Source organism: Aeromonas sp. R5-4 (assembly GCF_040908215.1).
GTDB lineage: Bacteria > Pseudomonadota > Gammaproteobacteria > Enterobacterales > Aeromonadaceae > Aeromonas > Aeromonas veronii.
On sequence record NZ_JBFODG010000015.1, the window covers coordinates 56290 to 112979 of the forward strand.

The 56690-nt window shown below is 59.4% G+C and carries 51 protein-coding genes, 1 pseudogene and 1 riboswitch (2 of these 53 only partly in view); of the genes and pseudogenes, 38 read left to right on the forward strand and 14 right to left on the reverse strand.

The window, feature by feature from the left end:
* The 20 genes from mshE to tldD all read left to right on the forward strand — a co-directional run.
* Positions 1-1612, forward strand: partial view of an MSHA fimbrial ATPase MshE gene (gene mshE, locus AB5Y83_RS07125; protein WP_139438632.1) — the 3' portion only. The gene continues 98 nt to the left of window position 1, outside the view; the window shows 1612 of its 1710 coding nt (coding positions 99-1710); the start codon falls outside the window, past its left edge; the stop codon is at positions 1610-1612.
* Between the two features lie 3 nt (positions 1613-1615).
* Complete coding sequence (locus AB5Y83_RS07130) at positions 1616-2836, forward strand: type II secretion system F family protein (protein ID WP_103251124.1); 1221 nt, start codon at positions 1616-1618, stop codon at positions 2834-2836.
* A gap of 88 nt (positions 2837-2924) precedes the next feature.
* Positions 2925-3386, forward strand: coding sequence for a hypothetical protein (locus AB5Y83_RS07135; RefSeq protein ID WP_103251123.1), 462 nt, complete (start codon positions 2925-2927; stop codon positions 3384-3386).
* A 77-nt stretch (positions 3387-3463) separates the two neighbouring features.
* Positions 3464-4135, forward strand: coding sequence for a prepilin-type N-terminal cleavage/methylation domain-containing protein (locus tag AB5Y83_RS07140; RefSeq protein ID WP_005348617.1), 672 nt, complete (start codon positions 3464-3466; stop codon positions 4133-4135).
* A gap of 14 nt (positions 4136-4149) precedes the next feature.
* The gene (locus AB5Y83_RS07145; RefSeq protein ID WP_021231582.1) at positions 4150-4599 is read left to right on the forward strand and encodes a prepilin-type N-terminal cleavage/methylation domain-containing protein; all 450 of its coding nucleotides are present in this window, start codon (positions 4150-4152) and stop codon (positions 4597-4599) included.
* Positions 4600-4655: 56 nt separating this feature from the next.
* On the forward strand, positions 4656-5144 hold the full coding sequence (locus AB5Y83_RS07150) for a prepilin-type N-terminal cleavage/methylation domain-containing protein (RefSeq protein WP_201943981.1): 489 nt from the start codon (positions 4656-4658) through the stop codon (positions 5142-5144).
* Positions 5131-5691 (forward strand): prepilin-type N-terminal cleavage/methylation domain-containing protein, encoded by a 561-nt coding sequence (locus tag AB5Y83_RS07155; protein WP_047434684.1) that lies wholly within the window; start codon positions 5131-5133, stop codon positions 5689-5691. The genes AB5Y83_RS07150 and AB5Y83_RS07155 overlap by 14 nt, the downstream gene beginning before the upstream one ends.
* Positions 5691-6620 carry a PilW family protein gene (locus tag AB5Y83_RS07160; RefSeq protein WP_368174915.1) on the forward strand — a complete coding sequence of 310 codons (930 nt, stop codon included), beginning with the start codon at positions 5691-5693 and terminating at the stop codon, positions 6618-6620. The genes AB5Y83_RS07155 and AB5Y83_RS07160 overlap by 1 nt, the downstream gene beginning before the upstream one ends.
* A 37-nt stretch (positions 6621-6657) precedes the next feature.
* The gene (locus AB5Y83_RS07165; RefSeq protein ID WP_201992881.1) at positions 6658-7083 is read left to right on the forward strand and encodes an MSHA biogenesis protein MshP; all 426 of its coding nucleotides are present in this window, start codon (positions 6658-6660) and stop codon (positions 7081-7083) included.
* A 137-nt stretch (positions 7084-7220) separates the two neighbouring features.
* Entirely contained in the window at positions 7221-11639 is a 4419-nt protein-coding gene (locus AB5Y83_RS07170) for a DUF6701 domain-containing protein (protein WP_368174916.1), read from the forward strand.
* A 204-nt stretch (positions 11640-11843) separates the two neighbouring features.
* Positions 11844-12884, forward strand: a complete 1041-nt coding sequence (locus tag AB5Y83_RS07175; RefSeq protein WP_005340051.1) for a rod shape-determining protein — start codon at positions 11844-11846, stop codon at positions 12882-12884.
* A 42-nt stretch (positions 12885-12926) separates the two neighbouring features.
* Positions 12927-13817, forward strand: coding sequence for a rod shape-determining protein MreC (gene mreC, locus AB5Y83_RS07180; RefSeq protein ID WP_005340053.1), 891 nt, complete (start codon positions 12927-12929; stop codon positions 13815-13817).
* Positions 13817-14302, forward strand: coding sequence for a rod shape-determining protein MreD (gene mreD / locus AB5Y83_RS07185; RefSeq protein WP_005340054.1), 486 nt, complete (start codon positions 13817-13819; stop codon positions 14300-14302). Before mreC ends, mreD begins: the two co-directional genes overlap by 1 nt.
* 2 nt (positions 14303-14304) lie before the next feature.
* A complete protein-coding gene (locus AB5Y83_RS07190) occupies positions 14305-14892 on the forward strand; it encodes a nucleoside triphosphate pyrophosphatase (protein ID WP_123173918.1) in 588 nt (195 codons plus the stop codon).
* A 95-nt stretch (positions 14893-14987) separates the two neighbouring features.
* Positions 14988-16457 (forward strand): ribonuclease G, encoded by a 1470-nt coding sequence (gene rng / locus AB5Y83_RS07195; RefSeq protein ID WP_005340056.1) that lies wholly within the window; start codon positions 14988-14990, stop codon positions 16455-16457.
* Positions 16458-20351: a YhdP family protein gene (locus tag AB5Y83_RS07200; protein ID WP_368174917.1), complete on the forward strand. Its 3894-nt coding sequence runs from the start codon at positions 16458-16460 to the stop codon at positions 20349-20351. It begins immediately after the preceding gene.
* A 34-nt stretch (positions 20352-20385) separates the two neighbouring features.
* On the forward strand, positions 20386-20718 hold the full coding sequence (locus AB5Y83_RS07205; protein ID WP_368174918.1) for a Dabb family protein: 333 nt from the start codon (positions 20386-20388) through the stop codon (positions 20716-20718).
* Positions 20715-21302 carry a nucleotidyltransferase domain-containing protein gene (locus AB5Y83_RS07210; protein ID WP_368174919.1) on the forward strand — a complete coding sequence of 196 codons (588 nt, stop codon included), beginning with the start codon at positions 20715-20717 and terminating at the stop codon, positions 21300-21302. Before AB5Y83_RS07205 ends, AB5Y83_RS07210 begins: the two co-directional genes overlap by 4 nt.
* A gap of 19 nt (positions 21303-21321) precedes the next feature.
* Complete coding sequence (locus AB5Y83_RS07215; RefSeq protein ID WP_368174920.1) at positions 21322-22140, forward strand: carbon-nitrogen hydrolase family protein; 819 nt, start codon at positions 21322-21324, stop codon at positions 22138-22140.
* Positions 22141-22210: 70 nt separating this feature from the next.
* Positions 22211-23659: a metalloprotease TldD gene (gene tldD, locus AB5Y83_RS07220; RefSeq protein WP_368174921.1), complete on the forward strand. Its 1449-nt coding sequence runs from the start codon at positions 22211-22213 to the stop codon at positions 23657-23659.
* A 131-nt stretch (positions 23660-23790) separates the two neighbouring features.
* Here tldD and AB5Y83_RS07225 read toward each other — a convergent pair whose 3' ends face one another.
* The 3 genes from AB5Y83_RS07225 to AB5Y83_RS07235 form a co-directional block, all read right to left on the reverse strand.
* Complete coding sequence (locus tag AB5Y83_RS07225; protein WP_005340062.1) at positions 23791-23994, reverse strand: hypothetical protein; 204 nt, start codon at positions 23992-23994, stop codon at positions 23791-23793.
* Between the two features lie 159 nt (positions 23995-24153).
* Positions 24154-24876 carry a MarC family NAAT transporter gene (locus tag AB5Y83_RS07230; protein WP_149153721.1) on the reverse strand — a complete coding sequence of 241 codons (723 nt, stop codon included), beginning with the start codon at positions 24874-24876 and terminating at the stop codon, positions 24154-24156.
* A 138-nt stretch (positions 24877-25014) separates the two neighbouring features.
* On the reverse strand, positions 25015-26334 hold the full coding sequence (locus AB5Y83_RS07235) for an MFS transporter (protein ID WP_047434708.1): 1320 nt from the start codon (positions 26332-26334) through the stop codon (positions 25015-25017).
* Between the two features lie 166 nt (positions 26335-26500).
* Between AB5Y83_RS07235 and AB5Y83_RS07240 the strand changes: the two genes are divergently transcribed.
* Together AB5Y83_RS07240 and aphA are read left to right on the forward strand one after the other, a co-directional pair.
* A complete protein-coding gene (locus tag AB5Y83_RS07240; RefSeq protein ID WP_368174946.1) occupies positions 26501-27175 on the forward strand; it encodes an ATP-binding protein in 675 nt (224 codons plus the stop codon).
* Between the two features lie 106 nt (positions 27176-27281).
* Positions 27282-28001, forward strand: coding sequence for an acid phosphatase AphA (aphA, locus tag AB5Y83_RS07245; RefSeq protein ID WP_104016491.1), 720 nt, complete (start codon positions 27282-27284; stop codon positions 27999-28001).
* 77 nt (positions 28002-28078) lie between these two features.
* On the opposite strand, the gene AB5Y83_RS07250 is transcribed toward aphA, so the two are convergent.
* On the reverse strand, positions 28079-28345 hold the full coding sequence (locus tag AB5Y83_RS07250) for a hypothetical protein (RefSeq protein WP_368174922.1): 267 nt from the start codon (positions 28343-28345) through the stop codon (positions 28079-28081).
* A gap of 168 nt (positions 28346-28513) precedes the next feature.
* Between AB5Y83_RS07250 and AB5Y83_RS07255 the strand changes: the two genes are divergently transcribed.
* Both AB5Y83_RS07255 and AB5Y83_RS07260 read left to right on the forward strand, forming a co-directional pair.
* The gene (locus tag AB5Y83_RS07255) at positions 28514-29335 is read left to right on the forward strand and encodes an HDOD domain-containing protein (protein WP_041209645.1); all 822 of its coding nucleotides are present in this window, start codon (positions 28514-28516) and stop codon (positions 29333-29335) included.
* A gap of 141 nt (positions 29336-29476) precedes the next feature.
* A complete protein-coding gene (locus AB5Y83_RS07260) occupies positions 29477-29974 on the forward strand; it encodes a GNAT family N-acetyltransferase (RefSeq protein WP_368174923.1) in 498 nt (165 codons plus the stop codon).
* A gap of 155 nt (positions 29975-30129) precedes the next feature.
* Here AB5Y83_RS07260 and AB5Y83_RS07265 read toward each other — a convergent pair whose 3' ends face one another.
* Both AB5Y83_RS07265 and AB5Y83_RS07270 read right to left on the reverse strand, forming a co-directional pair.
* Complete coding sequence (locus tag AB5Y83_RS07265) at positions 30130-30306, reverse strand: hypothetical protein (protein WP_005340085.1); 177 nt, start codon at positions 30304-30306, stop codon at positions 30130-30132.
* 505 nt (positions 30307-30811) lie between these two features.
* Complete coding sequence (locus tag AB5Y83_RS07270; protein WP_021231596.1) at positions 30812-32089, reverse strand: sodium:proton antiporter; 1278 nt, start codon at positions 32087-32089, stop codon at positions 30812-30814.
* 216 nt (positions 32090-32305) lie between these two features.
* Between AB5Y83_RS07270 and metH the strand changes: the two genes are divergently transcribed.
* Both metH and rimK read left to right on the forward strand, forming a co-directional pair.
* Positions 32306-36001, forward strand: a complete 3696-nt coding sequence (metH, locus tag AB5Y83_RS07275; protein WP_368174947.1) for a methionine synthase — start codon at positions 32306-32308, stop codon at positions 35999-36001.
* A 231-nt stretch (positions 36002-36232) separates the two neighbouring features.
* Positions 36233-37129 carry a 30S ribosomal protein S6--L-glutamate ligase gene (gene rimK, locus AB5Y83_RS07280; RefSeq protein ID WP_005340088.1) on the forward strand — a complete coding sequence of 299 codons (897 nt, stop codon included), beginning with the start codon at positions 36233-36235 and terminating at the stop codon, positions 37127-37129.
* A 95-nt stretch (positions 37130-37224) separates the two neighbouring features.
* Here the strand turns inward: rimK and AB5Y83_RS07285 are convergent, their stop codons facing one another.
* On the reverse strand, positions 37225-38469 hold the full coding sequence (locus AB5Y83_RS07285) for a HAMP domain-containing sensor histidine kinase (protein ID WP_362786103.1): 1245 nt from the start codon (positions 38467-38469) through the stop codon (positions 37225-37227).
* Positions 38466-39134 (reverse strand): response regulator transcription factor, encoded by a 669-nt coding sequence (locus tag AB5Y83_RS07290; RefSeq protein WP_019446511.1) that lies wholly within the window; start codon positions 39132-39134, stop codon positions 38466-38468. The genes AB5Y83_RS07285 and AB5Y83_RS07290 overlap by 4 nt, the downstream gene beginning before the upstream one ends.
* Positions 39135-39222: 88 nt before the next feature.
* On the opposite strand from AB5Y83_RS07290, the gene AB5Y83_RS07295 reads away from it, so the two are divergent.
* The 9 genes from AB5Y83_RS07295 to thiH all read left to right on the forward strand — a co-directional run bounded on the left by AB5Y83_RS07295 (position 39223) and on the right by thiH (position 49294).
* Entirely contained in the window at positions 39223-39645 is a 423-nt protein-coding gene (locus AB5Y83_RS07295; protein ID WP_368174924.1) for a hypothetical protein, read from the forward strand.
* An 84-nt stretch (positions 39646-39729) separates the two neighbouring features.
* Positions 39730-40215, forward strand: a complete 486-nt coding sequence (locus tag AB5Y83_RS07300) for a hypothetical protein (protein WP_368174925.1) — start codon at positions 39730-39732, stop codon at positions 40213-40215.
* A gap of 260 nt (positions 40216-40475) precedes the next feature.
* A complete protein-coding gene (aerA, locus tag AB5Y83_RS07305; RefSeq protein ID WP_368174948.1) occupies positions 40476-41939 on the forward strand; it encodes an aerolysin AerA in 1464 nt (487 codons plus the stop codon).
* A gap of 270 nt (positions 41940-42209) precedes the next feature.
* Positions 42210-42322, forward strand: a riboswitch (TPP riboswitch).
* Positions 42323-42602: 280 nt separating this feature from the next.
* Positions 42603-44594, forward strand: a complete 1992-nt coding sequence (thiC, locus tag AB5Y83_RS07310; protein WP_368174926.1) for a phosphomethylpyrimidine synthase ThiC — start codon at positions 42603-42605, stop codon at positions 44592-44594.
* Complete coding sequence (gene thiE / locus AB5Y83_RS07315) at positions 44591-46198, forward strand: thiamine phosphate synthase (protein WP_368174927.1); 1608 nt, start codon at positions 44591-44593, stop codon at positions 46196-46198. Before thiC ends, thiE begins: the two co-directional genes overlap by 4 nt.
* Positions 46188-46982 carry a ThiF family adenylyltransferase gene (locus tag AB5Y83_RS07320; RefSeq protein WP_368174928.1) on the forward strand — a complete coding sequence of 265 codons (795 nt, stop codon included), beginning with the start codon at positions 46188-46190 and terminating at the stop codon, positions 46980-46982. The genes thiE and AB5Y83_RS07320 overlap by 11 nt, the downstream gene beginning before the upstream one ends.
* Positions 46979-47185, forward strand: a complete 207-nt coding sequence (thiS, locus tag AB5Y83_RS07325; RefSeq protein ID WP_368174929.1) for a sulfur carrier protein ThiS — start codon at positions 46979-46981, stop codon at positions 47183-47185. Before AB5Y83_RS07320 ends, thiS begins: the two co-directional genes overlap by 4 nt.
* An 85-nt stretch (positions 47186-47270) precedes the next feature.
* On the forward strand, positions 47271-48038 hold the full coding sequence (locus AB5Y83_RS07330) for a thiazole synthase (protein WP_204480810.1): 768 nt from the start codon (positions 47271-47273) through the stop codon (positions 48036-48038).
* A 35-nt stretch (positions 48039-48073) separates the two neighbouring features.
* Positions 48074-49294 (forward strand): 2-iminoacetate synthase ThiH, encoded by a 1221-nt coding sequence (gene thiH / locus AB5Y83_RS07335; protein WP_368174949.1) that lies wholly within the window; start codon positions 48074-48076, stop codon positions 49292-49294.
* A gap of 550 nt (positions 49295-49844) precedes the next feature.
* On the opposite strand, the gene AB5Y83_RS07340 is transcribed toward thiH, so the two are convergent.
* From AB5Y83_RS07340 to AB5Y83_RS07360, 5 genes and pseudogenes are all read right to left on the reverse strand, one after another.
* Positions 49845-50543 (reverse strand): hypothetical protein, encoded by a 699-nt coding sequence (locus AB5Y83_RS07340; RefSeq protein WP_236354085.1) that lies wholly within the window; start codon positions 50541-50543, stop codon positions 49845-49847.
* A gap of 207 nt (positions 50544-50750) precedes the next feature.
* Positions 50751-50969: pseudogene (locus AB5Y83_RS07345) on the reverse strand (GNAT family N-acetyltransferase); the annotation flags it as partial.
* A gap of 53 nt (positions 50970-51022) precedes the next feature.
* Entirely contained in the window at positions 51023-51451 is a 429-nt protein-coding gene (locus AB5Y83_RS07350; protein ID WP_368174930.1) for a GNAT family N-acetyltransferase, read from the reverse strand.
* Positions 51452-51479: 28 nt separating this feature from the next.
* A complete protein-coding gene (locus AB5Y83_RS07355) occupies positions 51480-52115 on the reverse strand; it encodes a Vat family streptogramin A O-acetyltransferase (RefSeq protein ID WP_368174931.1) in 636 nt (211 codons plus the stop codon).
* A gap of 23 nt (positions 52116-52138) precedes the next feature.
* Positions 52139-52456, reverse strand: a complete 318-nt coding sequence (locus AB5Y83_RS07360) for a hypothetical protein (protein ID WP_005340119.1) — start codon at positions 52454-52456, stop codon at positions 52139-52141.
* Positions 52457-52805: 349 nt separating this feature from the next.
* Here AB5Y83_RS07360 and AB5Y83_RS07365 point away from each other — a divergent pair, with 349 nt between their 5' ends.
* Both AB5Y83_RS07365 and AB5Y83_RS07370 read left to right on the forward strand, forming a co-directional pair.
* A complete protein-coding gene (locus tag AB5Y83_RS07365) occupies positions 52806-53696 on the forward strand; it encodes a diguanylate cyclase (protein WP_368174932.1) in 891 nt (296 codons plus the stop codon).
* 471 nt (positions 53697-54167) lie between these two features.
* On the forward strand, positions 54168-55442 hold the full coding sequence (locus AB5Y83_RS07370; RefSeq protein ID WP_368174933.1) for an amino acid permease: 1275 nt from the start codon (positions 54168-54170) through the stop codon (positions 55440-55442).
* Positions 55443-55508: 66 nt separating this feature from the next.
* On the opposite strand, the gene AB5Y83_RS07375 is transcribed toward AB5Y83_RS07370, so the two are convergent.
* Complete coding sequence (locus tag AB5Y83_RS07375; protein WP_162515234.1) at positions 55509-56147, reverse strand: exopolysaccharide biosynthesis protein; 639 nt, start codon at positions 56145-56147, stop codon at positions 55509-55511.
* 250 nt (positions 56148-56397) lie between these two features.
* Here AB5Y83_RS07375 and AB5Y83_RS07380 point away from each other — a divergent pair, with 250 nt between their 5' ends.
* Positions 56398-56690 carry the 5' end (the start) of an outer membrane beta-barrel protein gene (locus AB5Y83_RS07380; protein ID WP_368174950.1) on the forward strand. Its footprint extends 328 nt past the window's final position, so the window shows 293 of its 621 coding nt (coding positions 1-293); its start codon is at positions 56398-56400; its stop codon lies beyond the right edge, outside the window.

The window sequence follows — 56690 nt, forward strand, 5'->3', positions numbered from 1 at the left end:
TCAGACCGGCCGCAAGCTGGGCACCACCCTCATCGACCTCGGCTTTATCAGCGAGGTGCAGCTGTTGCAGTTTCTCGCCCGCCAGCTGGATGTGCCCTTCTTCGATCTCAACAACCTCACCATCGACGCCGCCGCGGTGCCGCTGCTGCCCGAAGTGCAGGCGCGTCGCTATCGGGCACTGGCGGTCAACCTCACCGACGACAAGGTGACGGTGGCCATGTCGGATCCGGCGGATCTGAGCGCACTGGATGCCATCGCCGCCCTGCTCAGCCCGCGCATCATGGTGCTGGCGGTGGCGCGGGAAGGGCAGCTGCTGGAGTATTTCGACCGCCTCTATCGCCGTACCCGCGAGATTGAGAGTTTCGCCGAACAGTTGCAGGAGGAGTATCAGGACTCCGGCTTTGAGCTGGGCTCCAGTAACCTAGGGGCCAACGACGAGGGGGAGGCGACGGTGGCCAAGCTGCTGCGCTCCCTGTTCGAGGATGCGGTTCAGGTGGGGGCGTCGGATATCCACATCGAGCCGGACGAGAAGGTGCTGCGCATTCGCCAGCGGATCGACGGTATCCTCCACGAGAACATCCTCAACGAGGTGCGCATCGCCCAGGCGCTGGTGCTACGCCTCAAGCTGGTGGCGGGGCTCGATATCTCCGAGAAGCGCTTGCCGCAGGATGGCCGTTTCAACATGAAGGTGCGCGGTCGCGATGTGGATGTGCGGATGTCCACCATGCCGGTGCAGTATGGCGAGTCTGTGGTGATGCGTCTGCTGGATCAATCCTCCGGCATCCTGTCGCTGACCGAGACCGGGATGCCGCCTGAGATCCTGACCCGTTTCCGTCGCCAGCTCAAACGGCCACACGGCATGATCCTGGTGACCGGCCCCACCGGTAGCGGCAAGACCACCACCCTCTATGGCGCGCTCTCCGAGCTCAACCAGTCCAGCAACAAGATCATCACGGTAGAAGACCCGGTGGAGTATCGTCTCTCCCGTGTCAATCAGGTGCAGGTCAACCCCAAGATCGGCCTCACCTTCTCCAACGTGCTGCGCTCCACCCTGCGTCAGGATCCGGACATCCTGCTGGTGGGGGAGATGCGGGACAACGAGACGGTAGAGATCGGTCTGCGTGGCGCAATCACAGGTCACCTGGTGCTGACCACCCTGCACACCAACGATGCGGTGACCAGTGCCTTGCGCCTTATCGACATGGGGGCGCCCGGCTATCTGGTGGCGAGCGCCCTGCGGGCTGTGGTCGCCCAGCGGCTGGTTCGGCGGGTATGTGAGCACTGCGTTGAGGAGAAGGCGCCCGACGAAGGGCAGGCCACCTGGCTCACCGTACTCTCCGGCGAGGCGCTTGGCCAATACACCTATCACAAGGGCCGGGGTTGCCAGAGCTGCAACTTTACCGGTTATTCCGGCCGGATCGGGGTCTACGAGCTGCTGGAGCTGGATCAGCCGATGATGGATGCCCTGCGCCGCAACGATGCGGAAGGGTTCGCCAAGGCGGCCCGTCAACACGAACACTATCGGCCGCTGGCCCTCACAGCCCTCGATTATGCCCGTCAGGGGATCACCTCGGTGGACGAGGTGCTGCGACTGGCAGAGGATTTGGGGTAAGCGATGGCTAACTTTGCCTATAAGGGGCGTGACAGCCAGGGCAACGCCACCAGTGGCGTGGTAGAAGCGGCCAACGAGATGGCGGCCGCCGAGCAGCTGATGCGCCGTGGCGTGATGCCCACCGAGCTCAAACCGGGCAAGGCCAAATCCGCTGCCATCGACTGGTCACTGTTGCTGGAAGGGGGCGTCAAGCTGGATGAGCTGGTGATCTTCAGCCGCCAGATGTATGCCCTGACCCGGGCCGGGATCCCTATCTTGCGTGCCATTGCCGGGTTGGAGGAGAGCACTCACAGCAAGCCGCTCAAACGGGCGCTGCACTCGCTGGGGGAAGATCTCGGCAACGGTCGTCCGCTCTCCAGCTCGATGCAGGCGCACCCCAAGGTATTCAGCAGCCTGTTTGTTGCCATCATCCATGTGGGTGAGAACACAGGTCAGCTGGAAGAGTCCTTTTTGCAGCTCGCCAACTATTTCGAGCTTGAGCTGGAGACCCGCAAGCGGATCAAGACCGCGATGCGCTACCCCAGCTTCGTGATGATCGCCATCGGTATCGCCATGGTGATCCTCAATATCATGGTGATCCCGGTGTTTGCTGGCATGTTCGCCAAATTCGGGGTGGAGTTGCCGCTGGCGACCCGCATTCTGCTCGCCACCTCGCACTTTTTTGTCAACTACTGGTGGCTGCTGCTCGCCATTCTGGCTGGGATGGTGTTCGGTTGGCGCCGCTGGGTCGCCACTACCAAGGGCAAGCTGACCTGGCACCGCTGGCAGCTCAAGTTGCCGATCGTCGGCACCATCATAGAGCGCTCCCTGCTGGCCCGTTTTGCCCGCAGTTTTTCCATGATGCTCAAGGCAGGGGTGCCGCTGAACACCGCGCTGACCCTGGTGGCCGATGCGGTGGATAACGCCTATATGGCGGGGCGAGTTCGGGATATGCGCACCGGTATCGAGCGGGGCGAGAGCCTGCTTCGCACTGCCAGCAGCAGCGGCCTGTTCACCCCGCTGGTGATGCAGATGATCGCCGTGGGGGAGGAGACAGGTCAGGTCGATGACCTGCTGCACGAAGCGGCCGAGTATTACGAGCGGGAGGTGGATTATGACCTCAAGAGTCTCACCGCCCGCATCGAGCCGATCCTGATCGGGATCGTGGCGGTAATGGTGTTGATCCTGGCGCTGGGTATCTTCACACCGATGTGGGACATGATGCGCGCAGTTCGCGGCAAGTAATCTTGCTGGAACTGGATATCTTCACGCCTGAGTGGTGGGACATGATGCGAGCCGTAAGAGGCAAGTAATCGGTGGAGTCGAGGGCTGGATGAGCAGACAGACGCAGCAGGATGATCGCTGGCTGACCGGATATCGGCGGATCGCCGTGATCATCCTGCTGATGGTGATCGTGGCGATCCTGGTGCGTAGCTATCAGGGCCACCGGGAAGAGGCGCAGCAGCTCACTCTCACCTTGCTGGGGGAACGATTTGCCGAGCGGGCGCAGCGTTTGCACGGGATCTGGCTCGATGAACGGCGCCCGCAGACACTGCATGTCGCCGGCAAGGGGTGGCAGTTTGATGCCCGAGGGTGGCCCCTGGGGCTGGTGCCGCTGCAATCCCCTTCGGAAAATTGCCGTCAGTTGTGGCTGGCACTGATGGGTGAGACGAAGGGGGGCATGCCTCCCCTGCAGGTCCTGGCCCGTCCCGATGGCAGTGGTTGCGAGATGGGGTGGGATGGTTATTGGCTGGTTTATCAGTTTTCTGACGGGCGGGTGATGAAAAAGCCTTGAATGAAACTAATCATATGACCCAACTACATGATTTTTTTGGGCCTGCATGAAATAATGTGGGGCATTACGGAGGGAGCATGACAATGAAACCAATGGCACCAACAATGCCGGAAAACGGGATGAGAAGACGGTCTGCCGGCTTTTCCCTCATTGAGCTGGTGATCGTTATCGTGATCCTGGGGATCCTGGCGGTGACTGCACTGCCGCGCTTTCTCGATGTGACTGACGAAGCGAAAAAGGCCAGCGTGGAAGGGGTCTCTGGCGGTTTTGCTACCGGCGTTTCACTGGTGCGGGCGCAATGGGAGGCGGAAGGTCGCGCCAAACAGGACAGCCTCAACACTGTGCTCTATGACGGTAGTCGCTTTTATCTGACCACTCCGACCGATACCCAGATCAGTAACGGCGAGCTGTCGCCCGGCTATCCGATGGATACCGTTGCCAGCGGTAATCCCGATGTGGATCCGGCCAATCTGACCGCCGAACGTTGTCTCAATATTTGGGAGGGGTTACTGCAAAACCCGCCCAAGGCTACGGCCAGCTTCAATGAAGTGCGCGGTAGCGGCAATGACCTGAAATACTATGCCACAGTGAGCAGTAATGGACTGGATTCGGTCTGCCGTTACTATTTGGTCAATAGTTTGAGTAAGGGCAGTGATGGCAAGTATCAGGATCCGCAAGGCAAGACTGATGCATTTATGAGTTTCAGTTACCGTCCGGCGTCCGGTCAGGTGACCACAAATATTAATTAACAGAGGAAAGTGAAATGAAAAAACAGGCGGGTTTTACCCTGATCGAACTGGTTATCGTGATCATCATTCTGGGTATTCTGGCGGTCACCGCTGCACCCAAGTTCCTGAATCTGCAGGATGATGCTCGTTATTCTGCTGCTCAAGGCGTGCAGGCTGCACTGCAGAGCAGTTCTCAAATGATCTATAGCAAGGCTGCTATTGCTGGCCTGGAGAATACAGCTTCAGGTGCAACCGTATCTGTGGCAATCAGCACTACAGATACTGTGAAAACTAACTATGGCTATCCAGTAACAGATGAAGTTGCCAAAACCGTAACTTTGGATGGATGGTCAGAAGTATCTGGCAGCAAAGGCACCTTCCGTGCGGCAAGTGCACAAGATGACAAGTGTGACGTTACTTACGCTAATACTTTGACCAGCAATACCAATCGACCAACGATTTCTATCAACACTGCGTGTAATTGATTGATGTTCGAGCGAGGCTTCGGCCTCGCTTTCTCTTTTCCCTAATGAGAACCTCCATGCCTGCAACTAAGGGCTTTACCCTGATTGAACTGGTACTGGTGATCCTGTTACTCGGGATTCTGGCCGCCTTTGCCGTGCCCAAATGGCTGGGCAAAGGCGGCTTTGAAACTCAAACCGTACGTGACGAACTGCTGACCCGGCTGCGGCTGGTACAGACTGTCAATATGCACGAACCGGCCAATCGTTGTACCTCACTACTTGTTGAATCTGGCCAATTTGGCCACAGCACAGAATCCCCATGTGACAATCCTGCGGCCATATCGAGCTGGAATGCTAATCAGCTCACCCGTGGTCGTCCGGTGACCCTGTCTGACGGGCTCACCCTCTCCTCGAACAAGGGTACGCCCCCTTTTGTTATCCGCTTTGATCAAATGGGCCGCCCGCTCGGTAGCTGCGCCGGTGGCTGCGAGCTGCAAGTCACCGATGGTCGCGAGAGTGGTCGTATCCAGATTGAGTCAGAGGGATATATCCATGAGATCCCTTAAGCGTGGTTTCACCCTGATTGAGCTGATCGTTGGCATAGTGCTGCTGGCGGTGGCTTTGACCGGCATTTTGGGGTTGCTTATCAATCAGGCGCCGCAGGCGGTAGACCCGGTGCAGCAGGTACGCGCCGCCCAGCTGGCCCAGCGCCTCTCCGGCGAGATCTTGCAAAAGTCGTTTGATGAACATTCGGATCATAACGGTGGTCGTTATCGTTGTGGCGAGCAGGTGGCAGGGGTGACCATCTCTTCCTGCTCCACCAGTTATGGTCCGGATGGCGAGCCCGCATCCTATGCCTATAACGATGTGGATGATTTCGATACCGCAGGTAGCTGGGTGGATGCCAACACCCTGACCCAAACTGAGGTGGGAGTCAGCAGCGAGGAGTATCGCAACTATCAGGTGAAAATTGCGGTGAGTGGAGCCGATTTCAGCGACGGCACCTTCAAGAGTTGTGTCGCCCCCTGCTCTGTGGGCAAGCGCATTGATCTGCAGATCAAGCTACCGGATCAGAGCGTGCTCGACTTCTCCTTTTATCGGGGGAACTACTGATGGATCGCTCCACTGTCGGGTGTTGCCTGTCTGCCAGAATATCCTCGCCATTAGCCAATTCCGGCACCCGATCACGCTTGGCGGCCAATCGAACCTACCGTAAACCTCGGGGTAACAGTGGCTTTACCCTGGTCGAGCTGGTGATGGTTATCCTGCTGCTTGGGATAATGGCGACCTTTACCAGCCAGTTTATCGGTATCGGTACCCAGATTTATGGCGATGCCAGCAGCCGTGAGCAGCTGATGAGCGATGCCCGCTTCGCCATGGAGCGGCTTAACCGCGAACTGCGCGATGCGGTGCCGGGATCGGAGCGGATCGAGACGACTGGCGGGACATGGGACGACACCGGTGCCTGTTTGCGGTTCTGGCCCATCAGCACCTCCAGCCGCTATTTGGCGCTTAACCGCGCCATGTCGGGGAGCACTGCCACCCTGGAGCTGGTGATGGCGACCCCGGCTTCTGCTGCCAATCCGCTGGATGTGGATGCCACCGCCGTTAAAAAAGACGATCAGCTGATAGTATTCCCCGTGCCGGACAAAAATGTCGGTTCGCTTACGGCAGGCTGCGATTATGGCCGCTGCGTAGCCAGGGTTATCGATGTGCTGACGCCCGTATCCGGAACGCAAACCATCCGCTATACCAGCACCGAGAGTCTGACTGGCCTCTCTCCAGGCAGCCGGGTCTACTTTGCCAACCAGCAGGTTCGCTACTGTGTGGAAGGAAACACGCTGACCCGTGCCACAGCCCCCATTGGAGCATCCTTACCTGCACAGGGCGTGTTGATGGCGGACTCCCTTCGTATTGGCACCTTCTATCGGGAAACCTCGGCGTTTAACGCCGAAGGGGAGTTTGGCATGCGCTTTGTCTTCGAGCGCAAGGGGGAGTCGGTCACCTTCAACCACAAGATAGAGGTGTTCAATGTGCCCTGATCCACAGGCTTTCGGACGGATGCGAGGCAGTGCCTTGATGATCGCCCTGTTTGTGATTGTGGTGATGGCACTGCTGGCGGCTGCTATGGGCCGTTTTCTGGTCGATAGCGGCGAGAAAAATACCGTGGAGGTGCGCAGCGTGCGGGCTCTGCTGGTCGCCCAGAGCGGGTTGGAGGTGGCGCTCTATCGGTTGTTCCCCAAGCGCACGCTTGCCCAACCGAACCCACCTGCAGTCTGCCTGGCAAGCAGCCCATTCAGCTTTGCCAGCAATCCAGGGCTGACCAACTGTCAGGCTGTGGTTCGTTGCGCCACGGTGCCGGTGACCTACAACGGATCTGTGACCAATGGCTATCGTCTCGAAAGTATCGGAACCTGTGGCAGTTCCGACCTTAACAGTGCCAACCCTGATTTTGCCGTGAGCCGAACCCTGATGGTCGAAGCTTATGATGGAGGAGCGCCATGAATCGTGATGGCGATGATGTCGGTTGTGTTAGTCACTTCTGGCTGGAGTGGTTATCGCTGTTTCAGTGCAAGTCATTCGCCTGCACTTTGTACTGACGATCGATATTGCGGCAGATGATACAAGTGGAGAGGAAAGTGATGGATTTTAAATGGCTGGTTGGTTTATTACTTTTCTGCGGTACAGCTGTGGCGCAACAATATAATTTATCCATCAATCAATACCCACCATGTAATACCACATGGCAAAAGTCAGGAAATGTTTACACCTGTACTGGTGGTAATGGTCAGGTAACATTAAACGACGGTGATGTGATTGTCGCTAGTCAAGATTCAACGCTGAGTGCAGATGCCGGGTTTTCTCTCACGAATAACAAGATTGGCAGTGCCTCAAGTAGAATAAACCTTAAGGCTAGCTTTGGTGGGATTGTATCTCAAGGATATCAAAACACCATATATGGTGATATTTTAGCTGGTAGCTCAAATATTACACTAAACAATATCTACTTATACGGAAGTATTACTACTAGTGGGAACGTGTCGCTAAACTCGGGAGTCGTTCAGGGAAATATCACCAGCAGTAGTAACTCTGTCAGTGTGACTAATGTGCAGTTATCAGGAGATATCAGTGCAAATAGTTCGTTGACGATATCTGGCGGAACTTATAGTGGTAATATTACCATGCGCTCAAATAATCCAGTGACGTTCAACTCAGTTAATATGACTAGTGGAAGTGTCTCTGGGGCTAGCTCTTTTAATGCAACAAGTAGCCAACTGGGATCTCAGGGAAGTCCTGTCATTATCTCGACCACATCAAATAATATCACTGTTACCAATTCTACGGTTTATGGCAATCTGACTGCTGCAACAAATAATGCCGGTGGGGTAGTGAATGTCAACAATAGCTCTGTGACTGGTACTTGCCTACCAGTGTCAAATCCGGTAAATGCTTGTGTCCCGGCACCTGTTGCCTTGTATCAGCTTGAAGAGAGTAAGTGGACTGGTGTTGCAGGAGAAGTCAAAAACGCTGTTGCTGATGTGCTACATGGTCGCGCCATGAGGGGCGCGAAAACCAATACTGTGTCGCCTGCATTACCTGCAAACGCGAATAATCTTGGCACTTGTGGTTATGGTGAGTTTACTGGCAGTAGTAATCAATATATTGAAGTGCCACATGACGCTCGCCTGTCATTTTCCAATCAGTTAACTGTTTCTGCTTGGGTATATCCGGTAAGTCTGCCATCGGCTGGAAATTTGTATTCTATCGTGTCAAAAGATGGCAACTATGAGTTTCATCTAGATAGTCAAGGCAGAGTGTTTTGGTATTGGGAAAGAAGTTCTGGCGTGAACCAGACACTGACAACAAACACCAAAATACCGTTAAATACGTGGTCCCATATAGTCATTCGCTATGATGCAATGGCTGCTAACAATCAACGTCAAAAAATATATATCAATGGCGTCGCTGATACGGTTAAAGGTAATGATGCAAACTCATTAAGAACAAATACACAAAATTTGGAGATTGGCCGAGATTATATCGATAGTCGCAGCTTTAATGGACGAATTGATGAGGTTGCTATTTATGGTTTGGCCTTGTCTGACTCTCAGATAGCTGAGTTATATAGTCAACGTCATCCCTGTGGTGGCTCGACATTGATTTGTGAGACCGATAACTTCTCCCAGCCGCTCGGTGATAGGTGGGCCGTCAAGCAGAGTGCTGGCGGATTTATACCATCCATTACGGCAGACCAACGTTTACGGATGACTCAAGCCAGCACGGGACAAGCAACCTCCGCGACTTATCAGCGGTTATTTCCTGCTGCTGGCAATCTGGTGACGCTGACATTTAATCACTACGCCTATGGTGGCACGAGCACTGGTGCAGATGGCATGACAGTTGTGCTTTCTGACGCGTCGGTGACGCCACAGCCAGGTGCTGCTGGGGGGCCTTTGGGTTATGGCCATTATCAACCGAGTAACTCACCTGGATTTGCTGGTGGTTGGCTCGGATTTGGTTTGGATGAATATGGCAACTTCTCATCCTTTGGGGGGGGGGGAAGTGTGGGCTATCGCCCGCAATCGGTTGTCGTGCGTGGCTCGGGATCCAATTTTTCCGGATATAACTATCTGCGAGGCACCTGTAATAACGGAACTACCAATGTTAATACCAGTTGCTTGAGTCCAAAGGTAGATGGTAACGGTAGCGCCAACCATCGTTACCGTCTGACGATTGATTCACGAACCAGTGGGCGAGCGATGGTCAAAGTAGAGCGTGATACGGGAAACGGGTTTATCTCTCTTATCGATTCGTTTGATGCGCTGGATCCTGCATTGGGCCAAAGTCCATTACCGCAAGACTTTTATGTGTCATTGACAGGTTCTACAGGTGCCCTGACCAATATTCACGAACTCGATAACGTAGAAATATGTGCGCTGAAATCAAGAGAGGTAGGCGTTCAGGTAGATCATTTCGAGTTGCAGTACTCGGGTCAACCTCTGACCTGCAATCCGGAAGAGATCACTATCAAGGCGTGTGCAAATCCAGATTGCAGTCTGCTGATTACCGAACAAGTTGCTGTTTCCTTGTTGCCACAGAGTCTCCAGGATGGTGGTTGGTACCCATTGTCTGGTGCCAACAATGTGAATGGCAATACGGTGACCTTTACCGGTGGAACGGGCAAAGTTTTGTTGCGTAACAATACTCAGACCCAAGTTACGTTGGGCGTGAACAATTCCGTTCCTGCTGTCAAACCACTGAGTGAAACCTTGTGCAAGGCCGGGGCCGGTACGCCCAGTGCTGCAGCCTGTACCCTGAACTTTGCCGATAGCGGCTTCTTCTTTGATGTGCCTGATATTTATTCCAACCAGCCTCAGGATGTGACTATCAGTGCGGTTAAAAAAGACGACATTACCAAGCAATGTGTGCCCGGATTTATCGGCGTGAGGTCTGTCGGCTTTTGGGGAACGTACAACAATCCAAATACCAATAGCTTTGGTAGCAAGATCTCCATCGATGGCAACGCCATTGCAACTTATGCCGGCAGTGTTTCTTCACCAACACCAACCACCCTCAACCTGACTTTTGATACTCAGGGTAAAGCGACCTTGAAAAAAGTGACCTACCCGGATGCGGGTCAGATGCAGCTTTCAGCCAGTCATAATGGCAGTGGTGAGACAGTGGGTCTGGTTATGACGGGATCCGACAAGTTTGTGGCGCGTCCGGTCGGCCTGTGCATCACGCCCCCGCAAGGGGTCTGCGCGGCTGGTGATAGCAGCTGTCCGGTCTTCAAAAAAGCAGGGGAAACATTCCAGGTGGATATCAAGGCGATGGCCTGGGAGTCGGCCAATGATGGGGATATCTGCGTAGGGAATCAGACTACGCCCAACTTTGCCCTGCCCAATATTGCTCTGGGCAGTACGCTGGTGGCACCCAATCCGGGCACCAATGCAACGCTGGGTACTACCGCCTATAGCCATGTGGCTGCGGCCAACAGTGCCAATAACGTTAGCCAGACCGTGAGCGAGGTGGGAGTGTTCCGAATGACGGCGACGCCGCCAGTCAATGGCTACTTCAATTACACCATCCCATCAACCCAGAGCCAGCCGGTGGGGCGTTTTATTCCTGCCGACTTCAATCTGGTGAGCGGCGACATAGTGCCAGCCTGCAATGCGTTCTCCTATATGGGGCAGCCCTTTGGCGTCATGCTGGATGTGCTGGCTCGTAATACGACGGGCGTACAGACCCGAAACTATACGGGGCCCTTTGCCAAGGGCGAAGCCTATCTCTCAGTTGCCAATGATAAGGATGGTAAATCCCTGTCGAGCCGCTTGCGCAGTCTGCAGCCGCTGGCATGGCTCGATGGCCGTGCGGCCTTTACTACCGGTAGCAGCGAGTTTGTGCGCCTCTCTGGCACGCAACCGGATGGTCCCTACAAGTCTTTGTTGTTTGGTCTGTATATGAGGGATAACGATGGCGACAGAACGCTGATTGCCAGCCCGAATTTCAATGATGCCGTGGTAGGTAACTGCAGTGGCAGCGGCTGTAATGCCCGTCAGATAGACAGTGTGCCTATGAAAGCCTATTTTGGCCGCCTGCAGGCGGGCACGGCGGCGGGTCTGGCCTCGGCGCCGCTGGCCATTCCACTGCAGATGCAATATTACGAAGCGGGCAACTGGCTGCAAAACAAGGAAGATCAATGTACCCAGCTCTCTTTGGCCAATCAGGGGTTCATTTTCCTCAATCCGAGTCACACCTTTGATGCGGCGACTCGCGAGCTGAATCTGGGGGCGGGTCGCAAGATCAAGCTGGGGTTGGGCAGTTCTGCACCAGGTGGGGATGCTGCACTGGCGAAAGACGGGGAGATCCTGTTCCACTTTGCCAAGCCGGACATCTCGGTGCGCATTCCCTACAAGGTCGATTTGGCAAAACAGCCGTCGCAGCCCCTCTGGTTGTCGGACCCCACGAGTGCCAATGACGGTAACCTGCAAGGTGAGGCCATTTTCGGCTCCAGCCGGGGTAATGACAGAATTATTTATCGGCGCGAAGTATTGCAGTAAATGATGTGTGAGGGGGGATGGCTCAACAGCATCCCCCTAAATCCTTGTTTATTAGTGTTTGCAAGCGTGTGCGAGTGAGTGATGACTCGCATTTTTGTCGCGCCTGATTGATTGGTGACAGTTTGAGCGCTTGCCCATTGGGGTGGGCATTGGTAAAGTTAGCCGGTTTTCTGCACCTCCAAATTCTTAGGATTTCCCGTAGCCATGTTCAAAAAGCTCAGAGGCGTCTTTTCCAACGATCTGTCGATCGATTTGGGAACTGCCAACACCCTGATCTATGTAAAAGATCAAGGGATCGTCCTTAACGAACCCTCAGTTGTCGCCATTCGCCAAGAGCGCGGGAACGCCAAATCGGTCGCTGCTGTCGGTCATGCCGCCAAGCAGATGCTGGGCCGTACCCCGGGCAACATTTCCGCAATCCGCCCGATGAAAGACGGCGTGATCGCCGATTTCTACGTGACCGAGAAGATGCTGCAGCACTTCATCAAACAGGTTCACGACAACAACTATTTCCGCCCCAGCCCGCGTGTGCTGGTGTGTGTACCGTGCGGTTCAACCCAGGTTGAGCGTCGCGCCATCAAGGAGTCCGCACTGGGCGCTGGTGCCCGTGAGGTCTACCTGATCGACGAGCCTATGGCTGCTGCCATCGGTGCCGGCCTGCCGGTATCCGAAGCGACCGGTTCCATGGTGGTTGATATCGGTGGTGGTACCACTGAAGTGGCCATCATCTCCCTGAACGGTGTGGTCTACTCCCAGTCCGTCCGTATCGGTGGCGACAAGTTTGACGAAGCGATCATCAGCTACGTCCGTCGCAACTACGGCAGCCTGATCGGTGAAGCGACTGCCGAGCGCATCAAGCACGAGATCGGCTCCGCCTATCCGGGCGAAGAGGTGCGCGAGATTGAAGTCCGTGGTCGCAACCTGGCTGAAGGTGTACCGCGCAGCTTCACGCTCAACTCCAACGAAATCCTGGAAGCGCTGCAAGAGCCGCTGTCCGGTATCGTGGCTGCCGTCATGGTGGCGCTGGAACAGTCTCCGCCGGAACTGGCTTCCGACATCTCCGAGCGCGGCATGGTGCTGACCGGTGGTGGTGCGTTGCTGAAAGATATCGACCGTCTGCTGATGGAAGAGACCGGTATCCCTGTCGTCGTGGCCGAAGATCCCCTCACCTGTGTGGCCCGTGGCGGCGGCAAGGCGCTGGAGCTGATCGATATGCACGGTGGCGATCTGTTCCACTACGAATAAGACCCAAAGCCGGCCAGCGTGCCGGCTCTTTTTTGACGACCCATGAAACCCATTTTTGGTAGAGGCCCTTCGCTTCAGTTACGGTTGTTTCTCGCCGTCATCATCTCCATCGCTGCCATCGTCGCGGATTCCCGCTTCGGTGTGTTTACCCATGTCCGCGTCTACCTCAGTTCGTTAGTCAGTCCCCTGCAATACATGGCCAATGCGCCCGGTACCCTGCTCGACACCATGTCGACCCAGGTGCAGACCCGCGCCGATCTCATCGAGCAGACCAAACAGCAGGAGCAACAGCTGTTTACCCTGCGTGCCCGTCTGCTCAAAATGGATCAGCTGGAACACGAGAACCAGAGGCTGCGTGAGCTGCTCGGTTCGCCGGTGCACAAGGAGTCCCGCAAGATGGTGGCCGAGCTGCTGTCAGTGGACTCCGACCCCTTCAGCCATCAGGTGCTGATCAACAAGGGGGCGCTGGATGGCGTCTACAACGGTCAGGCGGTGATCAACGATCAGGGGGTGATTGGTCAGGTGCTCCACGTGGGCTCCACTACCAGTCGCGTGCTGCTGATCACCGACTCCAGCCACGGTATTCCGGTGCGGGTGCTGCGCAACGACTTGCGCGCTATTGCCTCCGGCAGTGGTGAGCTCGATAAGCTTGAGCTGCGCAACCTGCCGCGCAACACCGATATTCAGGTCGGTGATCTGTTGGTCACCTCGGGCCTTGGTGGTCGTTTCCCGGAAGGTTATCCGGTGGCGACTGTGACCCGTTCCGAGTATGTGGAGGGCAAGCCCTTCGCCCAGGTCGAGGCCAAGCCGCTGGTGGAGCTGGACAGGCTGCGCTATCTGCTGCTGCTGTGGACCGACAAGAAGCCTGAAGTACATGATGAGGATGGCGAACGGGCGGCTCCCGCTGCGTCCGCCGCAGGAGCCACCCGCTAATGCTAGAACCCGCCAGCGGCAGGATCTGGATCTGGATCTCGATCCTGCTGGCCTTGAGCCTGTCGATCCTGCCGCTTCCTTTCGAATTTGACCCCTTCCGCCCGGACTGGCTGGCCATGGTGCTCATCTACTGGGCGCTGGCCTTGCCGCACCGGACCAACGTTGGCACCGCCTGGGTGGCGGGCCTGCTGCTGGATGTGCTGCTTGGCAGTACCCTCGGCGTGCGGGCGATGGCGATGGCCATCACCACCTATCTGGCGGCCTTCCAGTTCCAGAAGATCCGCAACTTCTCCCTCTGGCAGCAGGCACTGATCATCGGCGGCCTCTCGCTGGTGGGTAAAATGACGGTATTCTGGGCCGAGCATCTGTTCAGCCAGGCCAGTCTCAACTTCTCCTACTTTTGGTCGACGTTGACGACGATGCTAATATGGCCCTGGGTGTTTCTGGTGCTGCGCAAGGTGCGGCGCCGCTTCAATATCAGGTAAATATGAACAAAAACAACGAACCACAACTCTATCTCGCTTCGGCTTCTCCCCGTCGCCGTGAACTGCTGACCCAGATTGGCTACCGCTTCGAGGTGCTGAAACTGGATGTGCCCGAGCAGCGGGAAGAGGGTGAAAAGGCGCAGGATTATGTCTGCCGTCTCGCCCGTGACAAGGCGATGGCGGGCTTGGCGTGTGCGCCGACAGCGTTGCCGGTGCTGGGTGCCGACACCATAGTGGTGCTGGGCGACCGGGTACTGGAGAAACCGTCCGATCTGCTGGATGCCAAAGATATGCTGGAGTCCCTCTCCGGCAAGGTGCATCAGGTGATGACGGCGGTGGCGCTGGCCAGCAAGGATCGTTGTGACGTGCGTCTGGTCACCACCAACGTGGCGTTTCGCAAGTTGGACGAGGCCGAGATCGAGGCCTACTGGCAGACCGGTGAGCCCTGTGACAAGGCCGGGGCTTATGGCATTCAGGGTATTGCCGGCAAGTTTGTCAGCCGCATCGAAGGGAGCTATAGCGCCGTGGTCGGCCTGCCCCTGTTGGAGACAGACTTGCTGATCAAGCATCATCTGGAACAGCTCAAATAATTTCCCGTCAGCTGTGCTCTGCTGCGTTTCTCCCTTGCGCGCGTTGTACCGGATTGGCTCTATAGAATTCAAAACTGGAACAGGCAAGGTTACTTATGTCGGTAGAACTGCTGGTTAACGTTACCCCCTCCGAAACCCGGGTCGCTCTGGTCGAAAACGGTCTGCTGCAGGAAGTGCACGTAGAGCGTCAGGCCAAGCGCGGCATTGTCGGCAACATCTACAAAGGCAAGATCAGCCGGGTACTCCCGGGCATGCAGGCTGCCTTCGTCGATATCGGCATGGACAAGGCAGCCTTTTTGCACGCCTCTGATATCGTCCCTCACACCGAGTGTGTGGCGGTGAAGGAGAAGGAGCAGTTCCAGGTCGGTAACATCGCCGAGCTGGTGCGTCAGGGGCAGGACATCATGGTGCAGGTGGTGAAAGATCCGCTGGGTACCAAGGGTGCCCGTCTCACTACCGATATCACCCTGCCATCCCGCTATCTGGTCTTTATGCCGGGCAGTGCCCACGTCGGTGTCTCCCAGCGTATCGAGTCCGAAGCCGAGCGCGAGCGTCTCAAGCGCACCGTAGCCGGTTATGTGGACGAGCTGGGTGGTTACATCATCCGCACCGCTGCCGAAGGGGTGGGGGAGCAGGAGCTGGAGCAGGATGCTGCCTTCCTGAAACGGCTGTGGCGCAAGATCCTCGAGCGCAAGCAGAAGTATCCACCCTGCAAGATCCTCTACGAGGATCCCAGTCTGGCATTCCGGGTGGTGCGCGACTTTGTCGGTGCCGAGCTCGACAAGATCCGCGTTGACTCCCGCCAGAGCTTCGATCAGCTCAAGCGCTTCACCGAGGAGTACGTGCCTGAGCTGGCCAGCAAGCTGGAGTACTATCCTGGCGAGTCGCCCATCTTCGATCTCTACGACGTGGAGAACGAGATCCAGCGGGCGCTGGAGCGCAAGGTGGAGCTCAAATCCGGCGGTTACCTCATCATCGACCAGACCGAAGCCATGACTACGGTGGATATCAACACTGGCGCCTTTGTCGGCCATCGCAATCTGGAAGAGACCATCTTCAATACCAACGTCGAGGCGACGGCGGCCATCGCCCGTCACCTGCGCCTGCGCAACCTCGGTGGCATCATCATCATCGACTTCATCGACATGCAGTCGGAAGATCACCGCCGCCGGGTGCTGCACAGTCTGGAGCAGGCGCTGTCAAAGGATCGTGCCAAGACCAACGTCAATGGCTTCTCCCAGCTCGGTCTGGTGGAGATGACCCGCAAACGCACCCGCGAGAGTCTGGAGCATGTGCTCTGCTCCGAGTGCCCCGAGTGCAAGGGGCGCGGCCGGGTCAAGACGGTGGAGTCGGTCTGCTTCGAGATCCTGCGGGAGATCATCCGGGTCAATCGTGCCTATGATGCGGATCAGTTCACCGTCTACGCAGCCCCGGCCGTGGCCGACTACCTCCATGGCGAGGAGTCCCACAGCCTGGCGGAGCTGGAAGTGTTCATCGGCAAGCAGGTGCGGGTAGTGAGCGAACCCCTCTGCGGTCAGGAGCAGTTCGACGTGGTGATGATGTAATTGGTCTATCGCTGGCTGAGTCGGGGCTGGTTGGCCCTGGGGGTCCTGTTCGTACTGATGGCCATGCTGGTCACCCTTGTACGGGTCGGGGGCCCTTTGCTGAATCAATACCGGGAGAGTCTGATCCACACTCTGCTGGGTGATTCACAACTCAAGGTCAGCGTGGAGCAAGTGGGGCTGGACTGGACACAGTCCGGGCCCGCCCTCGAACTGCAGCAACTCGCCATCGCCCCGGATTCGGGGCGTTTTGCCGTACAGCTCGGCAAAGCCTGGGTGCATCTCGACTTCTGGCGCACTATTAACGAGCTAAAGCCGGTGTTTGGCGAGCTGATCCTGAGCGATGGCGATATCACCATCGACTTGCGCCAACCGGCTGATGACAGCCCCTCCGGCGATCCCCAGCAGGGCGCCCTGCTGCGCTTTCTGCTGACCCAGCTCTCCACCTTCGATGTGCACAACACCCGCCTCAGCGTCACCACCTCCCTCGGTGATCTGCGCGCCCTCGACATCGCCCAACTGCGCTGGCAGAACCGTGGCAAGCGCCATCAGGGGGTAGGCAAGGCTTACCTCATCAACGGGGTGGGCGAGAGCACCCTCGATCTTATTCTGGATGTGGACGCCCCGACGGCCCGGCTCGATCGCCTCAAGGGGCAACTCTATCTGGGGGCCCGCCAGCTCGATATCACACCGACCCTGGCCAAAATCCATGCGGGCGAACCCAAGGTTGCCGGTCAGCTCGACTTCCAGCTCTGGAGCGAGTTTGACAGCGGCAAGCTGGGCAATACCCTGCTGGCGTTTGGCAACAACTACCTGATCTGGAAGGATCCCAAGAAAGGGGATATGCACCGTTTCGGCCTCGATGGTGGCAAGATCCAGCTGCGCCGTGAGGGCACCGACTGGCAGCTGGCCAGCCACAACGTCACCTTCAAGCTGGATGGCAAACCCTGGTTGCAGAGCCGCTTGCAACTGGAACGGATCGGGGATCGGGTGCAGGGCTATCTGCCCAGTATTGAGTTCGACAAGATCACCCAGATCAGTCAGCTGGTCTCGGCGCTCTACCCCACACTCTGCGAGACCCTGCGCCAGACCAATCCGCAGGGTTCGGTGCAGGATCTGACGCTGCTGGCCAACGCCGACTGGCAGGGTCTCTCCCTCAGCGGCCGCTTCAGCAAGGTGCGCCTCAAGGCGTGGCAGGATATACCCGGGATGCAGGATCTCAACGGCGAGTTCTGGCTTACCCCGACCGGCGGTAGTGCCAGATTGGCGCTGGCGAACGACAAGGTGGATCCCGCCCGTCACTTCAAGATGCCTATCCCGGTCGACAACTTCTCGGCCCGCCTCGACTGGTGGCGCGAGGAACAGGGCTGGGTGCTCTACGGGCAGGATATCGCGCTGGATAACCCGGATCTGACCCTGTCCAGCCGTTTCCGCCTCGATCTGTTCGAGCACCCTTTCCTGGCCCTGACCGGCCGCATCGATGTGAAGAATGCGAGCCATGCGGATCGCTACTTCCCGCTGCAGGCGATGGATAAGGGGCTGGTGGATTACCTGAGCGGCGCCATCAAGGGGGGCAAGGCCAAGGGGGCCGACCTGCTCTGGTATGGCGAGTTCAGGGACTTTCCCTACGACAACGGCAAGGGCATCTTCCAGGTGGCGGTGCCGCTGGAGCAGGCCACCTACGAGTTCTTCCCCGGTTGGCAACCGCTCACCGACCTGCAGATCGATCTCTTGTTCCAGAATGCCGGTCTCGATATGCGCAGCCGATCCACCAAACTCGGCAAGGCGAGTTCCGACTCGGTGCATGCCTGGATCCCGGATCTCTCCCCCGGCGCCCACCTCTATGTGGATGCCAAGGTGCAGGGGGAGGGCAAGGCCATCAGCGACTACCTGCAGGACTCCCCGCTGGGCAGTTCGGTGGGACAGGCGCTGCGGGAGATCGAGATCCGCGGCCCGATGGCCGGTTCGGTCAAGCTCGATATTCCTCTCGATGGCGAGAGCGAGGTCAAGGCGAGCGGCGATGCCACCTTTAGCAACAACAAGGTGCGGGTCGCCAGTCTGGACCTGCCGCTGGAGAAGGTGCAGGGGCGGCTTGAATATGACAACGAACAGACCCGCTTCAGCAACCTCAAAGCGAGCCTGTGGAACCAGCCGCTGACCCTCGATTATCAGGGGCGCCAGCATCCGGATCACTATCAGGTCGACCTCGATTTCAAGGGGCAGTGGGATAGCCGCCGCCAACCCGCCGCCATCTCTTCATTCGGCATTCTCAACGGCCGCAGCAACTGGGGCGGCAAGCTCGGGTTGACCCTGCCCGACAGCAAGCCGTTCAGCTTCCAGCTGGCGCTCGACTCCAACTTGCAGGGGGTGGGGCTGGATCTGCCGCTGCCGCTGGCCAAGAGCAGCGCCAGCCGGCTGCCGCTCAAGGTGATCGCCCGTGGCCGGGATGGCAGCGCCGACATTCGTGCCGTACTGGGGGCCGATGTGGATATGCAGACCCGACTGGTCTACGGCGAAGGGGTACCTTATCTCAGCCGGGTGCGGGTCGATGTGGGTCAGCCGGGCGCCCGGGTAATGCGCGATGCCCCCATGCTGCTCGCCATCAACCAGCAGGAGGCCGATGTGGGCGGCTGGCTGGCCAGACTCAAGCAGTGGTTGCCAGCGCAGAACCAGACTGGCAATGCGGTGGTTGGCCCGGCCTTCCTGCCGCAGGAGTGGTGGGTGGATGGACAGCTGGCTCGCGCCTATATCGGCAGTGCCACCCTCAAGGCGGCGCGTTTCACCGTGGGGCCGACCAATCAGGCGACCGAGGTGATGATCGACAGTCCCGACGTGATGGGGGTGATCCGCCTGCCTGCAGTAGCCAATCGTCCGGTGGATGCCAAGTTTGCCCGTATCTACTGGTCCGGCAAGAGTTCGGATCTCAGCCCGGATCCCGATGCGCAGCAGGACAACGCCATCATGGCATCCATCCCCTGGTTGAAGGTGAGCTGTGTCGATTGCCGCTTTGGCGAGCTGCCTCTTGGTGAAGTGAAAGGGGAGCTGGTGCCCGGCGCCAACAAGGTGACCCTCAAGGGGCTGGATGTGCGGCTGGCTGGGAGTCAGCTCACCGGCAGCGTCGACTGGCTGGCCAATGGCAACCGGATGCAGACCCGCGCTCGTGGCAAGCTGACCAGCAACAACAGCGAGCTGCTGCTCAAGCGGCTCGGCTACACCTCGCCCATCGGCGATGCCCCCGGCTCCCTCGCTTTTGATCTGAACTGGCAGGATGTGCCCTATCGTCCGAACCTGCCGACTCTGGGGGGAAGTGCCAACTATCAGCTGGAGGGCGGCACCCTGCGGGAGGTCAACGATAAGGGGGCACGGCTGCTCTCCCTGCTCAGCCTCGATTCCCTGCTGCGCAAGCTGCGGCTCGATTTTCGCGATGTGTTCGACAAGGGCTTCTACTTCGAATCCATGTCCGCCTCTGCCACCATCAAGCAGGGACAGGTCAGCAACGATGATTTCTATATGAAGGGGGCGGCAGGCAACCTGCGCGGTGAGGGGATCGCCGATCTGGTGCGCTGGCGGCTCGACTACGAGCTGAGCTTCTCTCCCAATCTGGGGGGCACCCTGCCGGTGGTGGCGGCCTTCTCCATCACGCCGGTCACGGGTCTCTATGTGCTGGCCCTCTCCAAACTGCTGGAGCCGGTGGTGGATGTGGTGACCCGCATCGATTTTCGCATCTCGGGCCCGCTAGACGCACCCAAGCTGATCGAGGCGGGGCGAGATCGCGCGCGCATCAAGCTCAACCAGCAGCAGAAAGAGGCGGTTGACGCCGTTGCCCCCGGCCTGCCGACCCAAGAGGTGACCCCTTTCCTGCTGAGCCCCAAACACGCGGGGCCTGCTCAGCGCTGAACGAGCGGCCCGGCACCATCACAAGGAGTGAGCCATGATCCGACATATCCTGCTGATCGCCTTCAAGCCGGGCACCCAGCCTGCCCAGATAGATACGGTGCGTAACGCTTTTCTCGCCATTCCCCATCAGGTCAACGGCGTGACCGCCGTGGAGTGGGGGGAGAATGACAGCCCGGAGGGGAGGGATGATGGCTTTACTCACAGCGTGCTGATGACCTTCGCCGACGAAGCAGCCCGCCAGCGCTATCTGCCCCATCCGGATCACGATGCCCTCAAGGCCATCTTTCGCCCGGTGCTGGAGCGCATCATAGTGCTGGATTACACCCTGCAGGCGGGGGATCGGGTTGTGTCAGAGGGGCCGTTATGATGGTGGATGAGCACTGGGCTGCCATCCCGCCACTGCAGCGCGCACTGCTGGAGTCGGTGATGCAACATGGCGCAGCCCATCCTGCGATTGATGCTGGGGTAGTGGTTGGGTCGCTCGCCAAGGGCAAGGCAGACCGGGTATCCGATGTCGATCTCTTGTTGCTGGCCGAGCCCGGCTTCCATAAGCAGGGAGACGAACTGGTGCGCACCATTGTGGGGGATCGGCCCATCTTTCACTGCTGGCAAGGAAGACATGAAGAGGTCTGTTCATACTGGCGCTTCATATTCCTCGACATGTCCAGCATCGAGATCCACATCCTTGATCGGGGTGCTGAGTTCCCCCTTGCCAAACCTTATTTGCCACTGTTCGATAAAACTTCCTCCCTTGGTGTGCTTGAGGTATCTGGCCCTGCCCCAAGCCATTGGGACTTTCCTGCCTATATGGCTGAAGGGGATGGTCTGGTGTGGGAGTTGTTCGATTGCCTCAAATGGGCGGAGCGGGGGCAGCGGGGATTGGTCAGGCATCATCTTCGCAAGTTGCTGGCAGAAATGGATAAAGACCCGAATATTGTGGATCGCGATTAATGCGGACAAGGAGAACGTCATGTGGTTAGCCGCAATACAGCTAGTATCTGGCCGTCACTGGCAGGATAACCGGGAGCAGATCGCCGCTGAACTGGCGGCCTTGCCCAAAGAGCGGCCGCTGCTGGTGCTGTTGCCGGAGAACTTTGCCCTGTTTGGCGAACGGCAGGGTTATCTGGATGGGGCCGAGACCATAGGTGAGGGCCCGATCCAGCAGCAGCTGGCCGAATGGGCACGAGATTACGGCATCTGGCTGGTGGCCGGGGCTATGCCGACAAGAATGCCGACCACCATCGCAGGTTCCGACCATATCCACACCAGCTCGCTGGTGTTTGACCCCAGCGGTGAGCTCAGGGGCCACTACCACAAGATCCACCTGTTCGACGTGGATGTGGCGGACAATCACGGTCGCTACCGTGAGTCGGAGACCTTCAGCCCGGGGGAGGCGCCTGTGTTGGTGGACTCTCCCTTTGGTCCCCTCGGCCTCTCGATCTGTTATGATCTGCGCTTTCCCGAGCTCTACCGCCAGTTGGCCCGAGCCGGTGCCCGCGTGCTGCTGGTGCCTGCCGCCTTTACCGCCGTGACCGGCGAGGCGCACTGGGAGCCGCTGCTGCGTGCCCGAGCCATCGAAAACCAGTGCTACGTAGTTGCTGCCAATCAGGGCGGCACTCACGAGACGGGGCGCCAGACCTGGGGCCACAGCATGGTGATCGACCCATGGGGCCGGGTGCTGGCCAGCAAGGAGTCCGGGCGTGGCACCGTATTGGCGCAGATGGAGCCCGGATTTATCGACGAATTGCATCGCACCATGCCAGTGCTGACCCATGCCCGTTTGTTGTGATGGCGCGGTTTGTTGTCAACCCGTCGGCAAGACGATTTAAAACAGCTCGTTACGAGAGTGGAGAAGAAGATTGAGTCTATTGAGCCAGGTTAGTGCCTCCCTGTTGGCCCCCAACGACCTCGATGAAGGGCGCCTGCAGCAGCTGCTCGGCAGCCTGATGAGCCATCAGGTGGAGTTCGGCGATCTCTATTTCCAGCGCAGCTGGCACGAGTCCTGGATGCTGGAAGATGGCATCGTCAAGGATGGCAGCTACAACATCGATCAAGGGGTCGGGGTGCGCGCCGTCAGCGGCGAGAAGACCGGCTTCGCCTACTCGGACGAGCTGAGCCTGCTGGCGTTGCAACAGTCGGTGACTGCCGCTCGCGGCATCGCCGCAGCCGGGGCTCACGGCAAGGTGAAGGCATGGGCCCGCACCGAAACGAACCTGCTCTATCCGGCCATGGATCCGCTGCAGACCCTCGACAAGCATCAGAAGATTGCCCTGCTGGAGCAGATGGACAAGTTCGCCAGAAGTCTGGAGCCCGCCATCAATCAGGTGATGGCCTCCATCAGCGGCGTCTACGAAGAGGTGCTGGTGGCCGCCACCGACGGCACCCTGGCCGCGGATGTGCGTCCGCTGGTGCGTCTGTCGGTGACGGTGATCGCCGAGAAGGGCGATCGCCGCGAGCGTGGCAGTGCCGGTGGCGGCGGGCGCTTTGGTTACGACTGGTTCCTCGAACTGGACGGGCTGGAGAGCCGCGCCTTTGGCTATGTGCGTGAAGCTGTGCGTCAGGCGCTGGTCAATCTGGAAGCCATCGACGCGCCAGCAGGCACCATGCCGGTGGTGCTGGGCTCCGGCTGGCCCGGCGTGCTGCTGCACGAGGCGGTAGGTCATGGTCTGGAGGGGGATTTCAACCGCAAGGGATCTTCCGCATTTGCTGGCCGCATCGGCGAGCAGGTGGCCTCCAAGCACTGTACCATCGTCGATGATGGCACCCTGCCGGGTCGGCGCGGCTCCGTCTCCATCGATGACGAGGGGACTCCGGGTGGCTACAACGTGCTGATTGAGAACGGTATCCTCAAGGGCTATCTGCAAGACAAGCAGAACGCTCGCCTGATGGGTGTGCCACTCACCGGCAACGGGCGCCGCGAATCCTACGCCGCCATGCCGATGCCGCGCATGACCAACACCTACATGCTGGCGGGCCAGTATGATCCGGCGGAGATCATCGCCTCGGTGAAGAAGGGCATTTACGCCCCCAACTTCGGTGGCGGCCAGGTGGACATCACCTCCGGCAAGTTCGTCTTCTCCGCCTCCGAGGCCTACCTCATCGAGGATGGCAAGATCACTGCCCCCATCAAGGGCGCGACCCTGATCGGCAACGGCCCAGAAGCGATGAGCCAGGTCTCCATGGTGGGTAGCGACCTTGCGCTGGATCGTGGGGTTGGCATCTGCGGCAAGGAGGGGCAGAGCGTGCCGGTCGGTGTCGGCCAACCTACCCTCAAACTGGATCAGCTCACCGTAGGTGGCACTTCGTAGGTTGGGTTAGCCGCGCAGCGGCGTAACCCGATGCATTCAAACCCCGGCCCTTGCCGGGGTTTTGCTATTCAGGGAACCACAGACAACAAAAAGCCCCGGTCGTTGGACCGGGGCTGGCGGGTTATTCGGTATCAGTTGACGGATATGGCGCGGGCGTCGATGAAATAGCGAGCGTTACCCTGTTTGTCGATCTGGATTTTGGCAACCAGCTGCTCTTGATCTTTATATTCCCAGCGTTGCTCGATCTTGGCGAGGGATGGGCTCGCAATCCCAACCACGTTCAGGTACTCGTGAAACAGGCTATGGCTCCCTATTTCGGTCAGCATCTTGTCCATCTGCATACTCTCCTGAAGTTGAGTGGGTATTCATCAACAAACCTATCAGCGTCCATCTGAATAAAGTCTGTATGAAAAACAAACTAACTCATTTGTGTGTCAATAACATGATCAGGGACAAGATCAGTGCAGATCGTCAGGGACTTTTTGATACCGTTTTCAATCAGAGCCGGTGGGCTTCTGCGGCAACTGATCAAACGTGCCGGAAGCCTGAGGTAGCGCCGGTGCGGTTTGCACGGTCTGGCCGCCGTGGAAGACCGGATCCTGTGCCACTTCCTTGATGCCGTTGATGCAAAACTGCATACCCATGCAGACCAGCAGGAAGCCCATGATGCGGGTCATGGCATCGATGCCGGTGGCGCCCAAGATCTTGCAGACCGGATCCGCCAGCTTCAATACTCCCCAGCTGATCAGGCTCATCAGGGCAAACGCTGTTACCACACCAACGTAGATGGTGAGGCGGTTGTACTCGTCAGGCAGCTCGGCAATCTGGGCTGCCCCGCTTATTACCAGCGCCATGGTACCTGGTCCGCACATGCTAGGCATGGTGAGCGGTACGAAGGCGATGCTCTGGTTGATGTCGACCCCGCTCTGCTGGCTGGGGGCGGGGAACAGCATGCGAAAGCCGATAAAGCCGATGATGAGGCCACCGGCCAGGCGCAAGCCCGGAATGGAGATCCCGAACAGATCCAGGATCGAGGATCCGATAAAGAAGGTGATGCAGAGGGTGCAGAACAGATAGATGGCGGCCAGATTGACCTGACGGCGCACGTGTTCGCGCGACATCCCCTTGCTCAGTCCCAGCAGCAGGGTGGCCGTGGTGGGCGGGTTGACCATGGGCAGCAGCGCCAGCAAGGTGAGTAATACGACCTGAAAGAACATCTTGAGCCTCGGATAAAGAGTTGGGAGCCATGGGGCGATGCGGGTGGCAGGCCCCAGAGGGAGGCTATCTTATGCTGGCGAAACTGAACATAAGCAGTACAAAAAAGCCCCGGCAGATACCGGGGCTTGTTGTTCGGGTCAGGCCGCTTGCGGCGCTTGCTGCTGCCGGATGGCCCGTTGCTGGAACCAGAGCCAGAGACCGATGGCGAAACCCAGCACCGACAGGCTCACCACATAGTGGGAGGGGGCCAGCATGTCGCTCTTCATCCAGAGGGTCACCGCCATCGGGGTGAGGCCGCCGAAGATGGCGTAGGCCACGTTGTAGGAGAACGACAGACCGGAGAAGCGCACCACCGGCGGGAAGGCGTTGACCATCACGTAAGGCACGGCGCCGACAATCCCGACCGCAAAGCCTGCCAGCATATAGAGCGGCACCAGCTGGCTCGTACCGGCCGCCAGACCGTGATAGAAGGCGTAGCTGGAGCCCGCCAGCAGCAGGGAGCCGAACATGAAGGTGAGACCGCTGCCCAGCAGGTCGATCAGTCGGCCATAGACGATGCAGCCGAGGGTCAGGGCAACGATCGCCAGCGAGTTGGCGGTCAGGGCGTCAGCCGGGCTGATGCCATAGACCTTCTGCAGATAGGTGGGGGTCATCAGGATCACCACCACGATACCGGCGGAGAGCAGCCAGGTGAGCAGCATGGAGACCACCACGCTGCTCTTGTGGTTGCGCAGTACCGACTTGAGGGGGAGCTCATCGGCCAGGGTCTTGTTGGCTTTCATCTCGGCGAAGACCGGGGTCTCGTGCAACCAGCGACGCAGGTACATGGCGACGATGCCGAAGATACCGCCCAGCAGGAAGGGCACTCGCCAGCCCCACTCGCTCACTTCGGCTGGTGTCAGGCTCTTGTTGACCGCAGTGGCGATGAGGGAGCCAAGCAGGATGCCGGCCGTCAATCCCGCCGTGAGCGTGCCGCAGGCGACCCCGACTCGACGGGCAGGGACGTGCTCGGCGACAAACACCCAAGCGCCCGGCACTTCACCGCCGATGGCGGCGCCTTGCAGGATCCGCAGTCCCAGCAGGGCGATGGGGGCGCCGATACCGAGCACCGCATAGGTGGGCAGCAGACCGATCAACAGGGTCGGCAGCGCCATCATGATGATGCTGAGGGTGAACATCCGCTTGCGACCGATGAGATCGCCAAAGTGTGCCATGATGATGCCGCCAAGCGGGCGGGCCAGATAACCGGCTGCGAAGATGCCGAAGGTCTGGAACTGGCGCAGCCACTCGGGAATATCTGCCGGGAAGAACAGCTCGCCGATGACCACGGCGAAGAAGACGAAGATGATGAAGTCGTAAAACTCCAGCGCGCCGCCGAGGGCAGCCAGGCTCAGGGTTTTGTAATCCTGTCGATTGAGGGGGCGGGCGTGATCGTGCTGTTGTGTGCTTGTGGTCATATCCGTATGTTTCCCATCGGTTTTTTTAGTTATTGTCACCCCGGACAAGGGGCATATACAGGTGATCGAGAGTATGCTGCCTGCCTCTTGTGTGTAAATCGCGCAATTCGCAACACTGTCTTGCATCTTTTTGGGGCAATCCGAGTGCCCCGCTGGCGGAGGAATGATGGAAAAGAAACTGGTACTGCTCTCCTGGAGCAGCGGTAAGGATTGCGCATGGGCATTGCATCAGTTGCGGCAAGACCCCGCCATCGAGGTGGTGGGGCTGTTTACTACCCTCAATCAGGCATTCGAGCGGGTGGCGATGCACGGGGTGCGCAAGCAGCTTTTGACCGAGCAGGCCGCCTGTGTCGGTCTGCCCCTCATCACCATCGATCTGCCCTGGCCCTGCAGCAACGAGGATTACGCCCGCATCATGACCGGCTTTATCGCCGATGTGGTTGCGCAGGGGATCCGCCATATGGCGTTTGGCGATCTCTTCCTTGAGGATGTGCGAGCCTACCGGGAGAAACAGTTGGCCGGTACCGGCATCGAGCCGCTCTTCCCACTCTGGGGCAGCAACACCCGGGAGCTGGCGCAGCAGATGATGACGGCGGGGTTGAAGGCGAGGATCAGCACCCTAGATCCGAAAAAGCTGGATGGTGCGCTGGGGGGCCATGAGTTTGACGAGGCACTGCTGGCTGCTCTGCCCGAGGGGGTTGACCCTTGTGGCGAGAACGGCGAGTTTCACACCTTGGCCTACGACGGCCCCATGTTTGCGCGCCCACTCGGGATCCGGGTCGGCGAGACAGTGGTGCGCGATGGCTTTGTCTTTACCGATCTGCTGCCAATCGAAGATTAATTATCGGGCTCCAAATGCTCCCTTTTGCCGGGAGATTCACAGTTTGCCAAGCAGCAAGGGGGCACTATTGGCCCCCTCTTTTGTTTGAAGATAAAGGCGCTTTTTTATGAAACTGAACGCCCGTCCGGCGCTGCTTGCCACCCTGTTGGCTGCCACACTCACCATGCCAGCAGTTGCCCGTGAGGCAGCGACGCTCCAGCCGGTTCCTGCCGGTGTTACCACTGTGACTCTGGCCCAGCAGGCCCCCATCCACTGGGTCTCGGTGGAGCAGATTGCCAAGAGTCTTGATGGATTGCCGCCAATGGCGGTCGGCTTTGATATCGACGACACTCTGCTATTCTCCAGCCCGGGGTTCTATCGCGGCAAGCAGGAGTTCTCTCCCAACGACGAGAGCTACCTGAAGAACCCGGCCTTCTGGGAGAAGATGAACAACGGTTGGGATGAATTCAGCGTGCCGAAAGAGGTGGGCAAGGCGCTCATCGCCATGCACCTCAAGCGCGGCGATCACATCTATTTCGTCACCGGTCGCTCGGCCACCAAGACCGAGACGGTGAGCAAGACCCTGCAGCAGACCATGAATATTCCGGCCGACCAGCTCAACCCGGTGATCTTTGCCGGCGACCAGCCGGGGCAGAATACCAAGGTGCAGTGGCTAAAGGACAAGCAGATGAAGATCTTCTACGGCGATGCCGATGGCGATATCAAGGCGGCGCAGGAGATCGGCATTCGCGGCATTCGTCTGCTGCGCTCGGCCAACTCCACCTATCGGCCACTGCCGCTGGCAGGGGCGCTGGGGGAAGAGGTGATCATCAACTCCCAGTTCTGATCGCCTGGTGTTCAACAGATGTAAAGAAGGGCGGGGCCATCGGCACCCGCCCTTTTTGCATCCGTCATCAAGCTCGGTCAGTCGTCTGCCCAGGGCATCTCGGGCAGGCTGTCGAGGAACTCGCCATAGCGGGTCAGATTGAAAGGGCCCTGAGCGGCCTCCATCGCCATCAGCTCGGCGCCGAGGGCGCAGGCGATATATTGCAGTGACTCTTCCCGCGGGGTGCCCTTCATCACCAGTCTCATCAAGGTAGCTTTCACGTGGGGCGGGTGACCGTCGTTGAGTTGGTTCTCCACCATCTCCAGCAGTGCGTCTTCGTCAAAAAATTCCTGAGAGTCGTTCATCGTTTTTTCGCATCAGTGAGTGAGGAGCGCAGTATAACCCGAAGCGGAGCGGCTCCCGTTTACCATCCACACAAACAATCCGATCACGCAGCCATTTGTTACTCATAATTAACGGGAGTTTGCCGCGGCAAACAGGTTGGAACACAGATAACATGGATGGACACGCCTATGCCCACGATAGATTCCCTGCTGGCTGAGCCCAAGCTACTGCCCCAGATCCCGGAAGTGATGCGCGATTTGATCCAGACCTTCAATGAAAAGGATCCGGATCTGCTGAAGATCAGCAAGCTGATCAACAAGGACCCTGTCATCTCCGCCAAGCTGTTGCGTCTGGCCAACTCGGCCAAGTTCGGCAGCAGTCGCCAGATCGGTACCGTCAATGAAGCTGCGGTGCGGCTTGGACTGGCGATGGTGCGCAACATGGTGCTGGCCTGCGGGCTGACCGAATCGGTCACTGCGGTGCCCGGCATTGACCTCAAACATTTCTGGGGCTGCGTGTTCAACGTGGCAGAGCTGGCGCGTCGTCTGGCGGTGAAGAAGGGAATGAAGGGGGATGAGGTCTTTACCTGCGCCCTGCTCTATGACCTTGGCCGACTGGTGATGCATGTGGGGCTGCCGGAAAACACCGTCCACCACATTCACGATCTGGAATTGCACAAGGGGCGGGCCAAGGCGGAAGAGCTGGTGGTCGGCTTCAACTATGCCCAGGTCGGTGCTGCCATGGCGCGATACTGGAAGTTCCCCGAGACCATCAGCAACGCGGTGGAGTATCACTACAACCCCATGCTGGCCAAAGAGTTCTCCGCCGAGGCGGGGCTTATCCATCTGGCGATCGTGCTGGCCGCGCAATCCGATGTGGGTGAAGAAGCGCCACCCGAGTGGCCTGCCAAGGTAGCGGAGAAGCTGGGGCTCTCCTGGGCCGATTGCGCAGCCCAGTTCACTGCGTTGCGCGAGCAGGGTAATGGCTATGCCGGGTTGCTGGCTGCCTGACTGCTCTGCTACCGCCGTGTGGCATCGTAAAAAGGGGCCGAGGTTGGCCCCCTTTTCATGGCCGTGAGCCCGCTATTGCTTGTCAGCCGGTTGCCGAGGGGGCACTCTGCTGACTTCGCCTGTTTTGAGAGAGTCCTTGCCATGATTACCTCCCCCCGTCTCGTACTGCGTGAACTGACCATCGCCGACGCCCCCTTCATTCTCGAACTGCTCAATGATGCCGATTTCCATCGTTACATCGGCGATCGGGGAGTTCGCACACTCGAGCAGGCGCAGGAGTATATCCAGCAGGGACCGGCGGTTAGCTATGCCCGTCATGGTCACGGCCTCTATCTGGTGGTGCGGAAAGAGGATGGGGTCAGCCTCGGCATCTGCGGCCTTATCAAACGCGACAGCTTGCCTCGTGAAGATATCGGTTACGCCTTCCTGCCGCAGTATCGCGGTCATGGCTACGCCATTGAGGCCGCGCAGGCCACCATCGCCGATGGCAAAAGCCGGTTGGGGATCGGGCAGGTAATTGCCATCGTTACCCCGGGCAATGAGCGTTCAATCGGCCTGTTGGCCAAGCTGGGGCTGGTGCGCAGTCGACTGGTCAAGTTGAGCGAAGATGCTGATGAGTGCCTGCTGCTGGAGCAGTGATCAAGGTCAGAGAGCGGGAAAGCGAATGGCGAGGTGGCTGTCAGGCTGAGTGACAAGCAAGAGCCCTGGTCTGGCTAAAGGCGTGAGAGAGAAGCAAAGAGGCCGCCGTGAGTTGCGGCCTGTCTGCATCGGGCGCTGCCGGAGGGCAGGCAGGATCAGTTGAGGTCTTCGATGGAGAACTCGCCAGCGATACCATCACAGGAGATGGCGAAACCGCCGCTGAAGCGGGTGCTGAACTGGATCAGAAACGCATCATTGTCGTGCTCTTGCACAGGCAGGTTGATGGGCTTGCTGCGACGCAGGGGCTTGTGTGTTTGTACTGCTTTCATCATGGTATTTCTCTATATAAATTAGGTGTTTGCTCCTTGTATTGGCAAATGTCAGGTCAATGGCGCGGTCGATTGGGTGAACGACAAGCGCGCAGGAATACCCAGCCCGGTTAAGGGGCGTCTGCACTTTCAAGGAATATGCTGATGCATAAATCAAATTGGGTGGGCAGATCGGGTCTGCACCGTGAGAGCCGGGCAACGCAGGCAGACAGCCTGACGGTTCTCAAGGCGAGTAAATCAGAAGAAGGTTATGCGGGTACTGGCAGGATTCATCGTGAGGTGAAGCATTGCAGGGTAAACATAAACAGGGCTGATTAACTAGCCGACGCGCATTCTCTCCTCGAAATGAATAAAAAGCAAACAATAATTTGCCGATGTTGAAGTCAGTACGCTTTTCCTCTGTGTTATCAAGGGGCTATCAGCAGCAAATATTCGCATCTATCCGCCATAAAAAGAGGGCTCCCGACGGGAGCCCTCTCTCATTCTGGAACCAGCACAGTGGGCCGACTCAGTAGTCGCCACAGGCCTTTTTGGCAGCCGTGATCATCGGGGTGATGGTCATGCCTTGCACCACGATGGAGAACATCACCACCGAGTAGGTCATCACCAGGATGACCTGACGCAGGTCGACGCCATGTTCCGGGATCATCATGACGCCGGAGGGGAGTGCCAGTGCCATCGCCATCGCCAGACCACCGCGCAGGCCACCCCAGGTGAGGATCCGCACCGAGAAGGTGTTGTAATTGCGGAATCGGCGGAAAGCCACATAGGGCAGCGACACGCTGATAAAGCGGGCACCCAGGCAGAGCGGCACCGCAATGACCAGCAGGATCCAGTCACGCCAGGCGAGATCCAGCAGTACCAGCGCCAGACCGATCAGCAGGAACAGCAGGGCGTTGAGGAACTGGTCCATCAACTCCCAGAAGTGGTCCAGGTGATGGCTGCTCTGCTCGGAGAAGCCGGAGTGACGGGTCCAGTTGCCGATCATGATGCCGGTGACCACCATGGCCAGTGCGCCGGATACGCCGATCATGTTGGCAAAGGCAAAACCGGCGGTCGGGATGCAGAGGGTCAGCAGCAGCTCCAATGAACCGTCATCGGTGGCGCTGATCATCACGTGGGCGATGAGGCCCAGCACGGCACCGAACAGGATGCCGCCGAGGGCTTCGTGCAGGAACAGACCGGCTACGCTACCGAAGGTGGGCTCGACACCGCCAAAGGCGACGGCAAACACGGTAGCGAAGATGACGAGGCCAACACCATCGTTGAAGAGGGATTCCCCTTCGATCTGGATGGCGATCTGGGGTGGCGCTTTCATCTTCTTGACGATGGCCAGTACGGCAATCGGGTCAGTGGGGGAGATCAGCGCGCCGAACAGCATGCAGTAGACCAGCGGCAACTCCCAGCCCAGCAGCTTGGCGATAAACCAGAAGCCGTAGCCGATGAGGAAGGTGGAGAGCAGGGTGGCAATGATGGCCAGAATGGTGATCTCCCACTTCTGGCTACGCAGCGCCTTGAGGTTGATGCCAAGGCCACCGGCGAACAGCAGGAAGCCCAGAATCCCCTTCAGCAGGAAGTTCTGGAAGTCGATGCTCTCCATGGTCTTGACGGCAAGAGGTTCCAGGTTGAACCAGCCCAGTTTGCCAAACAGCACCAGCAGTGCGGAGATCAGCATGGAGCCCGCAGTAATGGCGATGGTGGTCTGGATCTTCACAACATACTGGTTGGCAAAGGCGATAAAAATCGCCAACGCTGCCAGAAAACAGAGTGTGTAGTAGACGCTCATAGTTATTTTTTTCTCGTTGGTAGACAGCAAGCACGTATCCCTATGCAGGACGGGCATAGGTTACTCTCGGGCCCTATGTTACTCATTACCCATAAATGAGTATATGGTGGCGCATTTGGACTGATAGACGGCTAGATTTCCATTTTATTTGTTTGCTGTTAGGATGCTGTTTACGCAGTTGCATGGATGTAAGAGGAACACGCGGTGTCGAACGTAATGTCGAGCAGAGAGCCGAGCAAGCAGTCGGACGTAACAAAGAAGCTGGAAGCCTGCCTCAGGGAGCGGATCCTGATCATCGACGGGGCCATGGGCACCATGATCCAGGGCTACAAACTCGGGGAGGCGGATTATCGGGGTGAGCGGTTTGCCGACTGGCATACCGACATCAAGGGCAACAACGATCTGCTGGTGCTGACCCGTCCGGCGGTGATCCGCGAGATCCACGAGCAGTATTGCGCTGCCGGGGCCGACATTCTCGAGACCAACACCTTCAACGCCACTCGCATCGCCATGGCCGATTACGAGATGGAAGAGTTTTCCGCCGAGATCAACCGGGAAGCCGCCCGTCTGGCCCGCGCCGTGGCAGACGAGTGGACGGCAAAAGATCCCGCCAAGCCGCGCTTCGTAGCAGGGGTGTTGGGCCCTACCAACCGTACCGCCTCCATCTCGCCGGATGTGAACGATCCCGGCAAGCGTAACGTCACCTATGACCAGCTGGTGGCCGCCTACACCGAATCGACCCATGCCCTGATCGAGGGCGGCGCCGACATCATCCTGATCGAGACCATCTTCGATACCCTCAACGCCAAGGCTGCCGCCTTCGCGGTGGAAGGGGTGTTCGAGGCGCTGGGCTACAGCCTGCCGGTGATGATCTCCGGTACCATTACCGATGCCTCCGGTCGTACCCTCTCCGGCCAGACCACCGAAGCCTTCTACCATTCGCTGCGCCACGTCAAACCGGTCTCGTTCGGTCTCAACTGTGCGCTCGGGCCAGACGAGCTGCGCCAGTATGTGGAAGAGCTGTCGCGCATCAGCGAGACCCATGTCAGTGCCCACCCCAACGCCGGTCTGCCCAATGCGTTCGGTGAGTACGACCTCGATGCCGTCGAGATGGCGGAGCATATCCGCGAGTGGGCCCAAAGCGGCTTTCTCAACATGGTCGGCGGTTGCTGCGGTACCACCCCGACCCATATCCGCGCCATGGCGGACGCCGTGGCGGGCATCAAGCCGCGTGTGCTGCCCGAGCTGCCGGTGGCCTGCCGCCTGTCGGGTCTCGAGCCGCTGATCATCACCCCTGAATCCATGTTCGTGAACGTGGGTGAGCGCACCAACGTTACCGGTTCAGCCAAGTTCAAGCGGCTGATCAAGGAGGGGCTCTACGACGAGGCGCTCGATGTTGCCAAGCAGCAGGTGGAGAACGGTGCCCAGATCATCGACATCAACATGGATGAGGGGATGCTGGACGCCGAAGCGGCCATGGTGCGCTTCCTGAATCTTATCGCCGGTGAGCCCGATATCGCCCGGGTGCCGGTGATGATCGACTCCTCCAAGTGGGAGGTGCTGGAAGCGGGCCTCAAATGCGTGCAGGGCAAGCCGGTGGTCAACTCCATCTCCATGAAAGAGGGGGAGGAGAAGTTCATCCAGCAGGCCAGATTGCTGCGTCGCTACGGCGCCGCCGTCATCGTGATGGCGTTCGATGAAGCGGGGCAGGCCGACACCCGCGCCCGCAAGTTCGAGATCTGCCAGCGTGCCTACCGGATCCTGGTGGATCAGGTCGGTTTCCCGCCGGAAGACATCATCTTCGACCCCAATATCTTCGCGGTAGCGACCGGCATCGATGAGCACAACAACTACGCGGTGGACTTCATCGAGGCGGTGAAGGACATCAAAACGCACCTGCCCCACGCCATGATCTCCGGCGGCGTCTCCAACGTCTCGTTTTCGTTTCGCGGCAACGAGCCGGTGCGCGAAGCCATTCACGCCGTCTTCCTCTACCACGCCATCAAGAACGGCATGGACATGGGGATCGTCAACGCCGGTCAGCTCGCCATCTATGAAGACATTCCGGCGGAGCTGAAAGAGAAGGTCGAGGCGGTGGTGCTCAACCTAAATGACAACGCCACCGAAGAGCTGCTGGCCATCGCAGAGAAGTATCGCGGTGCCGGTGCCCAGGCGGAGGACCCGCGGGATCAGGAGTGGCGCAGCTGGCCGGTGGGCAAGCGGCTGGAGCACGCACTGGTCAAGGGGATCACCGACTTTATCGAAGAGGATACCGAAGAGGCACGCGCTGGTGCCGAGAAGCCGCTGCACGTCATCGAAGGGCCGCTGATGGATGGCATGAACGTGGTGGGCGACCTGTTCGGAGCGGGCAAGATGTTCCTGCCGCAGGTGGTGAAATCGGCGCGGGTGATGAAGCGGGCGGTGGCCTATCTGCAGCCCTATATCGAGGCGGAAAAGTCGGGCGGCTCCAGCAACGGCAAAATCGTGCTGGCCACCGTGAAGGGGGACGTGCACGACATCGGCAAGAACATCGTCGGGGTGGTGCTGCAGTGCAACAACTTCGAGATTGTCGACCTCGGGGTCATGGTCTCCTGCGAGACCATTCTCAAGACTGCGCGGGAGGTCGGCGCCGATATCATCGGGTTGTCGGGTCTCATCACCCCGTCGCTGGACGAGATGGTGCACGTGGCCAAGGAGATGGAGCGTCAGGGCTTCAAGCTGCCGCTGCTGATCGGCGGTGCCACCACCTCCAAGGCCCACACTGCGGTGAAGATCGAGCAGAACTACTCGGAGCCTGTGGTCTATGTCTCCAACGCCTCCCGCGCGGTCGGGGTGGCCCAGAGCCTGCTTAGTCCGGATCTGAAGGAGGCGTTTGTCGCCCGCATCGACAAGGAGTACGAGATCGCCCGGGATCAGCATGCCCGCAAGCAGCCGCGCTCCCGTCCGGTCAGTCTGGCTCATGCCCGCGCCAACCGGCACCAGCTGGATTGGGTTGGCTACCAGCCGCCCAAGCCCCGCGAGCTCGGGGTGCAGAAGTTCGATGATGTACCCATTTCGGTGCTACGCCCCTACATCGACTGGACGCCGTTCTTCCTCAGCTGGGAGCTGGCGGGCAAGTATCCGCGCATCCTCGAGGACGAGATCATTGGCGAGGAGGCAACCAGGCTGTTTGCCGATGCCAACGCCATGCTGGATCAGCTGGAAAAGGATCAGAGCGTGCGCTGCGCCGGGGTGGTCGGCCTGTTCCCGGCCAACGCGGTAGGGGACAGCATCGAGGTCTACAGCGACGAGTCGCGCACCGAGGTCATCAAGGTGCTGCACCACCTGCGCCAGCAGAGCGAGAAGCAGGGCTTCCCCAACTACTGTCTGGCGGACTATGTGGCGCCGAAAGAGAGCGGCAAGCCCGACTGGATCGGCGCCTTCGCGGTGACCGGCGGCATCGGTGAGGAGGCCATCGCTAAGGCCTACAAGGCGCAGCACGACGACTACAACGCCATCCTCATTCAGGCGGTGTGCGACCGTCTCGCCGAAGCCTTTGCCGAGTATCTGCACGAGCAGGTGCGCAAGGTACATTGGGGTTATGCTCCCGACGAGGCCCTCAGCAACGAGGAGCTCATTCGCGAGAACTATCAGGGCATCCGTCCGGCGCCCGGTTATCCGGCCTGCCCGGAGCACACCGAGAAGGGGAGCATCTGGGAGCTGCTGGAGGTGGAGCAGGCTATCGGCATGCAGCTCACCGAATCCTACGCCATGTGGCCGGGGGCGGCGGTATCGGGTTGGTACTTCTCTCATCCCGAGAGCAAATACTTCGCGGTGGCGCAGATCCAGCAAGATCAGGTGGAAGATTACGCTGTTCGCAAGGGGATGACGCTGGCAGAGGCCGAGCGCTGGTTGGGGCCAAACCTGAACTGACTCCCGCGTGACATCGGTTGATCTTTAACGAGAAACGGCGGCATCCTTGCTTGGGTTGAACAACCTGCGCAGAGCCGCCGTTTAACCTGTTGGTCATAGTGACAGGTTAGAGTGCTGTTTGGTGTGGTTTGTCTTGTTGTCAGGATAAACAATTGGCGTTGTCTTGGCGCTGTGGCACCTTATACTCTCCCGCCCCATCCTGCCCAGGCATAGCCTTCTAGCGGAATTGTCATGAAGATCGCCATTTTATCCCGTGAGCCGAAAAACTACTCCACCCGCCGTCTGGTCGAGGTGGCGCAGGCGCGCGGTCATCAGGTAGAGGTGCTCGACACCCTGCGCTGCTATATGAATATCGCTTCCCACAACCCCTCCATTCACTACGAGGGTGGGGAGTTGGGAAGTTATGACGCCGTGATCCCGCGGATCGGGGCCAGCATTACCGCCTACGGCACCGCCGTGCTGCGCCAGTTCGAGATGATGAACACCATGGCCCTCAACAGCTCGGTGGCCATCAGCCGTTCCCGCGACAAGCTGCGGGCGATGCAACTGCTCTCCCGCCATGGCATCGGCCTGCCCATCACCGGCTATGCCCACAGCACCCACGACGTGCCCGACCTCATCACCATGGTGGGCGGGGCGCCGCTGGTGGTGAAACTGCTGGAGGGAACCCAGGGGATTGGCGTGGTGCTCTGCGAGACCCAGAAAGCCGCCGAGAGCGTGATCGAGGCCTTTATCCAGACCAACAACAACATTCTGGTGCAGGAGTATATCCGCGAGGCCAATGGCGCCGATATCCGCTGTCTGGTGGTCAACGGCAAGGTGGTTGCCGCCATGCGCCGTCAGGCCCAGCCGGGGGAGTTTCGCTCCAACCTGCACCGTGGCGGCACCGCCGAGGCGATCAAGATCACCCCGGAAGAGCGCGCGACCGCGGTGCAGGCCGCCAAGATCATGGGGCTGGATGTAGCGGGGGTGGATATCCTGCGCAGCGCCCGTGGCCCGCTGGTGCTGGAGGTCAACTCCTCCCCCGGCCTGCAAGGGGTGGAAGCCGCTTCCGGCAAGGATGTAGCCGGCAAGATCATCGAGTTCCTCGAACTCAAGGCGAGCCGCAAGAACAAACCGGCGGAGTGAGCCTCAGGCTTGCATCCGTCAGATAGAAACAGGGCGCCCTCGGGCGCCTTGTTGCTATCTGGCTGGTGGGTTGGCGGTGCCACTGCGCCCTCACCCTAACCCTCTCCCAAAGGGAGAGGGAACTGTTCGGCAGTGATCATCGCCAGCCTTGCGCTGAATACGCCATCCTCGAGCCGGGTGTCGATCTGCCAGCCCAGCTTCTCGCAGATGCGCTGAATGATGGTGAGGCCACAGCCGTAGCCGAGGATCTGATCCGGCGCCGCCGCCGTCGGGTTGCTGATGGTGAGCACCGGGCCACACAGCTCGATGTCGATATGTCCCTCGGCATAGCTCAGGGCATTTTTCAGCAGGTTGCCGAGGGCGATGGCGAGCAGGGAGAGGGGGGCGTTTACTTCGCTGCTCTCGTCCAGGTTCAGCCGGATATCGAGGGCCTCCCGCTGCAACAGCGGAGCGAGGCGGGCCAGCTCCTGACGGATCAGCGGGGTCACCTGCTGCAGTGGCCGCTCCACCGCCTCCTTGCGGCCCAGCAGCAGGAAGGTCTCGGTGAGCAGCGCCATCTCGTCGGCGGCGGCGCGGATACGGGTGGTGGCGCGGGCGGCCGGTGCGGGCAGATCTGTCACCTTGCCAAGCAGCGCGGCCGAGCCCTGGATCACCATGTTGGGGGTGCGCAGCTCGTGGCTGGCGAAGCGACTGAACTCCTGCTCGCGAGCGAATACGGCGCTCACCTCCTGCTTGCCGGCTAGCAGCGCCAGCTCGATATCCCGCAGCTCCTGCCAGGGGGCGTCGGGCTCGAAATCCGCCTGATCCGGGGTGAGGTGGGCGACCCTCTGTTGCAGCCGTTGCAGCGGCCCTGTGATATGGCGTACCAGCCAGATGCCGAAGCCGAGGCAGCCCAGCAGCAGGGTCACCCCGATCAGCCGGGTCGCCAGATGCAGCTTGTCTTCGTAGGGGTCGAGGTAGTCATCGGCGTCGTCGTTGAACACCAGATAGAGCAGTCCCTCGCCGGAGGGGTGACGGGCCACCAGAAAGTGTTTGTCCTCCTTGCCCAGTTGGTGCTCGAAAAAGCCGGGGGTCTGGTAGGGCTTCAGCCATTTCGGCAGGCGGCCCGCTTCAGTCCAGTAGCTGGAGAACTGTCTGGGGCTTGGGGCAGCGGCGGCCGGGCCGAGTCGCAGCCAGTCATCGCTGTAGCGGGTCACTTCCGCTTCCAGCCAGTGGCGCAGGCTCAACTCCTCCATCTTGTCCTCGGCCACCATCATCAGGCCGGAGAGCAGGATCAGCAGCACCACCCCGGCGCCGCCGAGCGCCATGATCAGGCGGCGGCGCAGGCTCGGCAGGCTCATGCGCTCACCAGTCGGTAGCCCTGGCCGTGCAGGGTCTCCAGCATGGGAGTGGGGAAGGGTTTGTCGAGCGCGTTGCGCAGGGCGTAGATATGGCTGCGCAGGGCATCGGAGTCGGGCTCCTCATCCCCCCAGACGGTGTCGAGCACCTCCTGACGGCTGACGATGGCGGGGGCGCGGCGGGCCAGCAGGGCGAGGATTTGGAACGGGATCTTGCCGAGCTTGAGGGGCTCACCGGCGCGGGTGGCGCGGCCGCTGGCGACATCGACCGTCAGATCGCCAAAGCTGATGGCCCCCACATCGCCGCGCGGGCCGCGCAGGCTCAGAGCTTGCAGCCGCACCTCCAGCTCCTCCATGGCGAACGGCTTGACCAGATAGTCATCCCCTCCCGCCTTGAAGCCTGCCAGCTTGTCCTCCAGGCTGTCGCGGGCGGTGAGAAACAGCACGGGAGTGGCAATCCCCTGCTCGCGCAGGCGCGCCACCGTGCTGAGGCCATCGAGGCGCGGCATCATCACATCCATGATGATGACGTCGAAACGCTGCTCCTCCAGCAGTTGCAGCGCCGCCTGACCGTGATAGGCACAATCGAGGCGGTGACCGGCCAGCTCCAGATAATCCATGATGGTTTCCGCCACCTGAGGATTGTCTTCCACTACCAAAATCTTCATGCTTTGCTCTCCTGGTTGGCGAGCGTTTCACGCTCTTTTCACACCGGATTCGGCATCCTGTTTGCCAGTGTAACCCCGAGGATCCCTGATGAAGAAGTCTCTCTGCGCCCTCCTGTTGCTGATCTTGTTGCCACTTGGCACCGCACAGGCGACCGAATTCAAACTGACCGGCCGCACCACCTGGCAGCTTGGCCAGTTGATGGTCAACGGCATGCCGTTCGTGATCGACGACCAGACCCGCTTCAAGGATTGGCTCAACGAGGATGATCTCGGCGGTACCTGGGTCGAGATGAAGGGGGTAGTGGAGAACGGCGTGCGCTATGTGCGCAAGGTCGAGGCCCTCGATGAAGATGACAAGGACGAGATGGATCTGGAAGGGCCGGTCGAAGGGGGGCGGATCTGGGGCTACACCACCTCGGATAACAGCCTGGCCCCCTTCGAGGGACGCTGGCTCGAACTGGAGTGCAAGTTTGACGGCATGCGCCTGAGCCGCTGCCACGAGGACAAGTGACCCGATCGCTGCCGCAGATTCGCAATGTTCCTGAATGAAGCCCATGCTTATCCGGCATGGGCTTTTTGTTCAGGGACGAACGACATGGAACAGAGAACAAAGTGGTGTGCGTGGCTGTATGGTTTGCCGCTCTGTGCCGCGCAGGCGATTGCCGACGAACTGTGGCTGGTGGAGCTGGAACACGATGACGGCATCCATTTGCAATTTCAGGGGGCCGAGGTGGAGCGGGGCAGTGCCGCCATCTGGCGGCAGGGGGAGATTTGGCCGCAGCCACTCAAGCCCGGCGACCAGCTCGCCCTGCTGGTGGCCGATGGCGTTGCCACCCGGATTGAGCTGCTGGCCGCCAGAGCCCCGCTGGCCAATCTGCCCTGGCAGCGGGCGCAAGATCGCCTGCAATCCTTCGATGATCGGCAGCTCATGCTGGCTACCCTGGGCACTGTGCCACTCAATCCGCTGGTGCGCTGGGTCAACGGTTCGGCCGCCGATCTGCATGCCGGGAGCGAGCTGGTATTGATCCGTTCGGCGGATGGAATATTGCAGGGAATTGAAGTGATCAATCCGGAAGAGTAATTCAGCATCTTCTTATTTAATATGGTTTCACCATATTGTGGCAGCCATTAAATAATGGCTGCCACAATATTTATGATTTATTCCTCAATAAAGTCATAACTCTAATTATTTTCTTATACCACCATTATTTTGTTTGTCATGGATGTTTTTTGGTGGTTTATTTTATTTGTGTCAGGTTTTGTCGGAGTCCATACCTGTCAAATGAAAAAGGATATTTCTACACAATAACAATTATCGTATGTCTGAAAGAGGGATAAATGATGAATAGAATAATTACCGCCAATCTGGCGTTTTTGGCGTCTTCATTGATGCTCGCTCAGGTGCAGGCGGCTGAACCTGTCTACCCTGATCAGGTCAAGTGGGCTGGTCTTGGCACGGGCGTCTGTGCCAGTGGCTACCGTCCTCTGACCCGCGATGAAGCTATGAGTATCAAGGGTAATCTGGTCAGCCGCATGGGGCAGTGGCAGATTACCGGGCTGGCTGACCGCTGGGTGATTATGGGGTCGGGATATAATGGTGAAATCAAACAGGGCACTGCCGGAGAAACCTGGTGCTATCCCAATTCACCGGTTTCCGGAGAAATACCAACACTATCTGACTGGAATATTCCAGCGGGTGATGAGGTCGATGTGCAATGGCGGCTTGTCCACGACAATGATTATTTTATCAAGCCGGTCAGTTATCTCGCCCATTATTTGGGATATGCCTGGGTGGGTGGAAATCATAGCCCCTATGTCGGGGAAGATATGGATGTTACCCGGGTTGGCGATGGCTGGCTGATAAAGGGAAATAATGACGGCGGCTGCTCCGGATATCGTTGCGGGGAGAAGAGCTCCATCAAGGTAAGCAACTTCTCATATACCCTGGAACCCGACTCCTTCAGCCATGGTCAGGTCACCGAGAGCGGCAAGCAGCTGGTCAAGACCATCACGGCCAATGCGACCAACTACACGGATCTGCCCCAGCAGGTGGTGGTGACCCTGAAGTACGACAAGGCCACCAACTGGTCGAAGACCGACACCTACAGCCTGAGCGAGAAGGTGACCACCAAGAACAAGTTTCAGTGGCCGCTGGTGGGGGAAACCGAACTGGCCATAGAGATCGCAGCGAGCCAGAGCTGGGCCTCCCAGAAAGGGGGCTCAACGACCGAGACCGTCTCGGTTGAAGCGCGCCCCACGGTGCCGCCTCACTCCAGCCTGCCGGTGCGGGTTGCGCTCTACAAGTCCAACATCTCCTACCCCTACGAGTTCAAGGCCGAGGTCAATTATGACCTGACCATGAGGGGCTTCCTGCGTTGGGGCGGCAATGCCTGGTATACCCATCCGGAGAATCGCCCGACCTGGGAGCACACCTTTGCCGTCGGCCCGTTCCGCGACAAGGCGAGCAGCATCCGCTACCAGTGGGACAAGCGTTATATCCCGGGTGAAGTGAAGTGGTGGGACTGGAACTGGACCATCAGCGAGTATGGTTTGTCGACCATGCAGAATAACCTGGGTCGTGTGCTGCGCCCGATCCGTTCGGCGGTGACCGGTGACTTCTATGCCGAGAGCCAGTTTGCCGGCGACATCGAGATTGGTCAGCCCCAGACCCGTTCAGCGGCCTCTGCCCAGTTGCGTAACGCCTCTGCTGAAGGTGTGGCTCTGACCGGTGTGGATCTGGACAGCGAGGCCCTTGCCAACGAAGGGTTTGGCAATGTATCCCTGACCATAGTTCCGGTTCAATAACCTCCCTCGCAGGCCCCTTTCATAGGGGCCTGTTTCTGCTCTGCGCAAGACGATGCACTTGCCCTGCGCCCCTCGATTTTCCCTCTTTTCCTCCTCTTGTCCCTGCATGATCACAGTGGGAACCTGTAGCGTGCCAAGTTGATGCCAACGCAGGTTTGACCTCTGTTTGGGGTGGTCCCGTGATCGAGACATTGTTCACTCATTGTTGCAAGAGGCGTGTTGGCCAGATTGTTAACGGCTTGTGCTTTAGATTTTCCCCCTTATACTGGCGCCATCTTGTCGGAGTGCTGACCGTCGAACGACGCGAAGCTGAGACCGTTAATTCGGGATCCGTGGAACCTGATCAGGTTAAAACCTGCGAAGGGAACAAGGGTAACTTGCGGGTTACCGCGCCGGGGGAGGAACAAGCCTCTTCCGCTCATCGAAGGGAGCACCCTTGATGAGTCAGGGCGCACAGGAGGGAGTCTGTCCCGTCCGGTTGTCCAGCACGTGGGGCGCCTTGCCCACAGCATGCTGAGAGCGGGAAGTGGCAGAACAGCTGCGCGGAGATCCATCCCGCGCGCACTCCCTCCCGAGATAAACACCCCGCCGCAAGTTCATCTTCTCCTCGAACTCCAGACAAGCAAATACCCATAACTTCAACCAGTTAATGTGAGTTTTGCTATGTCTACTTCTGTATCTGATACCACCAAATCCAGCCGCCGCGAGCAGCGCTCCAGCGCTCAGGCCTTTATCGACAGCCTCAAGGGGATGGCTCACCCCAACTCCCGCCGCATCTTTATCGAAGGCTCCCGCGCCGATATCCGGGTACCCCTGCGGGAGATCCAGCTGGCCGACACCTTCGTCGGCGGCACCAAAGAAAATCCCCAATTCGAGCCCAACGAGCCGGTGCCGGTCTACGACACCTCGGGCCGTTACGGGGAGGAGGGGGTCGCCATCGACGTGCGCCGCGGCCTGCCGCGCCTGCGGGAGAACTGGGTGCTGGAGCGGGATGACACCGACGAACTGCCGGGGCTCAGCTCCACCTTCACTCAGGAGCGGCTGGCCGACGAGGGGCTGGATCACCTGCGCTTCGAGCATCTGCCGAAACCGCGCCGTGCCAAGCCGGGTCGCCGGGTCACCCAGCTGTACTACGCCCGCGCTGGCATCGTCACTCCCGAGATGGAATTTATCGCCATTCGCGAGAACATGGGGCGCGAGCGGGTGCGCTCTGAACTGTTGCGTACCCAGCATCCGGGCCGCGATTTCGGTGCCCGTTTGCCCCAGAACATCACCCCCGAATTTGTGCGTGATGAGGTGGCCGCCGGTCGCGCCATCATCCCCAGCAACATCAACCACCCGGAAGCGGAGCCGATGATCATCGGCCGCAACTTCCTGGTGAAGATCAACGCCAACATCGGCAACTCGGCGGTCACCTCCAGCATCGAAGAGGAAGTCGAAAAGCTGGTCTGGTCCACCCGCTGGGGCGCCGACACCGTGATGGATCTCTCCACCGGTCGCTACATCCACGAGACCCGCGAGTGGATCCTGCGCAATAGCCCGGTGCCTATCGGTACCGTGCCCATCTATCAGGCGCTGGAGAAGACCAACGGCATTGCCGAAGATCTCACCTGGGAGCTGTTCCGCGACACCCTGCTGGAGCAGGCCGAGCAGGGGGTGGACTACTTCACCATCCACGCTGGCGTCCTGCTGCGCTTCGTGCCGATGACCGCCAAGCGCCTCACCGGCATCGTGTCGCGCGGTGGCAGCATCATGGCCAAGTGGTGCCTCTCCCACCACAAGGAGAACTTCCTCTACCAGCACTTCCGCGAGATCTGCGAGATCTGCGCCGCCTATGACGTGGCCTTGTCGCTGGGCGACGGTCTGCGTCCGGGCTCCGTCTATGACGCCAACGACGAGGCCCAGTTCGCCGAGCTGCGCACCCTGGGCGAGCTGACCAAAATCGCGTGGGAGTACGACGTGCAGGTGATGATCGAGGGGCCGGGCCATGTGCCGATGCACATGATCGAGCGCAACATGACCGAGCAGCTGGAGCACTGCCACGAGGCGCCGTTCTATACGCTGGGCCCGCTCACCACCGACATTGCACCGGGTTACGATCACTTCACCTCCGGCATCGGCGCCGCGCTCATCGGCTGGTACGGCTGCGCCATGCTCTGCTACGTCACCCCCAAGGAGCATTTGGGGCTGCCCAACAAGGAGGACGTGAAGCAGGGGCTGATTACCTACAAGATCGCCGCCCACGCCGCCGATCTGGCCAAGGGGCATCCGGGCGCCCAGATCCGCGACAACGCCATGTCCAAGGCGCGCTTCGAGTTCCGCTGGGAGGATCAGTTCAATCTGGCCCTCGACCCCGACACCGCCCGCGCCTATCACGACGAGACCCTGCCGCAGGAGTCCGGCAAGGTGGCCCACTTCTGCTCCATGTGCGGGCCCAAGTTCTGCTCCATGAAGATCACCCAGGATGTGCGCGACTACGCAGCCAAGCTGGAGGCTGTGGAGATCAAGCTGGTCGGCATGGATGGTCAGCAGGAGCTGGTGGTGGCTCAGGTGGAGAGCGGCATGGCCCGCATGGCGGAGACCTTCAAGGAGACTGGCGGCGAGATCTACCATCAGGCGGCGGCGCTGAAACAGGCCGCAGGGGAGGAGGCGTGAGCAGCGCAAGCGGGGCTGTCAGCCCCGCCGATCTGCTGCCTGTGACGGACTCCCGCCAAGTTGTCTGGACCATCGCCGGTTCAGACTCCGGGGGCGGTGCCGGCATTCAGGCCGACTTGCACACATTGCACGACCTCGGTGTGCACGGCTGCTCGGTCATCTCTGCCATCACCGCCCAGAACTCGGTGGCGGTGAAGATGGTTGACCCCGTGCTGATGCAGACCTTCACCGCCCAGATCGACGCCCTTGGCGTCGATCTGCCGCCCGCCGCCATCAAGATAGGCCTGCTGCCGACCCGGCTGCACGTCGAGGTGTTGGCCCGCCGACTGGCAACTATTGAGAGTCCCTTCGTGGTCTACGATCCGGTGGCCATCGCCAGCACCGGCACCCCGATGGCGGAGCCCAATATGCTGGAAGCGGTGCGCGAACAGCTGCTGCCACGTCTGTCGCTCATCACCCCCAACGGCCCCGAACTGGAAGCCCTGACCGGCATTCCCGCGACCAGCCCAGTGCTGGTGCGCTTCGCCGCCCAGCGGCTGCGCGAACTCGGTGCCCGCGCCGTGCTGGTCAAGGGCGGCCATCTGGGTTGGAGCGGTGAGCTCTGCCTCGACTACTACCAGGATGAGACCCGCGAATTCTGGCTGGCCGCGCCGCGCCTCGATACCCGCCACGGTCACGGCACCGGCTGCTGCTACGCCAGCGCCATCGCCGCCGTGGTGGCACAGGACTACCCGGTGGAAGACGCCATCACCCTGGCGCGAGCCTACCTGCAACAGGGGCTGGCGGCGGCGCAGGGCGTGGGCGCAGGCCCGGGGCCCATCGCCCATCTCGGCTGGCCCGCCGATCTGGCCCACTTCCCTCGCGCCGTGCTGGCGGGCTCAAGCCTCGATCGCCGCTTCGGATTGTATGAAGCGAGCAGCGCCCGCCTGCCGCAGGGCCCCTTCGCGCCGACCGAACACAACCTCGGTCTCTATCCGGTGGTCGATTCGGTCAAGTGGCTGCGCCGCCTGCTGGGGCAGGGGGTCAAGACCATCCAGCTGCGGATCAAGAATCTGCCTGCCGCAGAGGTAGCACCGGCCATTCGTGATGCGGTAGCGCTCGGTCGCCGCCATGGGGCACGACTCTTTATCAACGACTACTGGCAGCAGGCCATCGAGGCGGGAGCCTGGGGCGTGCATCTGGGGCAGGAGGATATGGAGACGGCTGATCTCGCCGCCATTCAGGCTGCCGGGCTGCGCCTTGGCATCTCCACCCACGGCTACTTCGAGCTGATGCGGGCCCGCGAGCTGGCCCCCTCCTATATCGCGCTGGGCCATATCTTCCCGACCAACACCAAGGCGATGCCGTCTCGCCCGCAGGGGCTGGTGCGGCTGCATCGCTACCGTGCCCTGATGTGCGACTGGCCGACGGTGGCCATCGGCGGCATCAGCGAGGAGCGGGTGGCGGCGGTCAAGGCAAGCGGGGTCGGCAGTATCGCGCTGGTCTCGGCCATTACCGGAAGCCGAGATTGGCAGGGGGCGACCGAGCGGCTGCTCGCTGCTGTGGGGGCGGGGGATGAGCCGCGCTCGGCCACTGTTATACGGGAGGCTGAACATGCGCTCTGATGCCGCTTCTCTTAGTGACAAAGAGTATCTGCGATATGGCCGTCAGCTGATGCTGGCGGAAGTGGGTGAAGAAGGTCAGGCACGGCTGAAAGATAAGTCCGTGCTGATCGTGGGCTTGGGCGGGCTCGGCTCGCCGCTCGCCCTCTATCTGGCCGGGGCCGGGGTGGGCACCTTGTGGCTGGCCGATGGCGATACGGTGAATTCCAGCAACTTGCCGCGCCAGATCCTGTTCGATAGCGAGGCAGTCAACCACTCCAAGGCCGAGCTGGCCCGCGAGCGGTTGGCTGCCCACAACCCGCTGGTGGAGCTGATTGCCATCAACCAGCGACTCGATGCCGCCAGCCTGCCGGAGTTTGTGGCCGAGGTAGATCTGGTTGTCGACTGCTGCGACAACCTCGCCACCCGCCAGGCCATCAACGCCGCCTGCGTGGCTCAGGGCAAGCCCTGGATCTCCGCCGCCGCAGTGGGTTGGCAGGGGCAGCTGATGGCGCGAACCAGCAGTGAGCACGCCTGCTACGCCTGCCTCTATCCGCTGGATACCAAGCTCGCCCAGAGCTGCGAGACCAGCGGCGTCACCGGCCCGCTGGTCGGAGTGATGGGCTCTTTGCAGGCGCTGGAGGCACTGAAACTGCTGCTCGGGATGCCGAGCCCGGTGGCTGGCACATTGCGCCGCTTCGATGCTTTGACCCATCAGTGGCAGACCCTCACTCTGGCTCCCGATCCCGATTGTCCGGTTTGCGGGCATCGCCGATGGCCGACACACGATAAGGAGATCACCCCATGACCCTCACCATCCGACTCAACGATAAAGCCCAGCAGCTGACGGCAGGGCAGAGCGTGGCCGACCTGCTGGCGGCGCAAGACGTTAATCCACAGGGCGTAGCGGTGGCCCTTAACGGCGCCGTGCTGCCCCGTGGTCGCTGGGCCGAGACCCGTCTCAATGACGGGGATGAACTTCACCTCTTCACCGCCATTGCGGGAGGCTGACCCATGATGCTCGCAGTCCCATCTTCGCGTGTTCTGCCTTGCGGCGGAACTTCATCTCTTCTTACCACTGTGGCGGGAGGCTGACATGCTGAAAATTGCCGATCACACCTTCTCATCGCGCCTCTTTACCGGCACCGGCAAGTTTGCCCGCCCGGATCTGATGGCCGCCGCCATCGAGGCGAGTGGCTCCCGGCTGGTCACCATGGCCATCAAGCGGCTCGAACCGGGCAAGGCCCACGACGATATCCTCAGCCCCTTGCTGCAACTCGGGGTCAAGCTGCTGCCCAACACCTCAGGCGCCAAGACCGCCGCCGAGGCGGTATTTGCCGCCCATCTTGCCCGCGAGGCGCTGGGGACGAACTGGCTGAAGCTGGAGATCCACCCCGATCCGCGCTATCTGCTGCCCGATCCCATCGAGACGCTGAAAGCCGCCGAGCAATTGGTGAAAGAGGGCTTTGTGGTGCTGCCCTACTGCGGCGCCGACCCCGTGCTCTGCAAGCGGCTGGAAGAGGTGGGCTGCGCCGCCGTGATGCCGCTCGGCGCCCCCATCGGTTCCAATCAGGGGCTGGTGACCCGGGAGTTTCTCGCCATCATCGTCGAGCAGGCCAATGTGCCCGTGGTGGTGGATGCGGGCATCGGTGCGCCGAGCCACGCCGCCGCCGCCTTTGAACTGGGGGCCGACGCCGTGCTGGTCAACACCGCCATCGCGGTGAGCGGCGACCCGGTCGCCATGGGCCGTGCTTTTGCGCTGGCCTGCACTGCCGGGCGCAGCGCCTATGAGGCAGGTCTCGGCGCCCGCGCCCTGCAGGCCCAAGCCTCCAGCCCGCTGACCGATTTTCTGGGGGCGTTATGAGTCATGATGCTGGCTCGGGGCAAGAGCCAATCGCCATGTCCTCTTTCGCCGCGTCCCCCGATCCTGCGGCACTGCGCCCCCCTCTCCCTCTGGGAGAGGGGCTGGGGGTGAGGGCACTGGGTGTAAGGGCTAAGGAGCCTTCCTTTCTCGACCGATGGCAGGAGCTGGAGTGGGACGATATCGGTATGCAGATCCGCGCCAAAACGGCCGCCGATGTAGAGCGGGCGCTGAGCGCACCGCGCCGCACTCTGGCCGATTTTATGGCGCTGATCTCGCCAGTCGCCGAGGCGTATTTGCCGCAGATGGCGGCCGAGGCCGAGCGCCTGACCCGCCAGCGCTTTGGCAACACCATCGGCTTCTATGTGCCGCTCTATCTGTCGAACCTCTGCGCCAACGACTGCACCTACTGCGGCTTCTCCATGAGCAACCGCCTCAAGCGCAAGACCCTGAATGCAGAGGAGATTGAGCGCGAGTGTCTGGCCATCAAGGCGCGCGGTTTCGACAGCGTGCTGCTGGTGACCGGTGAGCACGAGCACAAGGTGGGGCTCGCCTATTTTCGCGAGGTGATGCCCATCATCCGTCGCCACTTCAGCACGGTGGGGATGGAGGTGCAGCCCCTCTCGCAGGCCGAATATGCCGAGCTGAAGAGCCTCGGCCTCGACGCCGTCATGGTCTATCAGGAGACCTATCACGCTCCCACCTACGCCCGTCACCATCTGCGCGGCAACAAGCGGGACATCGCATGGCGCCTCGCCACGCCGGATCGGCTGGGCCGTGGCGGTATCGACAAGATCGGGCTGGGGGCGCTGATCGGCCTCTCCTCGGACTGGCGCGCCGACAGCTACTTTGTCGCTGAGCATCTGAGCTGGCTTGAGCGCCACCACTGGCAGAGCCGCTATTCCCTCTCCTTCCCGCGCCTGCGCCCCTGCACCGGCGGGCTGGAGCCTGCCGTGGTCATGTCGGATCGCCAGCTGGCCCAGCTTATCTGTGCCTGGCGCCTCTTCTCGCCCACGCTGGATTTGTCCCTCTCCACCCGCGAGTCGGCTACGTTTCGCAACGGCGCGGTGCGCCTTGGCATTACCCAGATGTCGGCCGAGTCGCGCACCCAGCCGGGTGGCTATGCCGAAGGGGATAAAGAGGAGCTGGAGCAGTTCGCCATCCACGACGATCGCCCGGTCGGTGAAGTCGCCGCCGCTGTGCGACAGGCGGGGTTGCAGCCGGTGTTCAAGGACTGGGAACCCTTCTTGGGCCGATAGGGGCGGCCACGCCCCCTTTGCCGCAGGCATCCAGCGTCCAGCCAGACTCCGTGCCTGTGGCGAGCAGGCACGGTTGCACCGTGCAATCGTAGGGTCGATTAGCCGTTAGGCGTAATCGTCCGTTCCGAGGTATGGCGCTGGCGGCAGGGGCCGTTATGTGGTGGCACGGCTTTGCCGTGCAGGACGCGAGGCCGCTGGCCTCGAAGGGGTTTCGCCCGCCCTTCGGGCCGGGGCGAGTGACTTTGGAAAGACCCAAAGTCACCAAAGGTCTTCTCCCCCGCTTATTCGCCCGACTTCGTCGGGTTCCTTCGGCTCACCCGCTTGTCCGACGGCACGCGCCGACGGGCCATCCATGGCCCGGCGCCGCTCGCTCGACATCCTGTCTCGCGGCCTGGACAAGCGGACTCGCCTCAGCGAATAAGAGGGGGAACCAAAATCGTGCCCGCCATAACCTCAGGGAGTGGTCGTAGGGTGCAATAAGCGAAGCGCATTGCACCGCGATTGTGACGAGAGGTGCAATTCACTTCGTTCATTGCACCCTACGGTATTATCACTCATGTTCTTCTTTTCCCGTCTGCTGTGTTTTTGATATTTCATTAGCTATATCAAGAACTGCTTTTGCATCGTATGGTTGCAAGTAATCAATTAGTGTTAACTTTTTTGTGACACCATTTAATGAGGTTCCCATAACTATTCCTTTCTTGTTGTCTGCATCAAGCCAAAACCTATCATGAATTTCATCTGTTCTGATGTCTTTTATTATTATGTCTGAATTAATGGATTTTAATATGTTGTGCATGGCATTTGGGCTGCGCTTTTTAGCGTCTTTAGGTTTGGGCTCTTGAGTGAAAAATGTGATGCTTTGCAGTGAGTCAGATAGCTCAATTATCATTTTTTTAAACAGATTCAGAACGCTTTCTTCGTTTGAGTAGAAGAATGCATCGATAATCATTAGGTTTTTCACACCTTTCAATGTACGGATAAATCCAAGAATTACGATCTCAACTTCATTTACAGTTATACCTGGGTGTAAGATAGAGTCACAGGTTATATGGTATCGGAATAACGATGATGGCCCATTCTTGATGAACTCTTCACGTAAAAGATCTTGAATGTGAGTGGTGTTTAGTCGAGTTAACATGAAATCTCGACTTAAATCTGGATTGTCATAAAAGCGTTGAAAAATATCTCTACTATTAATTCCGTTGCTAGCGTGGCATGCAATAATTGTTATTTCCTTATCGCTCATAATGTCTCTTTTTAATAATTAATGTGGTAGTTTTGGTTGTTGGCTAGTGTACAGTTACCTTGGCAAAATTATCAAACTCTGAGTATTACATCGTGATAATTAGCGCGTCGCGATATATCAGGGCTCAGGAGTTGTTGTGATAAAAATAGCCATAGTCTTCATCTGTTCACATGATAGAGAACGATAGTATTCGCTTTGCTACAGAAATCAGCCTGATGGCACAAGAGAATAAATAAGTGCATCAAGAGGCAGTCCATGAAGAAAGATACGGTTCCTTGCCCGGCACTCAAAGGTAGCCCCTGCGGCGATGGCAACAGCTTCGCTGGCGCTGTTGCCGATTCCCATCACGATCTCCAGCCGAAATAGACCCAACTGTTCAAAGCCAGAGTCACGCTGCAGAGCGACCGCCCGCCGCACGGAAACGCCCGGTTCGAACGGGCGGATCACGAGTCTGGTGTTGGCAAGGCGCGGGAGTGTCATCACTTGTCCTGCTTTTTCAGAAAGTAACTGATATGCCCCGGCGGCATATCGGGCAGCTGGCCAAAGACTTCGTAACCCTGCTTCTGGTAGAAGGGGAGAGCCTGAAAACTGGTGGTTTCCAGATGGTAGTTGCTGATGCCCTTGCTTTGGGCGTACTGCTCCATGGCGCCGAGCAGGCGGCCGCCCCAGCCATCGCGGCGGATGCTTTCGTCGATCCAGAGCCAGTCGACATGCAGCCAGCCCCACTTGATGTCGGCGATGATGCCGCCGTGTACCTTGCCCTTTTTATCCTTGATAAAGCTGGCGATCCGCTCGCGCCGAAGTTCGTACAGTTGAGGGCCTGCCTGGCTTACGTTGTAGCCCGTCAGGCCAATGCGCAGCGCTTCAACATCATCGTCCTGAGGTGGTTGGGGTGGGGTGAGTTGCATAGTGCTTCCTGCTTGATGGTGGATGTCTCTAACGGGTTGCCGCTTCCAGCGCGGCTATCTCGCCGCCGCTGATAAGCGGCAGGTTGCGGCTGATCTGCTCCACCGGCCAGTCCCACCAGGCGATGGCGTTGAGACGGGCGATGGTGTCGTCGTCGAAGCGGTAGCGGATCACCTTGGCCGGGTTGCCGCCAACCACGGCATAGGCGGGCACGTCTCCGGTGACCACGGAGCGGGTGGCGATAATGGCGCCGTTGCCGACTTTTACCCCCGGCATGATCAGGGTGTCATAGCCAATCCAGACATCGTTGCCGATGACGGTATCGCCCTTGTAGGGGAGGCTGCCCGGGGCGGGGGCGGCATGCTCCCAGCCGTTGCCGAAGATAAAGAAGGGGTAGGTGGAGAAGCCGGAGGTCTGGTGGTTGGCGCCGTTCATGATGAACTTCACCCCGCGGGCGATGGCGCAGAACTTGCCGATGATGAGCTTGTCGCCGATGAAGGGGAAGTGGTAGAGAACGTTGCGCTCGAAGCCCGCCGAATCCTCCGGGTCGTCGTAATAGGTGTAGTCACCCACCTCGATATTGGGCCCCTTGATGGTGTTCTTGATAAAGCACACCTGGGGGAAGCCGTTCATGGGGTGGGGATTGGCGGTATCGGGTCCGTGCATCAGGTCTCCTTGGATGGGCCGGGCTAGAGCGCCGGGAAGTAGCAGGCGCTCATGTCGATGGGGTGATCTGGGCAATTGGGCAGATAGAATTGCCAGCCCGCATCGGAGAAAGCGCGCAGTTCGGTTTCGACAAACTTGATGGCGAGGCTCAGGGCCTGCAGGCTGTCGATGCCGTAGATAAAGGTCTTGTCGCTCAGCCCCGCCAGCTTCACCTTGCAGCGCCAGTCACCGCTGGCGGACTTGGGATCCGGCTCGGGGGCCTTGATGGCGATTTTGAGGACGAGCTGTTCCCCTTCGGTGCTGATAGCGTCGAAGCGGGCGGTAACGATGGCGTTTTTCATCTGGCGATTCCTTTTCCGTGGTACAGCCCCTGCGGTTGCGGGCGGCTGGCGTTCCTGATGGCTGATGAGGTGAAAACTGGACTCAGGACGGCCAGCGTAAATGAACTTGTGAGTTGAAACAATGGGATATGCGTGACCGGGTGAGGGGGCTTTCGCTACTGTGAGCGAGCGCAGTGGCGGGAGTTGCAACGCGCTGGCCACAGGTGGTGGCCGAGAGGCTGGCAGGCTGCTAGATGTAAAGGATTGTTGGCTGTGGCCGCAGATTTTTCTGTTCTGCCGATGAGGGCGAGCGAGTCCTCTTGAGGCAGAATATCTCCCCCCTGTTTGACGTTGAAGTACAGGAGTCTCCGTGGCGCTTTCGGTAACCCAGCTTTATGAAGTGATGGCCCAGCTGCCAGATCCCGTCTTTATTCTCAGTGAAGATGGCTATTACGTGGAATATATCGGCGGCATGGAGCAGCAATCCTATCACGATGGCAATCCGCTGGCGGGCAAGCAGCTGGCCGATGTGCTGCCACCCGAGATGGCCATGTGGGTCAAGGCGCAGGTGGCCGAATCGCTGGCGAGCGGTCAGGTGCGAGTGGTGGAGTATGAGCTCTCAGCAGCCGAGGTGGGGGGGATCAATGCTGCCGCCGGGCCGCAAGGGATACAGCGTTTTGAGGGCAAGATTGCGCCGCTGCCCTCCCTCTATGACGGCAAGCGGGCGGTGGCCTGGGTGACCCGCAATATCACCCGCCAGTACGAGTTGCAGCAGCGGCTGCTGCGCCAGAGTGAAACCGACCAGCTGACCGGCCTCTACAACCGCCGTTTCTTCTTCGAGCACTGCCAGCAGGTGAGGGGCAGCGAGGCCCCCTGTGGTCTTATCATGCTCGACATCGATCACTTCAAGCAGATCAACGATCGTTACGGCCACCAGCAGGGAGATCGGGCGTTGCAGCGCTTCAGTGGCTGCATCGATGCACTGTTGCGGGCGGATGACCTCTTTGTGCGCAGCGGTGGCGAGGAGTTTCTGATCCTGCTGCCGCGGATCGATGAAGCCGGTTTGCAGCAGATGGCGGAGCAGATCCGTGCCGCCGTCGAAGCGTTGCCTGCCGATCCGGTCGCCATCACGGTCAGTCTGGGCACAACCCTGGTGCAGCCGGAGGAGGAGATCAATCAGGCGCTGGCCCGGGCCGACGAGTGGCTCTATCGGGCCAAGCGGGCAGGCCGTAACCGGGTGGCGCACTGCCCGGCAGGTTGAGAGTGCCGCCCCGGTCGCAGTGGGAAATAGCCTGCGCTTTTACCCTGAATAAATTGGCTGACATCACTGTCAATTAGTAGAAAAGTTGGCCGTATTATTTAACTCATATTCCACAGCTTAAGGTGTTAATATTATTGGCCTGATCGCTGGTCTTATTTGTGTTGTTGGGCAACAGCATGAGGTTTTATCGGTATGTTATCAAACAGGCGTGAATCTGGTTTTGGGTGACGAATGTGATACATCCTGTTGTCTTTTGAAACATTCCGATTCAAACAGTCATGAATTATTAACCTTGACCCGGAAAGCGATTTCAACGATGGTAGCGTGGCAGCTCCGTTTCTCTCCGGTGGCCCTGTTGGCCGCTGGCGGCGTTGTTTTTTCATGTGCAGGGCGATATGCAAAGACATATCTCCAGCCTGTTATTCGGGCCAATAAAAATAATGATGACAGACTAATAAGGTATATATTGCAATGAGTGTTTCTATTGCTGAAAAGAGTAACTCTGTTTCAAAATTGAAATGGGAGAAAAGCGATTCGGTATGGACCATGGGCCTATATGCCACTGCTGTCGGTGCCGGTACGTTATTTCTCCCTATTACTGTTGGCAGTAATTCCCCGGTTATTTTGCTGTTTATTTTATTGCTGGCTTTTCCGCTTTCTTATTATTCCCATCGGGCATTGAGCCGCTTTGTGCTCTCCAGCTCCCACAAGGAGGGGGATATCACCCATGTGGTGGAAGAGCACTTCGGAGCCAAGGCGGGCAAGCTGTTGATGCTGGTCTATCTGATGGCCTTCTACCCCATCATTCTGGTCTACAGCATCTCCATCACCAACGCGATCCAGAGCTTCGTTGTTCACCAGCTGGGGGATGCCGAGCTTCCGCGCGGCTTGCTGGTGCTGGGGGTGATGCTGGGCCTGCATCTGGTGCTGCTGGCCGGCAAACAGATCGTGGTGTCGGCCATCAGCGTGCTGGCGCTGCCCATGGTCGCCTTTCTGATTGGCCTCTCTATCTATCTGCTGCCCCAGTGGAGCCTCTCCTATTTCAGCGAGAGCCAAGCAGTGGATTGGAGGGATCCGGCGTTCTGGAAATCCCTCTGGCTGATCGTGCCGGTGATGGTCTTCTCCTTCAGCCATGCGCCCATTATTTCTTCCTTCAGTGCGGCGCAGAAGAAGCGTTGCCAAGAGAGTGCCGACCTGCGTGCCAAGCGGATCATCAAGTACAGCAGCATGCTGATTTGCGGCAGCGTGCTCTTTTTCGTGGTGAGCTGCGTGATGAGTCTGAGTCAGGCCGAGATGGCGCTGGCCCGCACCGACAATATCTCCGTGCTGTCGGCGTTGGCGAACAAGTTCTCCAACCCGCTGATCGCCTATGTGGGGCCGCTCATCGCCATTCTGGCCATGTCCAAATCCTTCCTCGGCACCTCCATGGGGGTGAGCGAGGGGACGGTGAGCATGGTGAGCGGTGCCTGTCAGGGGCTGGGGCTCTCCCTCAAGGAGTCGACCATCGCCCGGGTGTCATCGGTGATCCTGTTTATGGTGACCGCCGTCATCACCTATCTGAACCCCAACGTGCTCGACATCATCGAGCGCGTCAGTGGCCCGCTGATCGCGGTGATCCTGTTTCTGCTCCCAGCCTGCTCCATCTATCGCTTGCCCGCACTCAAGCGTTATCGCGGGCCGAGTACCCTTTTTGTGTTGGTGATGGGGCTGCTTGCCATCTCGGCCCTTATCTACGATCTGCTTTGACCGGGCGGTATCCCGCACAAATCAAAAAGGGCGACCATCTGGTCGCCCTTTTTCTGTGCATCGGGGTTAGCCGAGCAGGCCGCTGGCGCTCTGGCCTGCCATCAGCAAGCCGATGGCCAGCACGCTGAACCAGACCAAGGTTGCGCTTACCAGCAGATAGCCGCTGGCGACGAACAGACCGTCCCGCTGCAACATGCCGGTGGCCAGCAGCAGGATGGCCCAGGCAGGCATGGCGTTGGTGAACGGGATGGCGCCCAGGGGCAGCATCAGCAGCAGGGCGGCCAGCATGATCAGCAGGCCGTTGCAGCGGTTGACCGTGCTGCTGCCGGTCAGAACCAGCAGGCGCGGGCGGATAACGCGATCGACCCGGGCCAGCAGATCCGCCCCCTTGTGCAGGGTCGGCTTGAGCTGGTCGGCGGCGAAGCGGCGCTCCATCAGCATGGCGGGCAGCCAGGGCACCCGATTGAGGGTGATGCCGATCCCGATAAAGAGGATCAACAGGCCAAACGGGGTGCTGACCCCGGGAATGGAGACCGGCAACAGAAAGGGGACGGTGAGCAGCACGCAAAACAGCAGCATCCCCTGCTCGCCCACCAGTGCGAGCATCTGGCGCAGGCTGATATGGCTCTCGTCGATGGCATGAGCGGTGGCCCGCAGGGTATCCGCAAGGGTAGTTTTGGGGTCGTTGAGTTGCGCGGCAACCATTCCCTGATGTCCTTTTAAGTGGTGATAACGGGCCCCGATGACCCGATTTGGCGCCAGCATACGTGGCAGAGGTTAACCGTCGATGAATGGTGGCAGGGGGCATAGCGGCGCCAGTGGGGCGGAGCGGCAGAGGTTCCGGCGAGAGGGAAATCCCGCGATGAAAGTGATCCGGTACAGCCGCCGTTTAGGATGGGCGCAGGACGCCTCTGGTATGCTTTCTGCACAATCACACAGGGAGCAGGGGATGATGATGAAGAGAGCCGGGATAGCGATGATGGGGCTGTTGCTGCCACTGGGGCAGGCCTGGAGTAGCGAGGCCGCGACCACATCCGGTTGGCAGGTGACGCCATTTTTTGGCTACAGCTCAGCCATCGACTTCGAGAAGAGCGATGAGGTGCAGCCGGTGCCGCTTTCTGCATCGTTTGATTCACTGCAGGGGCAGAGCTCCGGCAGCTGGGGCCTCTTTATCAGCAAGGAGGTGGATGATCCCGGCATGATTGAGCTGCTCTACAGCCATCAGTCCACCACCCTCTCTCCCGACCT

What these genes read in the sequence shown, in the direction of transcription:
- AB5Y83_RS07130 (WP_103251124.1), top strand. Translation starts at nt 1,616, where the DNA reads ATGGCTAACTTTGCCTATAAGGGGCGTGACAGCCAGGGCAACGCCACC.
- AB5Y83_RS07135 (WP_103251123.1), top strand. Translation starts at nt 2,925, where the DNA reads ATGAGCAGACAGACGCAGCAGGATGATCGCTGGCTGACCGGATATCGG.
- AB5Y83_RS07140 (WP_005348617.1), top strand. Translation starts at nt 3,464, where the DNA reads ATGACAATGAAACCAATGGCACCAACAATGCCGGAAAACGGGATGAGA.
- AB5Y83_RS07145 (WP_021231582.1), top strand. Translation starts at nt 4,150, where the DNA reads ATGAAAAAACAGGCGGGTTTTACCCTGATCGAACTGGTTATCGTGATC.
- AB5Y83_RS07150 (WP_201943981.1), top strand. Translation starts at nt 4,656, where the DNA reads ATGCCTGCAACTAAGGGCTTTACCCTGATTGAACTGGTACTGGTGATC.
- AB5Y83_RS07155 (WP_047434684.1), top strand. Translation starts at nt 5,131, where the DNA reads ATGAGATCCCTTAAGCGTGGTTTCACCCTGATTGAGCTGATCGTTGGC.
- AB5Y83_RS07160 (WP_368174915.1), top strand. Translation starts at nt 5,691, where the DNA reads ATGGATCGCTCCACTGTCGGGTGTTGCCTGTCTGCCAGAATATCCTCG.
- AB5Y83_RS07165 (WP_201992881.1), top strand. Translation starts at nt 6,658, where the DNA reads ATGATCGCCCTGTTTGTGATTGTGGTGATGGCACTGCTGGCGGCTGCT.
- AB5Y83_RS07170 (WP_368174916.1), top strand. Translation starts at nt 7,221, where the DNA reads ATGGATTTTAAATGGCTGGTTGGTTTATTACTTTTCTGCGGTACAGCT.
- AB5Y83_RS07175 (WP_005340051.1), top strand. Translation starts at nt 11,844, where the DNA reads ATGTTCAAAAAGCTCAGAGGCGTCTTTTCCAACGATCTGTCGATCGAT.
- mreC (WP_005340053.1), top strand. Translation starts at nt 12,927, where the DNA reads ATGAAACCCATTTTTGGTAGAGGCCCTTCGCTTCAGTTACGGTTGTTT.
- mreD (WP_005340054.1), top strand. Translation starts at nt 13,817, where the DNA reads ATGCTAGAACCCGCCAGCGGCAGGATCTGGATCTGGATCTCGATCCTG.
- AB5Y83_RS07190 (WP_123173918.1), top strand. Translation starts at nt 14,305, where the DNA reads ATGAACAAAAACAACGAACCACAACTCTATCTCGCTTCGGCTTCTCCC.
- rng (WP_005340056.1), top strand. Translation starts at nt 14,988, where the DNA reads ATGTCGGTAGAACTGCTGGTTAACGTTACCCCCTCCGAAACCCGGGTC.
- AB5Y83_RS07205 (WP_368174918.1), top strand. Translation starts at nt 20,386, where the DNA reads ATGATCCGACATATCCTGCTGATCGCCTTCAAGCCGGGCACCCAGCCT.
- AB5Y83_RS07210 (WP_368174919.1), top strand. Translation starts at nt 20,715, where the DNA reads ATGATGGTGGATGAGCACTGGGCTGCCATCCCGCCACTGCAGCGCGCA.
- AB5Y83_RS07215 (WP_368174920.1), top strand. Translation starts at nt 21,322, where the DNA reads ATGTGGTTAGCCGCAATACAGCTAGTATCTGGCCGTCACTGGCAGGAT.
- AB5Y83_RS07225 (WP_005340062.1), bottom strand. Translation starts at nt 23,994, where the DNA reads ATGGACAAGATGCTGACCGAAATAGGGAGCCATAGCCTGTTTCACGAG.
- AB5Y83_RS07230 (WP_149153721.1), bottom strand. Translation starts at nt 24,876, where the DNA reads ATGTTCTTTCAGGTCGTATTACTCACCTTGCTGGCGCTGCTGCCCATG.
- AB5Y83_RS07235 (WP_047434708.1), bottom strand. Translation starts at nt 26,334, where the DNA reads ATGACCACAAGCACACAACAGCACGATCACGCCCGCCCCCTCAATCGA.
- AB5Y83_RS07240 (WP_368174946.1), top strand. Translation starts at nt 26,501, where the DNA reads ATGGAAAAGAAACTGGTACTGCTCTCCTGGAGCAGCGGTAAGGATTGC.
- aphA (WP_104016491.1), top strand. Translation starts at nt 27,282, where the DNA reads ATGAAACTGAACGCCCGTCCGGCGCTGCTTGCCACCCTGTTGGCTGCC.
- AB5Y83_RS07250 (WP_368174922.1), bottom strand. Translation starts at nt 28,345, where the DNA reads ATGAACGACTCTCAGGAATTTTTTGACGAAGACGCACTGCTGGAGATG.
- AB5Y83_RS07255 (WP_041209645.1), top strand. Translation starts at nt 28,514, where the DNA reads ATGCCCACGATAGATTCCCTGCTGGCTGAGCCCAAGCTACTGCCCCAG.
- AB5Y83_RS07260 (WP_368174923.1), top strand. Translation starts at nt 29,477, where the DNA reads ATGATTACCTCCCCCCGTCTCGTACTGCGTGAACTGACCATCGCCGAC.
- AB5Y83_RS07265 (WP_005340085.1), bottom strand. Translation starts at nt 30,306, where the DNA reads ATGATGAAAGCAGTACAAACACACAAGCCCCTGCGTCGCAGCAAGCCC.
- AB5Y83_RS07270 (WP_021231596.1), bottom strand. Translation starts at nt 32,089, where the DNA reads ATGAGCGTCTACTACACACTCTGTTTTCTGGCAGCGTTGGCGATTTTT.
- metH (WP_368174947.1), top strand. Translation starts at nt 32,306, where the DNA reads ATGTCGAGCAGAGAGCCGAGCAAGCAGTCGGACGTAACAAAGAAGCTG.
- rimK (WP_005340088.1), top strand. Translation starts at nt 36,233, where the DNA reads ATGAAGATCGCCATTTTATCCCGTGAGCCGAAAAACTACTCCACCCGC.
- AB5Y83_RS07285 (WP_362786103.1), bottom strand. Translation starts at nt 38,469, where the DNA reads ATGAGCCTGCCGAGCCTGCGCCGCCGCCTGATCATGGCGCTCGGCGGC.
- AB5Y83_RS07290 (WP_019446511.1), bottom strand. Translation starts at nt 39,134, where the DNA reads ATGAAGATTTTGGTAGTGGAAGACAATCCTCAGGTGGCGGAAACCATC.
- AB5Y83_RS07295 (WP_368174924.1), top strand. Translation starts at nt 39,223, where the DNA reads ATGAAGAAGTCTCTCTGCGCCCTCCTGTTGCTGATCTTGTTGCCACTT.
- AB5Y83_RS07300 (WP_368174925.1), top strand. Translation starts at nt 39,730, where the DNA reads ATGGAACAGAGAACAAAGTGGTGTGCGTGGCTGTATGGTTTGCCGCTC.
- aerA (WP_368174948.1), top strand. Translation starts at nt 40,476, where the DNA reads ATGAATAGAATAATTACCGCCAATCTGGCGTTTTTGGCGTCTTCATTG.
- thiC (WP_368174926.1), top strand. Translation starts at nt 42,603, where the DNA reads ATGTCTACTTCTGTATCTGATACCACCAAATCCAGCCGCCGCGAGCAG.
- AB5Y83_RS07320 (WP_368174928.1), top strand. Translation starts at nt 46,188, where the DNA reads ATGCGCTCTGATGCCGCTTCTCTTAGTGACAAAGAGTATCTGCGATAT.
- thiS (WP_368174929.1), top strand. Translation starts at nt 46,979, where the DNA reads ATGACCCTCACCATCCGACTCAACGATAAAGCCCAGCAGCTGACGGCA.
- AB5Y83_RS07330 (WP_204480810.1), top strand. Translation starts at nt 47,271, where the DNA reads ATGCTGAAAATTGCCGATCACACCTTCTCATCGCGCCTCTTTACCGGC.
- thiH (WP_368174949.1), top strand. Translation starts at nt 48,074, where the DNA reads ATGTCCTCTTTCGCCGCGTCCCCCGATCCTGCGGCACTGCGCCCCCCT.
- AB5Y83_RS07340 (WP_236354085.1), bottom strand. Translation starts at nt 50,543, where the DNA reads ATGAGCGATAAGGAAATAACAATTATTGCATGCCACGCTAGCAACGGA.
- AB5Y83_RS07350 (WP_368174930.1), bottom strand. Translation starts at nt 51,451, where the DNA reads ATGCAACTCACCCCACCCCAACCACCTCAGGACGATGATGTTGAAGCG.
- AB5Y83_RS07355 (WP_368174931.1), bottom strand. Translation starts at nt 52,115, where the DNA reads ATGCACGGACCCGATACCGCCAATCCCCACCCCATGAACGGCTTCCCC.
- AB5Y83_RS07360 (WP_005340119.1), bottom strand. Translation starts at nt 52,456, where the DNA reads ATGAAAAACGCCATCGTTACCGCCCGCTTCGACGCTATCAGCACCGAA.
- AB5Y83_RS07370 (WP_368174933.1), top strand. Translation starts at nt 54,168, where the DNA reads ATGAGTGTTTCTATTGCTGAAAAGAGTAACTCTGTTTCAAAATTGAAA.
- AB5Y83_RS07375 (WP_162515234.1), bottom strand. Translation starts at nt 56,147, where the DNA reads ATGGTTGCCGCGCAACTCAACGACCCCAAAACTACCCTTGCGGATACC.